Annotated in this window: 51 protein-coding genes and 1 riboswitch (1 of these 52 running past the window's edge); of the genes, 37 read left to right on the top strand and 14 right to left on the bottom strand. The window is 47.1% G+C overall.

Annotated elements, in window-relative coordinates; all coding sequences use genetic code 11:
- The 3 genes from KNO98_RS05855 to KNO98_RS05845 form a co-directional block, all read left to right on the top strand.
- On the top strand, positions 1 to 277 hold the 3' portion of the coding sequence (locus KNO98_RS05855) for a NanQ anomerase/TabA/YiaL family protein (protein WP_214699741.1). It extends 173 nt beyond the left edge of the window; 277 of the gene's 450 nt are visible here — the last part of the coding sequence; its start codon lies off the left edge, out of view; its stop codon occupies positions 275 to 277.
- A gap of 77 nt (positions 278 to 354) precedes the next feature.
- On the top strand, positions 355 to 1,359 hold the full coding sequence (kdgT, locus tag KNO98_RS05850; protein WP_214699739.1) for a 2-keto-3-deoxygluconate transporter: 1,005 nt from the start codon (positions 355 to 357) through the stop codon (positions 1,357 to 1,359).
- Positions 1,360 to 1,417: 58 nt separating this feature from the next.
- The gene (locus KNO98_RS05845) at positions 1,418 to 2,374 is read left to right on the top strand and encodes a sugar kinase (RefSeq protein ID WP_214699737.1); all 957 of its coding nucleotides are present in this window, start codon (positions 1,418 to 1,420) and stop codon (positions 2,372 to 2,374) included.
- A 75-nt stretch (positions 2,375 to 2,449) separates the two neighbouring features.
- On the opposite strand, the gene KNO98_RS05840 is transcribed toward KNO98_RS05845, so the two are convergent.
- Positions 2,450 to 3,214 carry an IclR family transcriptional regulator gene (locus KNO98_RS05840; RefSeq protein WP_214699735.1) on the bottom strand — a complete coding sequence of 255 codons (765 nt, stop codon included), beginning with the start codon at positions 3,212 to 3,214 and terminating at the stop codon, positions 2,450 to 2,452.
- Positions 3,215 to 3,326: 112 nt separating this feature from the next.
- Between KNO98_RS05840 and KNO98_RS05835 the strand changes: the two genes are divergently transcribed.
- Positions 3,327 to 3,983: a bifunctional 4-hydroxy-2-oxoglutarate aldolase/2-dehydro-3-deoxy-phosphogluconate aldolase gene (locus tag KNO98_RS05835; protein ID WP_214699733.1), complete on the top strand. Its 657-nt coding sequence runs from the start codon at positions 3,327 to 3,329 to the stop codon at positions 3,981 to 3,983.
- 514 nt (positions 3,984 to 4,497) lie between these two features.
- Here KNO98_RS05835 and KNO98_RS05830 read toward each other — a convergent pair.
- From KNO98_RS05830 to KNO98_RS05800, 7 genes are all read right to left on the bottom strand, one after another.
- Positions 4,498 to 5,682, bottom strand: coding sequence for an iron-containing alcohol dehydrogenase (locus tag KNO98_RS05830; protein WP_214699731.1), 1,185 nt, complete (start codon positions 5,680 to 5,682; stop codon positions 4,498 to 4,500).
- Positions 5,683 to 6,433: 751 nt separating this feature from the next.
- Positions 6,434 to 8,191 (bottom strand): C39 family peptidase, encoded by a 1,758-nt coding sequence (locus KNO98_RS05825; RefSeq protein ID WP_214699729.1) that lies wholly within the window; start codon positions 8,189 to 8,191, stop codon positions 6,434 to 6,436.
- Positions 8,192 to 8,294: 103 nt separating this feature from the next.
- The gene (locus KNO98_RS05820) at positions 8,295 to 9,053 is read right to left on the bottom strand and encodes an ABC transporter permease (protein ID WP_214699727.1); all 759 of its coding nucleotides are present in this window, start codon (positions 9,051 to 9,053) and stop codon (positions 8,295 to 8,297) included.
- On the bottom strand, positions 9,053 to 9,901 hold the full coding sequence (locus tag KNO98_RS05815) for an ABC transporter ATP-binding protein (RefSeq protein WP_214699725.1): 849 nt from the start codon (positions 9,899 to 9,901) through the stop codon (positions 9,053 to 9,055). The genes KNO98_RS05820 and KNO98_RS05815 overlap by 1 nt, the downstream gene beginning before the upstream one ends.
- On the bottom strand, positions 9,898 to 10,104 hold the full coding sequence (locus tag KNO98_RS05810; protein WP_026825310.1) for a PLD nuclease N-terminal domain-containing protein: 207 nt from the start codon (positions 10,102 to 10,104) through the stop codon (positions 9,898 to 9,900). The genes KNO98_RS05815 and KNO98_RS05810 overlap by 4 nt, the downstream gene beginning before the upstream one ends.
- Positions 10,105 to 10,216: 112 nt before the next feature.
- Complete coding sequence (locus KNO98_RS05805) at positions 10,217 to 10,630, bottom strand: universal stress protein (RefSeq protein ID WP_214699723.1); 414 nt, start codon at positions 10,628 to 10,630, stop codon at positions 10,217 to 10,219.
- A 69-nt stretch (positions 10,631 to 10,699) separates the two neighbouring features.
- Positions 10,700 to 12,181: a SulP family inorganic anion transporter gene (locus KNO98_RS05800; RefSeq protein WP_214699721.1), complete on the bottom strand. Its 1,482-nt coding sequence runs from the start codon at positions 12,179 to 12,181 to the stop codon at positions 10,700 to 10,702.
- 203 nt (positions 12,182 to 12,384) lie between these two features.
- On the opposite strand from KNO98_RS05800, the gene KNO98_RS05795 reads away from it, so the two are divergent.
- From KNO98_RS05795 to KNO98_RS05745, 11 genes are all read left to right on the top strand, one after another.
- Positions 12,385 to 12,702: an ArsR/SmtB family transcription factor gene (locus KNO98_RS05795; protein WP_214699719.1), complete on the top strand. Its 318-nt coding sequence runs from the start codon at positions 12,385 to 12,387 to the stop codon at positions 12,700 to 12,702.
- Positions 12,703 to 12,715: 13 nt separating this feature from the next.
- A complete protein-coding gene (gene arsD / locus KNO98_RS05790) occupies positions 12,716 to 13,075 on the top strand; it encodes an arsenite efflux transporter metallochaperone ArsD (RefSeq protein ID WP_214699717.1) in 360 nt (119 codons plus the stop codon).
- Between the two features lie 12 nt (positions 13,076 to 13,087).
- Complete coding sequence (gene arsA / locus KNO98_RS05785) at positions 13,088 to 14,845, top strand: arsenical pump-driving ATPase (protein WP_214699716.1); 1,758 nt, start codon at positions 13,088 to 13,090, stop codon at positions 14,843 to 14,845.
- Positions 14,842 to 15,120, top strand: coding sequence for a Fe-S cluster assembly protein HesB (locus tag KNO98_RS05780; protein WP_214699714.1), 279 nt, complete (start codon positions 14,842 to 14,844; stop codon positions 15,118 to 15,120). Before arsA ends, KNO98_RS05780 begins: the two co-directional genes overlap by 4 nt.
- 29 nt (positions 15,121 to 15,149) lie before the next feature.
- Entirely contained in the window at positions 15,150 to 16,436 is a 1,287-nt protein-coding gene (locus KNO98_RS05775) for an arsenic transporter (RefSeq protein WP_214699712.1), read from the top strand.
- A 12-nt stretch (positions 16,437 to 16,448) separates the two neighbouring features.
- Positions 16,449 to 18,107 carry an FAD-dependent oxidoreductase gene (locus KNO98_RS05770; protein ID WP_214699710.1) on the top strand — a complete coding sequence of 553 codons (1,659 nt, stop codon included), beginning with the start codon at positions 16,449 to 16,451 and terminating at the stop codon, positions 18,105 to 18,107.
- 195 nt (positions 18,108 to 18,302) lie between these two features.
- The gene (gene pulA / locus KNO98_RS05765) at positions 18,303 to 21,224 is read left to right on the top strand and encodes a type I pullulanase (RefSeq protein WP_214699708.1); all 2,922 of its coding nucleotides are present in this window, start codon (positions 18,303 to 18,305) and stop codon (positions 21,222 to 21,224) included.
- Positions 21,225 to 21,430: 206 nt separating this feature from the next.
- The gene (locus tag KNO98_RS05760) at positions 21,431 to 22,507 is read left to right on the top strand and encodes a nitric oxide synthase oxygenase (RefSeq protein WP_214699965.1); all 1,077 of its coding nucleotides are present in this window, start codon (positions 21,431 to 21,433) and stop codon (positions 22,505 to 22,507) included.
- A 14-nt stretch (positions 22,508 to 22,521) separates the two neighbouring features.
- Positions 22,522 to 22,941 carry an RDD family protein gene (locus tag KNO98_RS05755; RefSeq protein WP_026825317.1) on the top strand — a complete coding sequence of 140 codons (420 nt, stop codon included), beginning with the start codon at positions 22,522 to 22,524 and terminating at the stop codon, positions 22,939 to 22,941.
- 136 nt (positions 22,942 to 23,077) lie between these two features.
- Entirely contained in the window at positions 23,078 to 23,929 is an 852-nt protein-coding gene (locus KNO98_RS05750; protein WP_214699706.1) for a DegV family protein, read from the top strand.
- A 19-nt stretch (positions 23,930 to 23,948) separates the two neighbouring features.
- Complete coding sequence (locus tag KNO98_RS05745) at positions 23,949 to 24,275, top strand: thioredoxin family protein (RefSeq protein WP_026825319.1); 327 nt, start codon at positions 23,949 to 23,951, stop codon at positions 24,273 to 24,275.
- A 96-nt stretch (positions 24,276 to 24,371) separates the two neighbouring features.
- Here KNO98_RS05745 and KNO98_RS05740 read toward each other — a convergent pair whose 3' ends face one another.
- From KNO98_RS05740 to KNO98_RS05730, 3 genes are all read right to left on the bottom strand, one after another.
- Positions 24,372 to 25,097, bottom strand: coding sequence for a hypothetical protein (locus tag KNO98_RS05740; RefSeq protein ID WP_026825320.1), 726 nt, complete (start codon positions 25,095 to 25,097; stop codon positions 24,372 to 24,374).
- A gap of 85 nt (positions 25,098 to 25,182) precedes the next feature.
- Entirely contained in the window at positions 25,183 to 27,504 is a 2,322-nt protein-coding gene (locus KNO98_RS05735; RefSeq protein WP_214699704.1) for an ABC transporter permease, read from the bottom strand.
- A gap of 12 nt (positions 27,505 to 27,516) precedes the next feature.
- A complete protein-coding gene (locus KNO98_RS05730; RefSeq protein WP_214699702.1) occupies positions 27,517 to 28,215 on the bottom strand; it encodes an ABC transporter ATP-binding protein in 699 nt (232 codons plus the stop codon).
- 161 nt (positions 28,216 to 28,376) lie between these two features.
- Between KNO98_RS05730 and KNO98_RS05725 the strand changes: the two genes are divergently transcribed.
- Together KNO98_RS05725 and KNO98_RS05720 are read left to right on the top strand one after the other, a co-directional pair.
- Positions 28,377 to 29,207: a DegV family protein gene (locus tag KNO98_RS05725; protein WP_026825323.1), complete on the top strand. Its 831-nt coding sequence runs from the start codon at positions 28,377 to 28,379 to the stop codon at positions 29,205 to 29,207.
- A 290-nt stretch (positions 29,208 to 29,497) separates the two neighbouring features.
- On the top strand, positions 29,498 to 31,177 hold the full coding sequence (locus KNO98_RS05720) for a sensor domain-containing diguanylate cyclase (protein WP_214699700.1): 1,680 nt from the start codon (positions 29,498 to 29,500) through the stop codon (positions 31,175 to 31,177).
- A 43-nt stretch (positions 31,178 to 31,220) separates the two neighbouring features.
- Here KNO98_RS05720 and KNO98_RS05715 read toward each other — a convergent pair whose 3' ends face one another.
- Complete coding sequence (locus tag KNO98_RS05715; protein ID WP_026825325.1) at positions 31,221 to 31,862, bottom strand: homing endonuclease associated repeat-containing protein; 642 nt, start codon at positions 31,860 to 31,862, stop codon at positions 31,221 to 31,223.
- Between the two features lie 452 nt (positions 31,863 to 32,314).
- On the opposite strand from KNO98_RS05715, the gene KNO98_RS05710 reads away from it, so the two are divergent.
- The 6 genes from KNO98_RS05710 to KNO98_RS05685 all read left to right on the top strand — a co-directional run bounded on the left by KNO98_RS05710 (position 32,315) and on the right by KNO98_RS05685 (position 38,215).
- On the top strand, positions 32,315 to 33,127 hold the full coding sequence (locus KNO98_RS05710) for an undecaprenyl-diphosphate phosphatase (RefSeq protein ID WP_214699698.1): 813 nt from the start codon (positions 32,315 to 32,317) through the stop codon (positions 33,125 to 33,127).
- An 80-nt stretch (positions 33,128 to 33,207) separates the two neighbouring features.
- A riboswitch (FMN riboswitch) is annotated at positions 33,208 to 33,350 on the top strand.
- Positions 33,351 to 33,502: 152 nt separating this feature from the next.
- A complete protein-coding gene (ribD, locus tag KNO98_RS05705) occupies positions 33,503 to 34,567 on the top strand; it encodes a bifunctional diaminohydroxyphosphoribosylaminopyrimidine deaminase/5-amino-6-(5-phosphoribosylamino)uracil reductase RibD (RefSeq protein WP_214699696.1) in 1,065 nt (354 codons plus the stop codon).
- The gene (gene ribE / locus KNO98_RS05700; protein WP_214699694.1) at positions 34,567 to 35,208 is read left to right on the top strand and encodes a riboflavin synthase; all 642 of its coding nucleotides are present in this window, start codon (positions 34,567 to 34,569) and stop codon (positions 35,206 to 35,208) included. Before ribD ends, ribE begins: the two co-directional genes overlap by 1 nt.
- On the top strand, positions 35,208 to 36,383 hold the full coding sequence (gene ribB, locus KNO98_RS05695) for a 3,4-dihydroxy-2-butanone-4-phosphate synthase (protein ID WP_214699692.1): 1,176 nt from the start codon (positions 35,208 to 35,210) through the stop codon (positions 36,381 to 36,383). The genes ribE and ribB overlap by 1 nt, the downstream gene beginning before the upstream one ends.
- A 5-nt stretch (positions 36,384 to 36,388) precedes the next feature.
- Positions 36,389 to 36,853 (top strand): 6,7-dimethyl-8-ribityllumazine synthase, encoded by a 465-nt coding sequence (gene ribH / locus KNO98_RS05690; RefSeq protein WP_026825330.1) that lies wholly within the window; start codon positions 36,389 to 36,391, stop codon positions 36,851 to 36,853.
- 126 nt (positions 36,854 to 36,979) lie between these two features.
- Entirely contained in the window at positions 36,980 to 38,215 is a 1,236-nt protein-coding gene (locus KNO98_RS05685) for a GAF and HD-GYP domain-containing protein (protein WP_214699690.1), read from the top strand.
- A 39-nt stretch (positions 38,216 to 38,254) separates the two neighbouring features.
- On the opposite strand, the gene pruA is transcribed toward KNO98_RS05685, so the two are convergent.
- A complete protein-coding gene (gene pruA, locus KNO98_RS05680; protein ID WP_026825331.1) occupies positions 38,255 to 39,799 on the bottom strand; it encodes an L-glutamate gamma-semialdehyde dehydrogenase in 1,545 nt (514 codons plus the stop codon).
- A gap of 171 nt (positions 39,800 to 39,970) precedes the next feature.
- Here pruA and KNO98_RS05675 point away from each other — a divergent pair, with 171 nt between their 5' ends.
- From KNO98_RS05675 to KNO98_RS05665, 3 genes are all read left to right on the top strand, one after another.
- The gene (locus tag KNO98_RS05675) at positions 39,971 to 40,774 is read left to right on the top strand and encodes a hypothetical protein (protein WP_214699688.1); all 804 of its coding nucleotides are present in this window, start codon (positions 39,971 to 39,973) and stop codon (positions 40,772 to 40,774) included.
- A 12-nt stretch (positions 40,775 to 40,786) separates the two neighbouring features.
- Positions 40,787 to 41,224 (top strand): thioredoxin-dependent thiol peroxidase, encoded by a 438-nt coding sequence (bcp, locus tag KNO98_RS05670; protein ID WP_214699687.1) that lies wholly within the window; start codon positions 40,787 to 40,789, stop codon positions 41,222 to 41,224.
- 505 nt (positions 41,225 to 41,729) lie between these two features.
- Positions 41,730 to 43,091, top strand: coding sequence for an alanine/glycine:cation symporter family protein (locus KNO98_RS05665; protein ID WP_214699685.1), 1,362 nt, complete (start codon positions 41,730 to 41,732; stop codon positions 43,089 to 43,091).
- 37 nt (positions 43,092 to 43,128) lie between these two features.
- On the opposite strand, the gene KNO98_RS05660 is transcribed toward KNO98_RS05665, so the two are convergent.
- The gene (locus KNO98_RS05660) at positions 43,129 to 44,832 is read right to left on the bottom strand and encodes a methyl-accepting chemotaxis protein (protein ID WP_214699683.1); all 1,704 of its coding nucleotides are present in this window, start codon (positions 44,830 to 44,832) and stop codon (positions 43,129 to 43,131) included.
- 214 nt (positions 44,833 to 45,046) lie between these two features.
- Between KNO98_RS05660 and gatC the strand changes: the two genes are divergently transcribed.
- From gatC to KNO98_RS05605, 11 genes are all read left to right on the top strand, one after another.
- Positions 45,047 to 45,337, top strand: a complete 291-nt coding sequence (gatC, locus tag KNO98_RS05655; protein ID WP_012727041.1) for an Asp-tRNA(Asn)/Glu-tRNA(Gln) amidotransferase subunit GatC — start codon at positions 45,047 to 45,049, stop codon at positions 45,335 to 45,337.
- Positions 45,338 to 45,348: 11 nt separating this feature from the next.
- Positions 45,349 to 46,791: an Asp-tRNA(Asn)/Glu-tRNA(Gln) amidotransferase subunit GatA gene (gene gatA / locus KNO98_RS05650; protein WP_214699681.1), complete on the top strand. Its 1,443-nt coding sequence runs from the start codon at positions 45,349 to 45,351 to the stop codon at positions 46,789 to 46,791.
- A 12-nt stretch (positions 46,792 to 46,803) separates the two neighbouring features.
- Complete coding sequence (gene gatB / locus KNO98_RS05645) at positions 46,804 to 48,234, top strand: Asp-tRNA(Asn)/Glu-tRNA(Gln) amidotransferase subunit GatB (RefSeq protein WP_214699678.1); 1,431 nt, start codon at positions 46,804 to 46,806, stop codon at positions 48,232 to 48,234.
- A gap of 63 nt (positions 48,235 to 48,297) precedes the next feature.
- The gene (locus KNO98_RS05640) at positions 48,298 to 49,296 is read left to right on the top strand and encodes a diacylglycerol kinase (protein WP_026825339.1); all 999 of its coding nucleotides are present in this window, start codon (positions 48,298 to 48,300) and stop codon (positions 49,294 to 49,296) included.
- Between the two features lie 55 nt (positions 49,297 to 49,351).
- Positions 49,352 to 50,713: a 23S rRNA (uracil(1939)-C(5))-methyltransferase RlmD gene (rlmD, locus tag KNO98_RS05635; protein ID WP_214699676.1), complete on the top strand. Its 1,362-nt coding sequence runs from the start codon at positions 49,352 to 49,354 to the stop codon at positions 50,711 to 50,713.
- 380 nt (positions 50,714 to 51,093) lie between these two features.
- The gene (locus KNO98_RS05630; protein ID WP_214699674.1) at positions 51,094 to 52,794 is read left to right on the top strand and encodes a hypothetical protein; all 1,701 of its coding nucleotides are present in this window, start codon (positions 51,094 to 51,096) and stop codon (positions 52,792 to 52,794) included.
- Between the two features lie 14 nt (positions 52,795 to 52,808).
- Positions 52,809 to 53,204, top strand: a complete 396-nt coding sequence (locus KNO98_RS05625; protein WP_214699672.1) for a hypothetical protein — start codon at positions 52,809 to 52,811, stop codon at positions 53,202 to 53,204.
- A gap of 12 nt (positions 53,205 to 53,216) precedes the next feature.
- A complete protein-coding gene (locus KNO98_RS05620) occupies positions 53,217 to 54,740 on the top strand; it encodes a coiled-coil domain-containing protein (protein WP_214699671.1) in 1,524 nt (507 codons plus the stop codon).
- On the top strand, positions 54,740 to 55,858 hold the full coding sequence (locus tag KNO98_RS05615) for an AAA family ATPase (RefSeq protein ID WP_214699669.1): 1,119 nt from the start codon (positions 54,740 to 54,742) through the stop codon (positions 55,856 to 55,858). Before KNO98_RS05620 ends, KNO98_RS05615 begins: the two co-directional genes overlap by 1 nt.
- A 309-nt stretch (positions 55,859 to 56,167) precedes the next feature.
- Positions 56,168 to 56,587 carry a MarR family winged helix-turn-helix transcriptional regulator gene (locus KNO98_RS05610; protein WP_214699667.1) on the top strand — a complete coding sequence of 140 codons (420 nt, stop codon included), beginning with the start codon at positions 56,168 to 56,170 and terminating at the stop codon, positions 56,585 to 56,587.
- Between the two features lie 190 nt (positions 56,588 to 56,777).
- On the top strand, positions 56,778 to 57,644 hold the full coding sequence (locus tag KNO98_RS05605; RefSeq protein WP_251129499.1) for an SDR family oxidoreductase: 867 nt from the start codon (positions 56,778 to 56,780) through the stop codon (positions 57,642 to 57,644).
- The last annotated feature ends 27 nt before the right edge of the window (positions 57,645 to 57,671 follow it).

Below are 57,671 nucleotides of genomic sequence, written 5' to 3'. Positions count from 1 at the left end.
AGAATGCTTTTGGGAGGCTCACAAGAAATATTGTGATATCCATTTCATTTTAGAGGGTGAAGAGAAGGTAGGATATGATCATATTGAATCTCAAAAAGTGACAAAAGCATATGATTCTGAAAAAGATGCTACATTTTTTGAAGGTGATCTTAATTCCGTGATTATTTTGAAGCCAGGTGATGTAATGATTTGTTTCCCTGAAGATTCACATATGACAGGTGTAGTCTCTCAGCATCCACAAAAGGTTCGGAAGGTTGTATTAAAAGTTCGTAATTGATTTTTTGAAAGCGTTAACATTAACAATTTCTATCAATGATACCTCCAGTTTTCACTCAAAAAGAAAGGTGTGTAGAAATGAAAATCATGAAAACAATCCAAAAAATCCCGGGAGGATTAATGTTAGTCCCACTGTTTCTGGGAGCGATTATCCATACGTTTGCACCAACTTCAGGCGAGTATTTTGGATCATTCACGAATGGACTAATGACGGGAACTGTGCCGATTTTAGCAGTATGGTTTTTCTGTATGGGTACGGGCATTAATATCAAGGCCACAGGAACGGTATTAAGAAAATCAGGGACACTTGTTTTAACAAAAATTGCGGTTGCGTGGATAGTTGCGATTATTGCTTCAGCATATATTCCTGTAGATGGAATTCAAACAGGTATTTTTGCAGGATTCTCTGTACTGGCTTTGATTGCAGCGATGGACATGACAAATGGTGGTTTGTATGCTTCAATTATGCAACAATACGGTACTAAAGAAGAAGCTGGCGCGTTCGTATTGATGTCGATTGAATCAGGCCCTTTGGTTACTATGCTTATACTTGGATCAACTGGTTTGGCAGCTTTTGAACCACATGTTTTTGTGGGTGCAGTGTTACCATTCCTGTTAGGATTTTTACTTGGGAATTTAGATAGTGATTTGCGAGATTTCTTTAGTAGAGCTTCACATGTGATGATTCCTTTCTTTGGATTCGCACTAGGTAATGCAATTGATTTGAAAGTAATTCTTGAAACTGGCCTCGGAGGAGTTATTTTGGGAGTGTTGGTAATCATCGTGACCGGTATTCCATTGATCCTAGCCGATAAATTTATTGGTGGAGGAAATGGGACAGCAGGCCTTGCTGCTTCAAGTACAGCAGGAGCAGCTGTTGCAAACCCTATGATTATTGCAACAATGAAGCCGGAATTTCTACCTGTTGCCCAATCAGCCACTGCTTTAGTAGCTGCATCAGTTATTGTGACTTCGATTTTAGTACCTATTCTGACAGCCTATTGGGCAAAATACATGAAAAATAAAGATAGAAATAATGATAAAAATAATAATATTGAGAAAGACCTTCAAGAAGTTTTATAATTGAGGCATTTAGCTAAATTCAAATCAAAACATGTCTTTTTGTAAAGGAGAAACATATATGAGTAAAATAATCACCGTAGGCGAACCGATGGCTCTATTTATTGCTCAAGAAGAAGGCCCTCTAGAAAACGTGACTCAATTTGAACGTTCTGTAGCTGGAGCCGAAATTAATTTTTCGATTGGTATGTCTCGTTTAGGACACCAAACGACCTATATCACAAAATTAGGGAAAGATCCATTCGGGAAGACCATTGAGAATTTTTTAGTGGAAAACTCTATTGATATTAGTTATGTCACTTATGAAGAAAATCATTTAACTGGCATGCAATGGAAACAGAAAGTTGAAAAACTTGATCCTGAAGTGTTTTCTGCACGGAAAAACTCTGCTGCATCAACAATGGACGTAGATACAATTGAGAAAATTGATTGGGAGGGTGTTGAACACGTTCACGTTACGGGCATCCCACCAGCGTTGTCTAGAGGATGTAGAAATATGGTTTTCAAATTAATGAATGAGGCAAGAAAAAGAAAAGTTCGAATTTCATTTGATCCAAACTTACGCCCCGGACTATGGAATGACGAAAGTGAAATGGTTCAAGTGATTAATGAACTTGCTTCGTTAGCAGATATCGTTTTTCCCGGTGTGGCAGAAGGAGAGATTCTAACAGGAAGTGAAGATCTTCAAGAAATCGTGATATTTTATCATAATCTAGGTGTGGAAACAGTAGTCGTTAAATTGGGCGAAAAGGGTGCATTCACTAGTACTGAAGGAGCTCAATTTTTCACAAGTGGTTTTGCTGTCGAGCAAGTAGTTGATACTGTTGGTGCAGGTGACGGATTTGCCGTTGGTGTAGTGAGTGGTATTTTAGAGAATTTACCACTAGAAGATGCGGTACTCCGCGGGACCGCGATTGGAGCATTGGTAGTCACGTCTTCTGGAGATAATGAAGGGTTGCCTGACCGTCATGAATTACAAAAGTTTATGAGCTCACAAATGATTAACCCATCTGTTTAATAATCTTCATTATTGATTAATAAAGGGGGACTTTTTAGACGGCCCCCTTTATTTTCTCTTAATGAGAAGTATCTATCAAGACTCTGTATAGCCTAAATTTCTTGAAATTTCGAGGCTTGTTTTTTTCATTTCGGTAATCAATGTAGAATTTATGACTTCCATCGTGATGCGATTACTCGGTCCTGATACACTAAAGCTAGCAACTATTTCTCCTTTGAAATTATAGATAGGGGCAGCAATACATCGAATTCCTTCCTCATTCTCAATATTGTCGAGTGCATATTTTTGATTTTTGACTTTCGTGATTTCATCACGCAAAGCTTGTGCTGTTGTGATTGTATTGGGTGTCCGAGGAATAAAATTTATTTTTTCAATGTTTTCCTCGAAAAGATCAGTTTCCATTCCAGAAAGAAGAACTTTTCCGACTGCGGTACAATACATCGGACCACGGCTTCCAATTCGAGAAAACATACGAATGATTTGATTACTTTCGATTTTATCAATGTAAATGACTTCTCCCCGATCTTCGATACACAAATGGACGGTTTCATTTATGCTTTTAGACAATTTCTCTATGAAAGGTTTTGCGGCGTTAATGATTTCATTATTATTCAAAAGGTTCCTTGATAAGAAAAGAATTTGCATCCCGAGTTTATATTGGCTTGTCTCAGGGTTTTTTGTAATGTAGTTCATACTAGATAACGTTGTTAATAATCTGTGAATCGTACTTTTTGATAGGTCTAGATGTTCAGTTAATTGAGAAATTTTGAGACCCTCAGGGTACTCTGATAGTTTGTTTAAGATAGTAAGAGCTCGTTCTAATGATTGAACGTTCGACATAGTTTTTAACCTCTTTAAATTTTATATTTTATTAAATGATACGATGAGAACTTCGTTTTGTAAAACTTAATATATAAATATTGTAATCACATTAAAAAGTGAGGGAAAAGTAATGAAAAAATTAAAAGTTTTGAATAATATTATTGATTGTGGCGTCGTGGCAGTCGTAAGAGCAGACTCTAGAGAAAAAGCCATTAAAATTTCAGATGCCTGTATAGCAGGTGGAATCAAGAGTATCGAGATCACTTTTACTATTGAAAATGCAGAAACTGTCATAACAAAATTACATAACAAGTATAAAGGTGATGACAGTGTAGTTATTGGGGCAGGAAGTGTTCTCGATGCAACGACAGCTAGAATTGCTATTCTCGCAGGTGCGAAATTTATAGTAGGTCCATGTTTTGATAAAGATACTGCAAAACTGTGCAATATGTACCAAATTCCGTATATGCCAGGGTGTATGACGGTGACGGAGATGAAATGTGCTCTTGAAGAAGGTGTAGATATTGTTAAATTGTTCCCGGGAAACAATTTCGGTCCTAACTTTATCAAATCTGTGAAAGCACCGCTTCCGCAAGTGAATATAATGCCTACGGGAGGAGTAAATTTAGAGAATGTAAAAGAATGGATTAAAAGTGGATCGATAGCTGTTGGAGTAGGGGGAAATTTAGTTACACCGGCGGATACTGAAAACTATGATTTGATTATTGAATACGCTGAACAATATGTCGAAAAAGTACGTGAAGCAAGAAACGAACTGGATAAATGAATTGAATTTACGACTATCAGTTCCAAAATATATTAAAAAAATAAATTAAACAGCTTGTGTCCTATTTACTCAAATAGGACACAAGCTGTTTAATTGTAGATTTCAAATTGAGAAAATTAGTTTGTAGTCTTTGTTTTTCGGGCTATCATGAACGTAAACTATTCCCCAATTCGATGCTCTTCGCTGACTTGAACTAGAGTATCGAACTCGAGTTAGTCGAACACTCAGTGCCTAGATACTCCATATGTATATGTACTTGTCTCAATGATTTGTGATGGTGAGTTAGATATTTGGTATTTTACCGTAATTTTGCGTCTATGTTTAAGTGTTAAATCATATTCTATAATTCAAAAGTGCAATCGTTCCAACATTGATTGGAACGATTGCACTTTATCTTCTTGTATCTTAGGTAAAGAGTTTTTTTAAAGTACATCCTGATGAATATAGGAAACTTTAGAGAACTGTTAAAGCTAAAAGTTTCATCTACTACTTTTAAGTAGATAGTTTACAGTAATTAGCTCATTTCATAAATTTTAATGATTTCTTGCTTAGTGATAGGTCTTGGACCTGTTGTAGTATTTGGTTCACTTCCTGGGAACATTCTTACTACATCATCAGCCATTTTTTCAAATTGATCGGTAGGAATGTTAACATCAGCAAGTGTTAAATACGAATCAGTAGATTTTAGCCATTCCACTACTTTTACAGATAGCATCTTGGCTGCTTTCATATCATCTTCTTCGATGACACCGAAACATCTTCTAGCAAGTTTGGCCCATCTTGAGGGCATAGTTTCAGCCATTAATTCAAGATATGGTGGAATAACGATAGTCATACCTCTTGCATGGGGTAAATCATAAATAGCACTCAATGGCATTTCAATTGAATGCATCGGGATAGATCCTAAGCGACCGAGTGCTTGAAAACCAGACCAACCAAAGATAGAACACAAAGCAATTTGCCCTCGTACTTCCATATCGTCAGGATTCTCAATTATTTTGTCAAAATTTTCTTTCAACGTTAAAATCATACCTTCGGTTACTCTATCTGCAAACTCCGATTCTGCTTGACTCGATAGATAATGTTCAATTAAGTGAGAAAAAATATCTACGCAACTATCTTTTGTAATCGATAGTGGAACAGAAGTTAATAATGATGGATCAACTATAGCGACTTTCGGATATCTGTAAGGGGATCTAGAAAAACTTTTTTCATTTGTTTCAGCGTTAGTTAGAACACCGCCCGCGTTGCACTCAGACCCGGAAGCTGAAATTGTCGGAATTGAAATTATTGGGTATGCGCCCGTGTATTCTCTAGGGACTCGATTACCTAACACCACGTAATCCCATGATTTCCCCCCTGAATAGCTAGTAGCTGCAATATATTTAGAACCATCAATTACGCTTCCTCCACCTAATGCAATAACTAAGTCACAATTCTCGGCTTTAAAAGTTTCAATTGCCTTATCAATTGTTTGAGCTCGTGGATTAGGTTCGATTCCAGTAAACGTTATAAATTCAACCCCCGCTTCTGTTAAGGAGGACTCAACTTTTTCAATAATCGGATCTAAAAAGCCTCCCTTTTCATATGTAGCAATCATAGCTTTTCTGCCATGTGTTTTAGCTATTTTGCCTATTTCAGTAATTCTTCCTTCTCCATATACTAATTCTGTAGGGAAATTCCAATTGAAGTTATCCATTCTAAATCTCCTTTTCGTTTTTTTTTACTTATATATTAAAAAGTTAACATTATCTTAGTTTAGAGTGACCGCTAATTGATGCTTTTACACTTAAACGTCAGATCAAGATATAAAATAGATTCACAATCGTTTATGAAAGGAAGTCTTTTTTAATCTATAGGTTAACTTGTTTAATCAAAACAGAAAAAATTTTAATATTGGAAATGATCAAGAGAAAAGTAAAATGTTTTTTATTACTAACGGGCATTGGTCTATCACCAAATAAAATTTATATGTGAAGCACTAGGAAGAGTTCACGTGTGTATGCATCTACCAAAAAATAAGTGAGTATGACTTTTCAATCATCTTCTGGCAGAATTTCTAACTTTGAGGTGAGTAAACGGTCAATTATATTTTATAGTGCTGCAACTCGATAATATAAAAAAACATTTTTAAAGTACCACTATACGGAACATTGTTCCGTAATATGATTATAACTCTTTTGTATATTAAAATCTATACTGAATTTATTGATGATGAATTATAAAACTAAGTTACTATCCCAAAGTGAATGTTAAAAATCCGATAACGCTTTCTATTTGTACAAGGAAGCCGCCGATACACATTTTTAGATGGGGGAAACGCGGTGGATTAGACGCTCAGGTTTGGAAAATTGGACACGAAGGTTTTCATCGAGAAAATGTTGAGCTTAATTTAATAAACTGTCATTACACAAAAAAGATGGACTCATAATGAGCCCATCTTTTCGTGATTACCTGACCGCTAGCGCTTTCCAGCCCGTCGCGCCCATGATGGCGCTCACTTTTGATTTCGGGATGACCAAGCGACCGCGATACGGGTCGTTAATGTATAAGTTTGACTTGTCATAGCCGGTCGCCAACATGACGTGATAGTTGACGTAGCCGGTGAACTTCTTGTTCGAGGCGGTGTACCAGTTGAAGTAGCCATACGGCTTGTTGAAGTCAACGCTCGCCCAGACGATGACCGGGTTGCCCATCGACAATTCCCGTTCAATCGAACCGAGTCCTTGGTTGGACAAGTCTTTCACAGGACGATATTTGCTGGCAAATCCGATCATACCTTTTGGATAAATCCCATAGTTTTTATATTTGCCGAGCGTCCGTTTCGGGTCACCGGTGAACATGACGTTCGGGTCGACCCAACGGTATAGTCGGTTTTCGTAGCGAGCGTTCCACATACTCTTTGGCATCTCGTTGTATAAGGTGGATGCGCCGACGGCACGTCCTTTCTCTTCAAGTGCCATCTTGAGGGAGAAGAACTCACAGCCAGACGGGTACCCCATCGGGAACTGACGATAGAGTGGGACGCTCATTTTATAGATGGACAGCGCTTGAGAATAGACGCCCCGCGCATCGAACGAGGCGTTCCCGACGCGGCGGTTTTGATACATTTTTCCGAACTTGTCGAAGTAATGCCATTTCCCGTTAATGGCTTGCCAGTCCGTCTTCTTCGTTAAGGCAGGTGCGAAATATTCGTACTGGGTCGTGTATTTCCAGCCTTTTTCGGGGACGCCGGTCGAGTGGAAATGATACGTTTTTCCATCCAATCGGAATTTCCCTTGCAGCCGATAACCGTATGTCGGATGGAACCCGATCTTCTTCCCATCAACCGTTTGGAATCCATATTCGCGTCGACCATAGTAGTCGAACGAATAATAACGTGAGTTTAATTTATGGATTCCTTCAAGACGATAGCCGTAGGTCGGGTGAAAACCGTACATGACACCGTCAATGCGTTGGAGACCGTACTTACGGTCACCGTATTTTCCGAACAGATAGTGTCGGTTGTTAATACGATGAAGTCCCTCGAGACGATATCCATAATACGGATGGAAGCCATACATTTTCTCGCCGATGCGGGCGAGTCCTTGACGACGTTTGCCGTCATCCCCGAAGTAGTAGCGACGCGTGCCGATCGTTTTCCAACCAGTCGCCATTTCGCCATGTTCCATCAAATAGTACTTTTTTCCGTCTATTGTGTACATGCCCGTATGGATTGTGCCGTCCGGGAAGAAGTAATATTTGGCGTCACCAAGCTGTTGCCATCCCGAGAGACGGACCCCTTCCTCGGTGAAGTAGTACCGCTTGCCTGAGATTGTCTGGAAACCGGTAACCGGTTGACCGGTTTTATCGTAATAATAGACGAGACCATCCCGTTCCTGCCATCCGATGAGCAGCTTCCCGTTCTCGTCAAAAGTGTACGTCGTGCCGTCGACAGTGTAAGGACCAGTGATGAGTCGGCCGTCTGCCTCAAAATAATATGTAGTGTTTTCGATTTCTTGCCAACCTGTAAGGAGCGTTCCGTCATCGTTCAGATAGTACGTATGGCCCTCAATTTCTTGCCAACCCGTCAACACCGTCCCGTCACTCGAGGTGTAGACGATGCCGTCGTCCGTCTGTTGGAATGACCCTTCAGCATGAGTCGATAGAGGAGAGGTGAAGAGGGTTCCAGCAATTAAACTAAACATTGTAGTCGTCTTCCAGTTCATATTGTTAAGCCTCCCGATTTTCAAAAAATCCTATATAAAATAATATAACCATTTTTATCCAAAGGAAGATAGTGGCAAATGAATCATTTACAAGGTCAGACGTTTACGCCGAATGACTCATGAAGCGAAGGCGTTTCGACGCCACATAAAGCGAGAGGACGACAACGAGGATTCCGGTCAGGAGCGGCCAAACGAGATTCACCTCTGTCAGTAACACCTCGCTCGATAGCGGTCCGAGCATCCATGGCATCCAATCAAGGTCGACCCAACCAATCAAGAGGGACATGACGAAGTGGAGTCCGAGCGTCAAGACGACCGCAACCACGCCGCTCTCTAGAAGTGCCGCGATGAAAAAGAAGACAGATAGTTGCACGATGAAATGACAGACGAGAAGTGCCGTCGACACGAGAAGATCGACCGAGTCAAATGCATCAAATAGAATCACTGTATAGTATGCTGCTGCCGTTTGTGCGAGCAAAATACTGCCGACCGTCAATAAGGCATAATGGGCCCATTTGCTGATGACAATACGTGATGTCGGGATTTGTAATGACTTGAGCCATACGAGTGTCCCATTCGTCCGTTCATGGCTGAACGTATGCATCGCCGACAATAAGACGATGAGGAGTCCGATTTGACGAAGCTGTTCACTCACTGAGATTAAGACTTCCTCCGGAGTTGGGGTCGGGATCTCGATGATGGTTCCGTCAGGGAAATTTCCACCGGAAGCGAGGATGTCCGGTAAGAAGTAGAGTGTGATCGGCTGCATCGAGGCGAGGAGCATAAGGGCGACGGGAATCCAAATGAGTCGTTTGTTCGACCATGCTTCGCGCCATTCTTGTTTGAAGATTGCTGTACGCATCAGGCGTTCACCTCCAAAAATAAGGACTCAAGAGACGGATGCCCGACGTGCAACGATTGGATGACGACGTTCAGTTCCAAGACGCGCCGCAAAATCGCCCGCTCGGCGAGCTTTCGGTCCGATGATTCGAATACCCACGTTGAACCGTGTTTGATTGTCTGAGTCACACCTTCTAGTTGGTTCCAGTCCGCTCCACTCGTTTCGTCGTCGAAGAGTCGTAACTCGATGGTCGACTTCGAACCGAGCAGGTCGGTCACGGTGCCTTCCATGAGCAATTTGCCTTGTCGAAGCAGCAGCACCCAGTCGCTCGCTTCTTCGGCATCCGGGAGAACGTGCGTAGAGTAGAGAATCATTCGCTCCCGTTTCAAATCGCTCAATAAATCGAGCACTTCCCGACGACCGCGAGGGTCGAGTGCGGAGACGGGTTCATCGAGCAGCAATAGTTCCGGATCATGCACGAGCGCCTGTGCGATGCCGAGTCGTTGGCGCATCCCTCCGGATAGATTTGCAGCCGGTCGGTCGACCGGTTCGAGACCGACACGCTTTAACAGTTTGACGGGGTCGACGTGCTTTGTACCTGTCAACTCGGCGGCATATCGAATCGTCTCGACGGGAGTCAAAGACGGGTAGAGGGCCGGACGTTGCGGCAAATAACCGATGCGTGTTTGTACGTGACCGCTCACGTCACCACTTGTAGGGTTCGTGACACGGGCGAGCAGGTTTAAAAGCGTCGTCTTACCCGCTCCGTTCTCACCGAGTAAGGACGTGCATCCAGGGCGCAACTCAAAACTGACATCATCGAGTGCTTTGAACGATCCGAAGTGTTTCGAAATGTGTGTGACCTTCATCGTTTTGCCCGTCCCCATAAGAAGTAAACAATCGGTCCAAGAATGTTAATGAAGACGATGACGAGAAGCCATACCCATTTCGGGCCGTTCGTCACGTCGCGTTTGAATAGGTCGATCAAAGCGACAACGAGCAGGATGAGTTGCAAAATCAAGACAGGGAGTAGGATGAGTAAAAGTGTATTCGGGTCGTTTGTGATATCCATAGCGAGAACCTCCTTTTGAAGTAAACGATCTTTAACTCATTCTACACGAACGAAAGGTCCCCTGTATGTGACACAAAAAATCCCCATCTCACATGGAGATGGGGAAAACGGATCATTTGACGATGATGACAGGAGCGAGCGCGCGTTTGGCGAGTTTATGACTCACGCTACCGAGCACGAACTCTTGGAACGTATTTAAGCCGCGCGAGCCGACAACGACATATTCATAAGGCTCGTGATTCGCATATTTGACGAGTTCAACGTCCGGTTCGCCTCGGAGCTCAATATATTCGTAATGGATTCCTTCCGCTTCCGCCAAGTCAAACAATGGCTTGAGCATCTGTTTACGCTTCGTCTCCAAATCGATTTTACCTGTCGAATTGAGAGCCGCTTCCTTCGATTCTTTCGCACTGATGACGTGAACGATATCGATTGACGCATTCGACGCCTTTGCAAGTTGAATCGCTTTTTCAAGCGCACGTTTCGAGTGGGCAGAACCATCTGCCGCTAAAAATAACTTTCCCATGAAAACTCCTCCTCTTTCGCACGTTCTACTTTTAGTATAGGTGATTTGCCGAACAGGGGAAATGACGAATCAGTGACCAGCGTTCGTATCTTGTTGCTTCAAGTGAAGCGCGAGAGTGTTGAGCAGTTTTTCCGAGTCTTTGTTCAAGTTAAGAAGTTCCGGTTCGATTCCGACTTCTCGGTATTTAAAGACGACCTTATCGATGGCACCGATGGCCGAATCATCCCAAAGATGCGTGTTCGCAAAGTCGATTGTGACTGTGTTGATTCCTGCGTCGATATCTTCTGTAATATCGAACTGGTTGACAAATTCAGACGTCGAAGCGAAGAATAGCTGTCCGTTGACTGTATAATCTACGCGGTTTGAAGTAACTTGGCGACCGAGATCGATCTTTGAAATTTTGGCGGCGAATAAAATCGCAGCCGTCAAGATTCCACCGAGTACCCCGAGGGACAGGTCATGTGTGAAGACAGTGACGAGGACCGTGACGAGCATGACGACCGTATCCGACTTTTGAGCGGTGCGCATCGCTTTGAGCGAGCCCCAGTCAAATGTTGCATACGATACGAAGAACATGACTCCGACGAGCGCACCGACCGGGATGAGCATGAGTACATCACTCATCGTCATGATCATGATGAAGAGTGCAAGTCCGGCTGTGAACGTCGACAGACGACCACGCGCACCTGACGAAACGTTGATGACAGATTGACCGATCATCGCACATCCTGGCATCCCACCGAAGAATCCGGCGATGATGTTCGAAATTCCTTGTCCGCGTGATTCGCGGTTTTTGTTGGAATCTGTACCCGTCATGTCATCGACGATTTGCGCCGTCAAGAGCGATTCAATCAATCCAACAAAGGCGAGCGAAATCGAGTACGGCAAGATAATCATAAGTGTCTCGAGCGTGAACGGCACATCCGGGAACAAGAAGTCTGGAAGCGTAGCTGAAATCGTCCCCATATCTCCAATATTTTTCGTATCAAGCCCGAATGTAATCGCGAGAATGGTCATGACGACAATCGCGACGAGCGGAGCCGGGATCGTTTTCGTTACACGTGGGAACAAGAAGATGATGGCGAGTGATGCGGCGACAATCGCCCAGATGATCCAGCTTTCGCCTTCAAAGTTTGACAATTGTGCCTGGAAAATCAAAATGGCGAGCGCATTGACGAAACCGACCATGACGGCGCGCGGAATGAATTTCATCAACCGGGCGATGCCGAAGTAGCCGAGAACGATTTGAATGATCCCGGTCAAAATACCAGCGGCGAGCAAGTACTGGAGACCATGGTCGGCGACGAGTGAAACGATGACGAGCGCCATCGCACCAGTTGCAGCCGAGATCATCGCAGGACGGCCTCCGGCGATTGAGATCACCATAGCGATAATGAATGAGGCATACAGCCCGACCATCGGGTTGACTCCCGCGATGAGGGAGAAGGCGATGGCTTCCGGGATGAGCGCTAGGGCGACGACAATCCCGGCTAAAATGTCGGCTCGGACATTTCCGAGCCATTCGTGTTTCAACGTATTCAATCTTTCCAAAAGAACACACCTTTCTCTTTATAATATGATGATTTGATTTTCGAGTCTCACGAAAATCAAAATAATGGATTCTGACATTTTCAACGTGTTTCATCATACCGAATTCAACCCGAAATGACAATTGCTTCGTGTTAAAAACTATGTTATTTTCATAACGTAAAGGTTATATAACAAAAAAGTTATATGAGAGGTGGGGAAGAAATATGTACGCTGTAGATGAACTGAGTAAAGTACTCAAGGTGCTCGGTGACCCGATCCGGTTGACAATGTTGAAACAGATGGAAGCAGGCGAACAGTGTGCCTGTAGCTTCGTCGATTGTTTCGACATCTCGCAACCGGCGATCAGCCGTCATTTGAAAATGTTGCGTCAGGCGGGACTTTTATTGGAGCGCCGGGACAAACAGTGGATTCACTATCGATTGAACGAGACGAGCCCGTTTTATGGGATCGTCGTCGATTTACTCGACAAGATTGAAACGGTCGATATGAGTTGCGACTGTGATACCGATTGTGCGATTTGAGGAGGAGTCAACGATGAAACTTGAAGTGTTCGAACCAGCCATGTGCTGCCCGACAGGATTATGTGGTCCGTCAATCGACCCGGAACTGACGCGAATCGCGACAGTCCACTATGTGTTAAAACAGCGAGGATTTGATGTTGTTCGATATAACCTGGCATCTGAACCGAATCGATTCGTTGAGAATGACACCGTCCAAGCTGAAATCGTGAACGGTCTCGAATCGCTTCCGCTGACCCTCGTGAACGGCGAGATCATGAAGCGTGGCGCTTATTTGACGAATGAAGAGATAGCAGAATTGACGGGGTTACCGATTGATGCATTTGCCAAGAAAGATGGAGAAAAACCAAAAGTTCGAATCTCACTCAAAAAATAAGGAGATACTCACATGAAGCCATTTGACTTTCAAACAATCGAACCGACCCGTTATGTGTTTCTAACCGGAAAGGGTGGCGTAGGAAAGACATCGACGGCCTCGAGCCTCGCATTGACGCTCGCTGATCGTGGGAAGCGTGTCTTGCTCGTTTCGACTGACCCGGCAAGTAATTTACAAGATGTGTTCGAGATGGAGCTTGATGAGACACCGCGTCATGTCCCAGAAACAAAACTCGCTATCGCCAATTTTGATCCCGAAGAAGCGGCAAGACAATACATGGAGCGGATGGTCGGACCTTATCGTGGCGTGCTGCCTGATGTGGCCATCCAGTCGATGGAAGAGCAACTATCCGGCGCATGTACGGTCGAGATTGCGGCATTCGACCAGTTTACGGACTTGTTGACGTCCCCGTCGGCTCGTGAGACATACGAACATGTCATCTTTGATACGGCACCGACAGGTCATACGTTGCGCTTATTAACATTGCCAAGTGCGTGGGATGAATTTTTAGAGACGAACACGACTGGTGCATCTTGCCTCGGTCCTCTTGCAGGTCTAGCTGACAAGCAATTGCAATACAAAAAGGCCGTCGAGACGCTCACCGATGACAAAGAGACGACTTTGCTTCTCGTTGCCCGTCCCGAGACATCAACGCTCGTTGAAGCAACACGTGCCGCGACTGAGCTTCGTGCAATCGGCATCGAGCGAATGCAACTCGTCATTAATGGTCTCGTCCTCAACGGTGAAGGGACAGACCGATACACGAAACAGTTCATCGAGCGTCAGCAACAAGCACTCCGTGAACTCCCTGAAGATATCACCGACCTCGATGTATTCATGCTCCCATATGCTTACGAGAACCTCATCGGTGTCTCTGCACTTCGACGCTTTGTGCACGGGGGGACGGTCGCTATCGCAGATGCACGCTATGACTCGAGTCGTTACGGATCAATCGATCGACTCGTCGATGAGGTCGAGGCGGACGGTCCGAGCGTCATCATGACGATGGGGAAAGGTGGGGTCGGGAAGACGACACTCGCTTCGCTGATCGCGGTGGCACTTCATGAAAGAGGGCATGCCGTCCATTTGACGACGACAGATCCGGCCGCTCATGTCGCTTTTACGGTCGGGGCAAACATTTCAGATACGTTTACAGTCGATGCCATTGATCCGAAAGTTGAGATTGAGAGGTATCGAAAGGATGTGCTCCGGGAAGCGGGAGACATGAATGAAGAGCAGCGCATGATGCTCGAAGAGGATTTACGTTCGCCATGTACTGAAGAAATCGCCGTTTTTCGCGCCTTCGCGAATCAGGTGGCAAAAACGAAAGACCGCTTTGTCGTCATCGATACGGCACCGACAGGTCATACGCTTCTTCTATTAGATGCGACGGAGAGTTATCATCGTGAACTCGAACGATCGACTGGAGTCGTTCCGGAAGCGGTCCGAGACTTGTTGCCGAAACTACGTGACCCGAAACAAACGCACGTCATCATCACGACACTGCCTGAAGCGACGCCAGTGTATGAAGCTGAACGGCTCGTAGCAGACTTGAATCGGGCAAAAATTTACCCGTTCGCTTGGGTCGTCAATCAATCGTTCACGCCACTCGATGTGACGAGCAACCTGCTGAAAGCGAAAGTTGCGAGCGAGGCGACTTGGCTCGAACGCGTGAACAACTATCCGCGTCCGACAATGCTCGCATGGCAAGAACGTCTGCCAGTCGGATATTCGGCATTATCTCAATTGTTAAAGGAGGAAGTGAAATGAACATTACGAATGAAGCCATTGATTTTTTGAAAGCGGCTTTGACGGAAGAAGAAACAAAAGCGGTACGCATCTGTACAGAGGCAGGATGTTGTGGACCGACACTAGGGCTCGTTGTAGCGTCACCAGAAACGACGGATGACGTGAAAGACTTCGACGGCCTGACGTTCTCGGTGGCGAATGATGCTGAAGCGCTAGCGGAAAACGTCACGCTTGATGTTGAGTCGACGGAAGAAGGCACCGGTCTTGTTCTCCGTGGATTACAAGAAACTTGCTAAATAAATAGAAATTATTGGAGGAACTCATTGTGCAGTGGATTGCTAGTTTAATTTTTCTCGTGACGCTTTTCCTCATCATTAAGCAACCGAAAGGCCTCGGCATCGGTTACTCGGCGATGGGGATGGCCGTCATTGCCCTCATTTCGGGCGTCGTTAATTTTGATGATGTCGGAACAGTATGGGGTATCATTTGGAACGCGACGTTCACATTCATCGCGATTATCATCATTTCGCTCATTTTAGACGAGATTGGATTTTTCGAATGGGCCGCATTACATATGGCCCGAATCGCAAAAGGTGGTGGAGTGAAGTTATTCGTCTACATCACGCTACTCGGTGCGCTCGTTGCGGCACTATTTGCAAACGACGGGGCGGCGCTCATCTTGACGCCAATCGTCTTAGCGATGGTCCGGGCTCTCAAACTGCCGGATGCGGTCGTCTTGGCGTACGTCATGGCCTCTGGATTTATCGCCGATACAGCGAGTTTGCCGTTCATCGTGTCGAACCTGGTCAATATCGTCTCGGCCGACTTCTTCGGAATCGGGTTCGCCGAGTATGCGGCACGGATGGTGTTCGTCAACGTCTTTGCGGTTGCGGGCAGTCTACTCGTATTGTATTTGTACTTTAGAAAAGACATCCCGAAACAGTATGATGCATCTCAATTGGCTAAACCTGCGTCAGTCATCAAAGACCATACGATGTTCCGCTTATCGTGGGTCGTGCTCGCGTTACTCGTCATCGGTTACTTTACGAGTGACTTGATTGGCATCCCGGTCTCACTCGTCGCCGCTGTCATCGCCCTATTTTTCTTGGTGATGGCGAACCGTTCAGCTGCGGTAGAGACGACACAAGTCGTCAAAGGAGCACCGTGGGCAATCGTCTTCTTCTCGCTCGGCATGTACGTCGTTGTTTATGGATTACAGAACGCCGGACTCACACAAGTGCTTGCGAACTTTATCGATTGGTTTGCGGTGAATGCCTTCAGTGCGACGTTCGGAATGGGATTTTTGGCTGCCGTCTTGTCCTCGGTCATGAATAACATGCCGACCGTCATGATTGATGCGCTCGCCATCGACTTGACGAATACGACCGGCCAGATTCGGGAAGCGCTCATTTATGCGAATGTCATCGGCTCAGACTTAGGTCCAAAGATTACGCCGATCGGGTCGCTCGCGACATTATTATGGCTCCACGTACTTCGGACAAAAGGGTTGAGAATTGGATGGGGTGAATATTTTAAAGTCGGGATCATCCTGACGATTCCAACACTCGCCATCACACTATTTGGTTTGTATATCAGCTTATTACTTTATTAAGGAGTTGTTTTTATGAAATTAGTGATTATCGGTTCGGTCGCAGCGGGGACATCCGTTGCAGCAAAGGCACGACGTAACAACGAAGATGCGCAGATTACGATTTACGACCGGGATTACGATATCTCGTATTCGGGATGTGGGATTCCTTACTATGTCGGTGGAGAAGTCGAATCACGTGATGACTTGACGCCGCGTGACGCCGCCTTCTTTAAGAAGCGCTATAACATCGATGTCATGACACGACATAACGTGACAGCGGTCGACAAGGATGCGAAAACGGTGACGGTTGAAAACTTAGATAACGGTGAGACGTTCACGGACTCGTATGATGTCCTCGTCCTCGCGACAGGGGCGACAAGCATCGTCCCACCGATTCCTGGAGTGAAATCGGACAACGTCTTCCCGATTCGAAACATCCAACACGCGGAAGCTACACGTTCGTTCGTGGATTCGACAGACCCAAAACATGCGACGATTATCGGGGCCGGCTTCATCGGTCTTGAGATGGCCGAACAGTTGAAACTTCGCGGTGTGGATGTCACTATCATCGAGCGCGTGTCGCAAGTCATGCCGCCACTCGACAAGGACATGGCATGCCGCGTCGAGGAGCATCTCGAAAAGAACGGGATTGAGCTCATGCTCGGTGAGACGGTGACGGAACTCATTGGTGACGGTCATGTGGAGCGTGTCGTCACCGAGAGTGGGAAGACGATTGAGACAGATTTCGTCATCCTATCGGTCGGGGTCCGTCCGAACGTCGAACTCGCTATGCAAATGGGTGTCAAATTGGGTGAGACGGGTGCGATTGCCGTCAATGAGCGGATGGAGACGAACGTCTCAGACGTGTATGCCGCCGGTGACGTCGCGGAGAGCTTCTCCATCGTGACAGGTAAACCAATCTGGCGCCCGCTCGGTTCGACAGCGAATAAGATGGGGCGGACCGCAGGAGACGTCATCACGGGAGGACATCTCGAACATCGCGGCATTCTCGGTACGGGCATCTTCAAAGTGTTCGGACTTGCCGTGGCGCAGACGGGTCTCGCCGAAAAAGAAGCGCGTGAACTCGGGTACGATATTGAGGTGCTTCATAACACGAAACCGGATAAACCAGCCTATATGGGTGGAAAAGATATGACGATTAAAGCAGTCGCGGACCGTGCGACACGTCAACTGCTCGGCGTCCAAATCGTCGGATTCGAAGGGGTCGACAAGCGAATCGACGTCTTCGTCACGGCAATCACGCTCAAGGCAAAAGTAGATGATTTGTTCCACCTCGACCTTGCCTACGCACCACCGTTCTCGACGACGAAAGATCCAGTCATGTATACGGGGATGGTCCTTTCGAACAGCATCGACAAGGCGGCACGACTCATCACACCGGCCGAACTTCAGACACGGATCGACGCAGATGAAGACATGCAAATCATCGATACGCGTAAAGCATCACAGTTCGAGAAGGCATGTGTCGATTGTGCGGTCAACGTCCCGCTCGGTCATCTCCGGGAAGCGGCGAATGACATGGACAAAAACAAACCGACCGTCGTCTACTGTAACGGCGGAGTGACGGGGAACGCGGCACAGAACGTGCTCCGTAACCTCGGATTCACCGACGTGTACAACTTGTCGGGCGGTAACAAAAACTATCAGTTATTCAAAAAGTACGGGAACTAAACAAGACGACGTCCGAGTCATACGGACGTCGTTTTTTGTGAACAAAACTCTCTTTAGTCCATATTCCTTAGGTGACCTTCCCGTCAACTGATGCCAATTGACCCTTTTCTAAAATAACATTGCTTCGTTAAAGGAAACCGTTTACAATTTTTGTGTAAGCGTTTTCTTAAAATAGTGCTACAAGGAGGGACCCTCATGGTCAAAAAACAATGGAAACCCGTATGGGCAGTTGTGCTAACGTTTGCACTAATTCTGTCAATGTTTCCGATGCCGACGTCCGCTTTAGATAAAGGGGAGTCGACTTTAGTCGTCGTCCATTATCAAGAGGCGCCGGATAATGAAAAGGATTGGAACTTATGGCTTTGGGCAAATGGCCCAGATTACTTCCCGAATAAAGGCTTCACGTTTAATTGGGAAGATTCATTTGGAAAGGTGGCGGCCTATGAATTCCCGGTCGACTCACCTGAAAAGATCGGTCTCATCGTCCGAACGGACAATTGGGACAAAGATAAAGGGTCGGAGAATGACCGCTTCATCACGAACGATATGATCCAAGACGGTGTCGCGGAAGTTTGGATCAAGTCAGGCGACCCGACGATTTATACGTCAAACCCGGACGGGGAGACGGCCTCAACGGAAATCGACATGAAAGTTCACTATTTCCGTTACGACAATACATACACGGACTGGGGGCTGTGGGCTTGGCCGGACGGCGGGGACGGACAGAACATCACGTTCGATGAGACCGATGCATTCGGCGCCATCGCGAACGTGAAACTCGCCAACCCGGAATCGAAAAAATTGATGGGTTTAATCACGAAAAAAGGAGAATGGACGGAAAAGGACGGCGAAGACCGTTTTGTTCTCGGTACAGCGAAAGAGATTTGGCTCGTTGAAGGAGATTCGACCATCTATTATTCAGAGCCACAAATCGACCGTTCCCCTAAACTCGTCGCGTTCTCGGCGGATACGTTCCGACAAGCGACACTCACGACGAACCGTGCCATTACGGACGCGTTCATCGATGAATTGAGCGTAGACGGTGCAACGGTTGAGTCGATTGAAAAGACCGGAGACAAGTCGGTCACGATTCAATTTACAGAAGACATCGATTTAGCGAAGATTATTCAAGCGTCGCATCCGGAATACGGCGAACAGACACTTCAAGCCGGCAAGGTGCTTCGCTCGAAAGAATTCGACGCGAAATATGCGTACGATGGTAAACTCGGCATCACGTACCAAAAATCAAAAACGAAGTTTGTTCTTTGGGCACCGACGGCTCAACAAGTCGAGCTCGAGCTTTGGAATATGCCGACAGACCGACCAACGAACGATAAAGATATGAAAAAAGCCATCAAGATGAAACGCGGTGAGCGTGGCACGTGGGTGACGGAAGTACGCGGTGACCTTGACGGCATCGGCTATACGTACCAAGTGACACATGCGACAGGTAAGGTTCGTGCGGTCGATCCGTATGCGACGGCTGTCGGTGTGAATGGTGATCAGGGCGTCGTCGTCGATCTGAAAGAAACGGACCCGAAACGATGGAACTCGATGAAGCCGAAGTTGAAGCAGTCAACGGATGCGATTATCTATGAGACACACGTCCGTGACCTTTCAATCTTTGATGTGAAGACGGATAAGTATGACTCAGGCATCAAAAACAAAGGGAAATATCTCGGTGTCATCGAACCAGGAACACGTCTCCTCATCGACGGTAAAAAGACGGCAACGAAAACAGGACTCGACCACGTCAAAGACCTTGGCGTAACACATGTCCAGTTCATTCCTGTCTATGACTTCAATACGGCTTCGGTCGATGAGACGAGCCCGATGGCGACATATAACTGGGGATACGACCCGAAAAACTATAATGCGCCAGAAGGGTCGTATTCAACAAATCCTTACGATGCAAAAGTACGCATCATGGAAATGAAGCAGATGATTCAAGGTTTACATGACAACAACCTACGTGGTGTCATGGACGTGGTATATAACCATATGTTTGATGCTCAGGCGTCAAATTTGCATAAAATCGTACCAGGTTACTACTACCGTTATACAGAAGGTGGTGACTTCGCCAACGGGACGGGTGTCGGGAACGATACCGCGTCCGAACGAGCGATGATGCAAAAACTCATCGTCGACTCGGTCGTCTATTGGGCGAAAGAGTATCACTGGGACGGATTCCGTTTCGACTTGATGGGCATCCATGACGTCGAGACAATGAACAAAGTTCGTTCGGAGTTGAATCGAGTCGACAAGTCAATCCTCGTCTTCGGAGAAGGGTGGGACCTCGGCACACCACTCGATGCTGAATTGAAAGCAAATCAAAAGAACGCCTACGACATGCCGGGAGTCGCACACTTCAACGACAATATCCGTGACGGCTTAAAGGGGAGCGTCTTCTACGATGAGGACAAAGGTTTCGTCAACGGAAAAGAAGGCATGGAAAATCGCGTGAAGACGGGAATCGTCGGAGAAATCGCTTATAGCGACACGATTACAGGATTCACGAAAGAGCCGACGCAAGCCATCACATACGTCGAAGCCCACGATAATCACACACTTTGGGATAAGTTGGAGTTGACGAACCCGATCGCATCTGAATTCAATAAAACGAAGATGCATCGGCTCGCATCAAGTATCCTACTAACGAGTCAAGGGACGACATTCCTTCACGCTGGGCAAGAATTCATGCGCACGAAGGAAGGGGATCACAACTCTTACAAATCACCGGACTCGATCAACCAACTCGATTGGAAACGGGCAGCAGACCGCAAGGCGGACGTCCAGTACATGAAAGGGTTGATTGAGATGCGTAAGGCAAACCCTGGTCTCCGGATGACGAAAGCGAGCGACGTGAAACAATTTTTGACGTTCCATAAAGCGGAAGCGAACGTCATCACGTACACGATTGATGAAGATGCACCTGGTCAAAAGAATGACTTGTTCATCACGCATAACGCCAACCCGACAAATGTCCGAATCACTCTTCCGAAAGGGAAGTGGAACGTGATTGTCGATGGTAACCGTGCCGGAACGAAAACAATCAAGCACGTATCAGGTAAGATTCGTGTTCCAGCCTACAAGACGTTCGTCCTCGAGCGCGACTAAGCTTTGACCCCACTTTTAAGGAGTGGGGTTTTTTGGATATGCAAGTTCACTAGGGGACCGACACAAGATGAAGGATGTTTTACATTGCGCTCAAAAAAAGACGGTCATACAGATCGAGACTGTCACGCGAAAGAATAGATAGTTGAAACAAGGGTCTTCTTTTCTCTAAGATGGAGAAAGAGAGAATGAGTGAGGAGACTTATGAGATGAACCTATACGACCAAGCGAGCGACTGGATGCGACAATGGCATGACGACCCTTCTGAACGCCTAAGACAAATAAAAGATGAAATCGAGCGAACAGGTACTTACACGTTGACGACAGAAGAGTTGTCTGAAGGGGCCAAGATGGCGTGGCGAAACTCGAATCGTTGCATCGGACGTTTGTTTTGGCAGACGCTTCATGTGATTGACGCCCGGGATGCCGATACGTTTGACGATGTCTACGCTCGACTGGTCGATCACCTTCATTTCGCCACGAACGAGGGGAAAATCCGTTCGACGATGACGGTCCTTCCGAACGAGTTCCAATTGTTAAATGCACAACTGATTCGGTACGCAGGATATGAGACGCCAGACGGGATTATCGGAGACCCGATGTCTGTCACGATGACGAAACGGGCCGAACAACTTGGATGGATCGGTTCCGGGACTCCGTTTGATGTTCTTCCGCTCATGATCACAGATGGTCAGGATGTTCGTCTCTACGAATTGCCAAGTGAGGCAGTGCTCGAAGTGGACATCGAACATGAAGACGTTGACTTGTTTGACGGGCGAGCGATCAAATGGCATGCTCTTCCGGCGATCACCGATATGGAGCTTGAGATCGGTGGGCTTCGGTTTACGTCGATCCCATTCAACGGTTGGTATATGGAGACGGAAATCGGGGCGCGCAATTTAGCAGACACGGACCGCTATGACTTGTTGCCACTTGTCGGACGGTCGCTCGGGCTTGAGACGACAAAAGAACGCTCACTTTGGCGTGACCGCGCTCTCGTTGAATTGAATATCGCTGTCCTGCAATCGTTTGAACGAGTGGGTGTTACGATTGTCGATCATCATACCGCCGCTAAACAGTTCAAACGGTTCGAAAAAAATGAGCGGGAAGCGGGACGTGACGTCACCGGGCAATGGAGTTGGCTCATCCCGCCTTTATCCCCAGCGACGACGCACGTCTTCCACGAGCATTATGATGACGTTATCAAAACACCGAACTTGTTTGCGAGAAGCGGATGTCCCTTCTCAGGGTTTCGTCAGCCGGTAAAAGAGGAATTGAAAGGCTAGAACCGAGAGAAAGGATGATTACTGTGGCAGTCCCGCTTTGGAAACGAGCCGTTGCCGGTCAAATCGACCAAGTCGTCTTTCAGACACCGGCCAAGCTGATTGAAAAGGCCATCCGTAAAAAAGTATGGCCGGACAAAGAAGTGAAACGGTACTACTTCCCGACCGTTGTGACGATGGCCGGAGAAGTCTACTGTATGCTGTATCGAAATGGTCAGACACTAGGTGACCGTATCGTTGGAATCAAGGTCGTGAGTGCAGATGGACGTCCGCTTTCCTTTGAGCAAGTCATCAAACGGACGCTGTATAAAGATGTCGTCTATCCGGCGACGCTCGGGATTCCCTTAATTCGGGCACTCCAACAGATGAAGTCAAACAAGGACCTCGAGTTGCCGCATGACGAATTCGCCCATACGAAATTGATTTCGACGAAGTGAAGAGAGGCAGGGCGACCGCGTGTCGCTCTGTTTTTTCGTCTCATTCAGACGGCTAGCAGTCGGCTAGGAATAGGGGCAAAAAATAAGGTATAATGAGATTGGACAAAAATGAACGACCATTGGAGGATCTTTAGTTATGACAAAAATCGCATGGATTACCGACAGCATGGCCAACTTCTCCCAAGAAGAAGCAGCACGACTCGGTGTAGATATCGTTCCGATTCAGTTGATTGTGGACGGTAACGGCTATAGTGAAACAAATCTCTCGCTTGAGGACTTACATCGGTATATGATTGACCAAAAGAAAGAAGCGAAGACGTCACAACCGATTTTCGGAGATTTCATCGGGCGCTATGAGCGCTTAAAAGAGGAAGGGTACGATTGTGCCATCGCCGTCCATTGCTCGAACGGATTGAGCAGCACAGCGAAAAACTCAAAAGCAGCGGCAGAAGCGGCTGACTTTAAAGTATATACGATCGACTCGCATGCTGCGCTCGAAGCGCAACAAGAACTTGTCCGAATCGGTAAGACCGCCGAACAAGAAGGCAAGTCGGTCGAAGAGATTGTCGCACTGCTCGAGGCATGGCGCGACAAGAAGAACTTCTTCATGATTATCGGCAACATGGAAACGATGCGCCGGGGCGGTCGAGTTTCTTCCGGAGAGATGTTCCTTGCGAACATCTTGAACATCAAACCGATTATCACGCTCGATGAGACAGGAAAAGTCATTCCGTTTAAAAAGGCACGTTCGTTGAAGAAGGCGTATGCGGAGATGGTCGGCGAACTCGAACGTCGTCATGCGGAGAACGGTGTGAAGGATAACCGGGTATTCGTCCAGACGGCACTCTCACCAAAGATGCAAGACGACTTTGTCGCGCTCATCGAGTCGAAATTACCGGGTCTCGAAGTGGTGCGGACACGATTCTGTCCATCCATCGCGGTACATGCCGGCTTTGAAACTGTCGGTGTCTTGTGGCTCGACGCTTAACAAATAGGAGGAATGCAAGATGGAAGCAATGACAACCTTGACTGGATTGAATGAACGGATTGCGGGCGTGGAACAACTGCTCGTCTATGTCTCTCATCCAGGGTGCAGTGTCTGTCATGCGCTGAAACCTCAAATCGAAGAGATGCTCCAACAGTTCCCTGAAATCGAATCAGTCGCGGTGGATTCGGACGAAGTCCCTGAAATAGCAGGAACTTTCTCCATTTTCACCGTACCGGTCGTCCTCTTTTTCATCAATGGGAAAGAGATGCTGCGCCGGGCACGATTCGTCCCAATCGGTGAACTGACGCATCAACTCGAACGTATGCAAGAAATGAGACAAGCATGAACATGAACCTTCATCCATTCATCGGATGAAGGTTTTTTAGTGAGGTGAAAATATTGAAAATAAAAAACGGAGCACCGTTAACGGCACTCCGACAGGTTATTCTGCTGCTTGCGGCACGAGGTAAATCAAGCCGAACGGGTTATGCAACAAGTTGTCAATCGTCGTCCGCTCGTCTTCGCCCATTTCGACCGTGAAGGCACGACCGTCTTCGAAAGCGAATCGGTCACCATCACCGAACATCGTTCCTCCTGAGATGAGATGGAAGTTGAACGAGTGAATCACGTGGATGGCATCTTCAATATCGAGTGTCATCGGCACGGCCACATCTGCATGACCGAACGCTTTCATTCCCCATGACATATAGGCGTTCTCTTCTTCCGTGATTGCGGTGAGGAGTGAATAGTCGAGCGCGAGATCTTCTTCTTTTGACTCCTGCCATTCTTCTTTTGAGTAGGCGACGCCGGCCGATTCGACCATGACACCGAGCCCGCCTGCGTTTAACACGGCGTTCGCGGCTCGACGTGCCGCAGCGACGTCTGTCAAATCGTTGACGTCGACAATCAAGTAGACGACGTGCGTGTGACGTGCGAGTCCTTTCGCGATTTTCGGTGTGAACCCGCCGGAGCTGGCGTGAATCATTGCCTCGGCTAGAGCAGGGTCACGTTCTACAGCTTCTACGGTGAACGCTTTTCCTGTTTCGTCTTCAAGCAACAGCAGACCGGCCATTGTGTAGCCTTCACTATGTAAACTGATTTGTTCGCTTACGCCTTCTACGGAAGACCAGTTTCCGGGAATGGCGAGCATAACTTGTGTACGATTCATGTCAATCATCCTTTTCTGCAAAAAGTCAGACCCCTCCTCAAGAGAGGTCTGGTCTATCCTCTATTATGCCCTATTTTGGCATAAATTATTCTTGATATGACTTTAATACTTCCTGAAGTGGGATTTGATCGATCTTTCGACGACTGACGAACGTGCTCATGAAGAAGAGGAGAGCGACCGCGCCAAGCGTGTAGACGATATAAATCCATTCGAATTCAAGCGGAAGAACGAGCCCGTAATCTTCTGCGAAAACGACGATGATGACTCGGAGTGTCAACAGGGCAATCGGAATACTCAAGAGAGCAGAGACGAGTGCGTAGATGAAGTAGCTGTTCAAAATCATCGAGCGGACTTCTCGTTTCTGATACCCCATCACTTTTAAAAGCGAGATCACGTAGTAGTTCTTCTCGACCGTGAGCGCCGTCAGAACGAACAGGATACTGAAGGCGATGAGGGATGCTCCGCCGATTAAGACGTTCATCATGAAGTTCATATATTGATTGATCGACTCGGACTGCTCAATCAATCCTTGGCGGGACAAAATGGTCGGATAATCCGACTCATTCGGACGCTCCGTCGCATAAATCCCGTTGAACAGGCTATCTGTTACTCCGTCACTTAACAGTTCACTCAATTCTGTTCGAGGCAGGTAGGCGAAGTCTCCGGAAAATTCATCGGCGATGCCGATGATCGGGTACGTCAGCGTGTCTCCGTCGAGGTCAACGTCAATTTCTTGTCCGGTCTCAAGACCAAGTTTCAGGGCAAGCGAGGAAGAGACGATCAACCCACCGGATTCCGGTACCAACTTGTCCCCGTCCTCATTCTGAAGCGGAAACAATGTGTTGTCGTCACTCAACCCTTTCAAAGTGATGAGTTTGTCTTCGACAAAGGCGAACGGGTAGGTGAGGAACGGCTCTTGCCCCTCTTCTACAGTCGGTGTCGAATCCGTATAGGCTTCATATTCATAGACGGCATCGTTCAATCCTCCCACGGTCATTCGGTCGACGGCACCGTTCATCATGAGGGCGAAGATGATGAGGATTGTTGAGAACAAGATGCCGAGGAAGAAAATCAAGAAGCTCCCCGTGCTCTTAACCGCATACAAATATTTAAATTTCGTCTTGCCGCTCGCCTGTTTCAACAGTCGACTGACGAGACGGCTGAGTCGATTGAGCGAGACATTGTCTCGCGGTGACAGGAGGGCGAGGGCGCTCTCTCCCATGATTTTATAGATGACCCCGCCCGCGACAAGCGCGAAGAAGAACAGTGGGGCAAATACAGCCGTCAAAAAGACAAGCGGACTTTGGGCAATCGTGATGGACGGCAAGAGATAAAAGTCGAGATACAGTTCTTTTAATGGATCTGCGAAATAGAGTCCGAGGAAATAACCGATGATGAGCATGAAGAAAGCGAAAATTAAGATAAGCACTAGATAAGGCGCGGCGATTTGACGGCGACTATATCCGATTGCTTTTAACAGTCCAATTTGACCACGTTCGGCCTCGAGCATATTCGAGATTAGAATGGCGACGATGATGACGGCGATTGAAACGATAAACAAACTGAGTCCGAGGGCCATCGCCTTCCCGGATGAAATTTCACTATAGATGGCGCCGCTTCGGATGATGTTCTCGGTTTCCATGACCGAGACGACAAAAGGTAGTTCGAGGTCGGTCTCAACCGTTTGGTCGGTCACACCTGATAATCGGAATGACTCTTGTCCGACAATTGACTCGAACGATTCATCCGTCATGAGAAGAAGCGTTTGCGAACCCGGGTCAAGATTGAATAAATTATCATCGAAGAGTGGAAGTGTGTAGTCGGGGAAGAGGACAAATCCGCTCACTGTGAACGGTCGACCGAGATCGATCATGTCTCCGACTTCAATCCCATTCTCTTCTGCGTATTTTTTATTGAGGGCGACCTCGTCGTTCGTGTTCGGTCTGTCACCTGCTTCAAGGTAGGAGCGATTGATCGTGTCCGATTCTTTAATTAACAGTCCGCGATGTTCGGCACCATCGAGTGTGTACGTGATGGCTTTCAAATCGCGCAGTTCAATCGTCGCATCCGGCATTTCTTTTTCGACCGCATCAATTCGTGAGGTGATGAGACGGTTGAAGACGCCCTCATCGGCTCGTTTGATGTCGGATAAGGTGAAAGTACCTGTACTTGCTAGGGCGGCGACATCGGGGTCACGCAGCTCTTCTTCCGTTACCCGGTTGAGCATTTCAATGGCGAAATCTTCTTGGTTCGATTGCTCTAGATATTCTTCGGTCGGGACCTCGATTCCGCTGATGCCGTAAAACATCATCGTGTATGTGAGCGAACTCATGACGATGATGATAGCAATGGCAAGGAGTTGCATCCATTTTTTACTTAATGTCTTCCACACATTTTTATAAAGCATATCACCACCTCCTTATCCCCAATGGATGTCCCGTGCCGCGACCCGGATGTCATGGTGGGTCACTTCAGTGATTCGACCGGAGTTCATCTTGATGACATCGTCTGCCATCTCACTGATGCCATTATTGTGCGTGATGACGACAATTGTTTTTTTGTATGTCTCGTTCAAACGCTCTAACAGCTCAAGCACCTTTTTCGAATTTTCTTCGTCGAGCGACCCCGTCGGTTCGTCACAAAAGACGAGGGCCGGATTTTTAGCAAGGCTACGGGCGACCGAGACGCGTTGCTGTTCGCCACCGGACAATTGATACGGGTATTTATCACGTGCTGCCGCGAGTCCGACCTGTTCGAGCAGGTCATCGATCGAGAGTGGGTCTTTCGATAGATCGGATCCGAGTTGCACGTTCTCATAGACGGTCAAGTTTTGAAGGAGGTTGTATTGTTGAAAGATAAAGCCGAGGTGATCGCGTCGAAATGACGTCATCTGTTCAGTAGACAAATCAGTCAGGGTGGTGTCCCCGAACGTGATTTTGCCGGATGTGACGGTGTCGAGCCCACTGATGACATTGAGTAGTGTACTTTTCCCACTTCCGCTCGGACCAAGAATCACGACGAATGCGCCATCACGGATGGTGAGGTCGATGTCTTTCAAGGCGGCTGTTTCCACATCGCCTGTCTTATAGATTTTATTGACGTTCTGTAGTTGAATCATATTAAACACACCTCCTTCATTCGTTATACATACTGTACCCTTTTCGAGAAAAGATTGGTCATCAAGCACATAGGATGTTTTGAAAAAATAGTGAAACCGCTTCACCTGTGATAAAATAATATAACCAGGTACTAATAAACTTTTTAAAGGGAGAACTTTTCATGAAGATTGCCTATATTACAGACAGCACAATTGTCCTTCCGGATGCTTTAACGAAACATCCTGACATCCATATCGTTCCACTTTACGTCGTCAAAGGGGACCAACCGTATAAAGACGGAATCGAAGTCGATGCGACAACCGTATACGAGTGGATCGATGCGGGGGAGCGCGTGTCGACGAGTCAGCCTGCAATCGGAGACTTTGTCACGCTCTATGAAAAATTGAAAGAAGAGTATGACATGGGAATCGCGATTCACTTGTCATCGGACTTGAGCGGGACGTATTCGGCATCTGTACAAGGGGCCGAGATTGCGAACTTTAAATTACTCGCCATCGATTCACGGGCAGGCATCTACACGATGGGACTCATGCTTGAGGAGTTGATTGAACGGGTCGAACGAGGCGATGCGCTCGAAGACGTAGAAGCCTACATGAAGGTGCGCGTCGAGGACGTCCGCATCGAATTGACGATTCAAAATTTGACGCAAATGCAAAAAGGCGGACGAATCTCCAAATCGAAGGCGCTCATCGGGAACATGCTTCAATTGAAACCGGTACTTCGATTTGAGGATGGGTTGATCGTCCCGTATCAAACGGTCCGCACATACAAGAAAGCACAGGCTCACTTGTTCGAAGTGTTGCGTGCGGCAATCGAGTCCGGCGAGTGTCAAGACGTTTCGATTTTCCACGGGAACGTCCCTGAACTTGCTGAGGAGTGGAAACAACGACTCGGTGACACGATTCCGATCCGAGTCGATACGCTCGCACCACTTCTCGGGGCGCATACGGGCTCCGGGTCAATCGGAATTTCTTATGTTAAAGCGAAGTAATGGTTAAGGGCGGTCCTTCTGTGAGGGGTCGCCCTTTCTATGTATTCTTCTGTTTCCGTAAATAGAGAAATGTGATGGTAAGCGAATAGATGAACAAAAACGTAATCAGGAATAGAGAAAAGTCCATGGTTAGCCCCCTTTTATAAAGGCTGTTGCCGACATCAATATTAGCGAAACATTGAATTGGGAATCTTTTCAATATTTCATTGTCTCAACTTTCAAACAATTGCTGGAATGTTTTTGCATTACGGGTCATACTAGAAAAAATGAACGAGGAGAGGGGGGAGACGATGCAATTTCGGAAGTATCTGGTTCGGAGCTGGCTCGCGTGGATGCTCGTCTTCACGGGTGTGACTTATTTGACCATCCAACACCTTGATTCGTTCGATTGGCCGTTGTTTTGGTTTATTTATACGCTTGGTGCGTTGTTTGTCATGAACCCGCTCAAACGTAGACATTTGCATTTCACGTTTCATGAGATGTTCGTCTTCATCACTTTTTTCCTGTATGGACTTGCTCCAGCTCTCCTGATGGGGCAGTTACTCCTCCTTACATTTCAGGCACGGGCCTTCAATCACAAGGTCGGACGCAGACGATTCTTGCATTTTTATCCGCTCAACACGGTGATTGAAAGTCTCCTCGTCTTGTTACCGGGACTCACCTATATTGGACTTGGAGGACGAATCGGAGAATCTGTTCACTTGATTCAACAAGGCGTAGCGATGCTCGCATTTTTAGGAATGCTCTTTTTCATGCTCACGATGAGTTTTGCCCTGTCTTACTTTATGGTCGGGGAACGAATCCCGCTACCGATCATGTTCCGTCTGATTCGTTTTGACTGGCTTGTCGTATCGCTCGAATTGTTATTTACGATGATTGCGATTGAGGCATATTTATTGTTCGATTATGTCGGCTTTATCGTCACGTTCTTCGTCTTGTCCATTTTAAAAATGACAATGTCAAAAGCGACGGAGACGGAAGAGACGAAATCAAAAGTCGACCAGGTCGAACGCTTGAAGGAACAATTGTACCGAGTAAATAGCGAGCAGCTGTTGATTGAGAAGTTTTGGAACGGACTACGTGACGTTGTTGAAGTAGAGCGTGGTTGGCTTCAAGTCAACAGGAAAGGGGAGCGAACGTTTTATGACATGACGGGTCGCATCATCCCAAGTGTGCCGGACGCATTTATAATCGAGCGCTATCAAGATGTAGACGAGTCGTGTTTCGTCTACGACTCGTTACATGAATGGCATCCTGAGCTGCAACGACAACAACAGGAATTGCATCACTCGGCGCTTGTCATTCCACCGGTTTGGGGAGCAGAAACGGCTGTCAACTGCATGGTATCGACGACAGCCAACGGGGCATACGAGACACCGATTGCCGTCGAAGTGAACAGGCTCCTTAAAACGTTATCGTGGTCAATCGAGCGAATCGACGAACGCAATCGTTTGCAACAGGAGAGTTTGACGGACCCACTGACTGGATTACATAATCAGCGGGCATTACGGAGTTGGACAAAAGAACGATTAAACGATGTCGCCTCTTATCCACTCTCGCTCTTCCTCATCGATTTAGATCACTTCAAGTCAATCAACGATACGTATGGACATGCGTTCGGAGATGAGGTGTTGATTGAAGCAAGTCAACTCTTCACACGAAATGTCCGGGCGACGGATTTGGTGACACGATACGGAGGAGAAGAATTCGTGTTCGTCTTCCCGAGAATGGATGAGGCGGCAGCCCATCTAGTCGGTGAGAAGATACGGGAAACCTTGAAACAGCATGATTTTGGGACAGAAGGAATGCGAATCACCGTGACGGCGAGTATTGGGATCGAAACGATTCATGAGTATGAAGACCTCGATACGGTATTGCGGCATGCGGACAGGGCTATGTATGTCGGGGCAAAATTCAATGGACGTGACCGGGTCGCCCACTATCACGACCTATCGACAGAAGTCAGATAAAAGGAGGACCACCGCACGGGGATCCTCCTTTTGTATGAAATAATTATGAGTTCGTATTATAAAGTTCAGATTCAACTGCATGAACAGCGGCTGACCAGGAGCCGTAGCGATGTAAAATGGCTTTTGTTGAAGGTTTGTTATTCCGCTTCGCCCATTCACGATACGCTTCGAATGAAAGCGAAAAACCCATTTCTTGAATGGCTTCACGAAGAGCATCGGATAGTTCTGTTTTCGAATAGGTCACACTCGCCTCAAGGCCCGCTTCGGCACAGGCATCATGCCACGAACCGAACGTTTTGACGATATGATAATGGCTCGGTGCCTTCGGATGGAGCTTTCGCCATTGCTGATACTTCTTCAAGGTGATAATCGAGCCCATGTCTCGCGAATAAAGTGCGAGCGTCTCGACGATGTCCTCACGTGTATACTTCGGCATTTTGTCTGGCAATTCGACAGTAGATTCTCCGTGCCATTCATAGCCTGCGATGGCAAGTGCCTCAGCCCATGACCCGAACTGACGAATGATGGATTCAGGGGATGGCCATTTCTGTTCCATCGCGAAGCGACGGTAGACAGACCGGCGTGGACGTTCCTTCAGCAAGTCCCCGAGAAGGCGGATGCAATGGATCATCCTTTGCTGTTCGGTGGACAAGTGATGGGATTTAGTGGATAGCGTTTGACTCAATGATGGTTCCTCCTTCCGTGGACTCAAATCTGAACCGACAAAGATGAAAAAAATGCTTCTACAATCATACTATCGGATTGTTTTTCGGATTTATTAACGTGAATTTGAAATTTTTTAAACAATTCCTAAGAATTAGGTAGGACTAAAGACTCAGTTGATAATTTCAAAAAATGGTAACAGCTCTATTACAAATTAAATCGAATATCGTGAGAAATGTAAACATAAAGTTTTAATCATCCAAAATTGTCATATTTTATAAAAAAGTACCCATCTGGAGAAATGGGGTCATCGCCTTCACTCCAGATGAGTACCCTTCTATAATAAATTTAATTTTCAGACTAATCAATCGAATAATGAAATTAGTTCAAAAAAAATTAAACGACTGGTCAATGAAAGTCCGATTCTGCTAAAATAGCCGCATTGAGTGAAAAACAGAAAAGAGGATCATCACTATGACAGTTTGGTTATTTTATACGTTGCTTGGATTGATTCAAGGTTTCACTGAGCCGATTCCGATTTCATCGAGTGGACATCTCGTTATCTTTCAAGAACTATTTAACATCGACTTGCCGGGATTGTCATTTGAAGTTTTCGTAAACTTCGCTTCGCTTCTCGCTGTCTTAACGATTTATCGAAAGGATGTTGTTCGCCTCATCGTGAGTTTGTGGACCTTCTTATTCAAAAAAGATCGAACGGACGAGACGATGGTCGATGTGAAGTTCATCGGATTACTACTCGTTGCAACGGTGCCAGCCGGTGTCCTTGGTGTCCTTTTCGGGGACTGGATCGGAGAAGTGCTCGGTGGTGTGGCGACAGTCGGGTATACGCTCATCATCACGGGACTCGCCCTTTGGTTCATCCGAAACATGCGAGGGAACAAAGGAGACGGTGGCATCACGCTTCGTGACGCCGTATTGATCGGGCTCGCGCAAGCCGTGGCACTCATTCCGGGAATCAGTCGGTCCGGGGCGACGATTGTCATGGCTATGTTACTCGGCATCAAGCAAGAATCGGCACTTCGTTTCTCGTTCTTCCTGTTCATCCCAATCAGTCTTGGGACGATGATTTTGGATGGTCCGACGCTCTTTACGAATCCGGAGACGCGTGACTTGTTCGGTCCGCTCATCCTCGCATTCATCGCATCTTACGTGTTGACGGCCATTTCGTTGAAGTGGTTCCAACACATCATGGCGAAAGGCGAATTGAAATATTTCTCATATTATTGCTGGATTGTTGGACTTCTCGTCGTCCTCTTTCTCGCATAATCGGGACGCTACTCTCACGAGTGGCGTTTTTTGTTTTGCGTAATAAAAATAATTGCGATACAGTAAATCTGTACAAACAAATATTCCTTCGGGGTCGGGTGAAATTCCCAACCGGCGGTGATGGGCCCATGCCCTAAGTCCGTGACCCGGGCGCACGTGTGCGAACGGTGGATCTAGTGAGACTCTAGAGCCGACAGTATAGTCTGGATGGGAGAAGGAACAAAAAACAGGTCCGCGTGACCTGTGCTTCGTCGTACGCTTTTCTGTATAGAAAACGTTTATTTGGCTTTCCCAAAAGCGACGGAACCCTCCCACCAAGACCCTAAGGACCTTTCCTTAGGGTCTTTTGTTTGTACGGAAAAAGGAGGGAGAAAGATGAAACAGTACATGGAACAGGCCATTCAATTGGCCAAATCAGCCGATGGTCAAACCGGTGTCAATCCGCTCGTCGGCGCCGTGCTCGTCAAAGACGGACGCATCGTCGGAATGGGTGCCCATCTCAAGGCGGGCGAACCACATGCAGAGGTCCATGCCATCCGAATGGCTGGTCCCGCTGCATACGGGGCGACATTATATGTCACGCTCGAACCGTGCTCGCATCAAGGCAAGACGCCACCGTGCGCAGATCTGATCGTGGAATCGGGCATCAAACGTGTCATCGTCGCCATGAAGGATCCGAACCCGCTCGTTGCGGGCAATGGGATTATTCGTCTTCAAACGGCCGGTATCGAGATCGAAGTCGGTCTGCTTGAGGAGGAGGCGCGGGCATTGAATCCCGCGTTCTTGCGGTCGCTTGAGACGAAACGACCGTATGTCATCTTGAAGACGGCGACGAGCTTCGATGGGAAAGTCGCCTTGGAGACTGGAGAGAGTCAATGGGTGACAAGCCCGGAAGCCCGTCGTGATGTGCATGAACTACGTGCCACGGTCGATGCGATTTTGACTGGGATTGGCACGGTGCTTGCGGATGATCCGTCGCTCACGGTTCGATTGAATCATGAGACGCGTCAACCGAAACGGGTCGTGCTCGACCGAGACCTACGATTACCGTTCGCCAGTACGCTGGCCCGGACCGCAGAAGACGTCCCGGTGCTCCTCTTCACTTCGTCAGATGAAGCAGAGCGACGTGAACGCGCTCAAGCTGTCGGCGTCGAATTATTCGATTATACGTCGCTCGGTATGGTCCTCGAGACACTATACGCGAATGGAATCGGGCGTGTATTGATCGAGGCCGGTCCGACGCTCGTCACATCACTTCTTGACGGAGGCTACGTGGATGAATGGGTCGCCTATCAATCACCACGGGTGTTTGGCGGGAAACATGGCGTCTATCGCTCACAACAGGTTGGTTCGATTGAGGACATCTCCCGTTTTATGATTCATCAGGTCGAAACGGTCGGACCCGACTTGAAAGTCGTCCTTCGAAAGGGGGCGTTCTGATGTTCACGGGAATCGTCGAAGAAATCGGGTCGATCAAAGCGGTCAAGCGCAACGGGCCATCTTTACGACTCGTCTTGTCAGCTGAGAAGGTGCTCGATGATGTGAAGCTCGGGGACAGTATTGCCGTGAATGGGATCTGTCTCACGGTGACGACGTTCGATGACGCGACGTTCTCTGTCGATGTCATGCCGGAAACGTTGAAGGCGTCGAGTTTAGAAGGGGTCAAACCGGGAACACGTGTCAATCTCGAGCGGGCAATGCCGGCGAACGGACGATTCGGCGGACATTTCGTATCCGGCCATGTCGACGGGGTCGGACGAATCACGAAGAAACGACAGCTCGCGAATGCGGTGTATGTCGATATCCGATGTGAACGTGCGCTTCTCTCCTACATCGTACCGAAAGGATCGATTTCCGTAGACGGAACGAGCTTGACCGTGTTTGACGTGTCGGAGCGAGGATTCACACTATCGTTAATCCCACATACGTATAGCGAGACCGTCCTAGGAACGAAACAGACGGGTGATTTGGTCAATTTAGAATGTGATCTGTTAGCAAAATATATGGAAAAAGTAATCGGGCAGTCGAAGATGACACTCGAGTCGTTGGCGGAACAAGGATATGGAAAGGCGGGATGGTAATGTTTGATTCGATTGAACGGGCGCTGGAGGAATTGAGACGAGGACGTCCCATCATCGTCGTAGATGACGAGGACCGCGAGAATGAAGGAGATTTTGTCGTACTAGGAGACAAGATGACACCTGAGACGATGAACTTTTTGATTACGGAAGGGAAAGGGCTCGTTTGTAGCGCTGTCGCGGAAGAAGTGGCGGCACGTCTTGACCTTTCGCCGATGGTGACGAACAGTACGGACCCGCATGGTACAGCGTTTACGGTCAGTGTCGACCATATCGATTCGACGACCGGGATCTCGGCGAGGGAACGGGCTCACACTGTTCGTGAACTGGCGAACCCGTCTTCCCGTCCTTCCGACTTCCAGCGACCGGGGCATCTATTCCCGCTAATTGCGAAAAAAGGCGGCGTCTCGGTTCGCCGAGGTCATACCGAAGCTTCAGTTGATTTGGCGCGTCTCGCGGGAAGTGAGCCGGTAGCAGTCATTTGTGAAATCATTCGAGAGGACGGGGAGATGGCGCGCGTACCCGATTTGGTCCAAGTCGCTGAACGTCATGGGTTGGCGTTCATCACAATCGAAGCGCTAGTCCGGTATATGGAGACAAACCTCGTCACGCGCGAAGCAGACGTAGCGCTACCCTCATCGAAAGGGACGTTTCGAGTGATTGGCTACGAGAATCGGTTTGACGGGCAGGAGCACGTAGCCCTCGTCACCGAGACGCTCACGGACATCCCGCTCGTACGCATTCATTCGGAATGTTTGACGGGTGACGTATTCGGGTCGTTCCGGTGTGATTGTGGTCCGCAACTCGATGCCGCGATGGCACGAATCGAGCAGGAGTCAGGCATCGTGCTTTATATGCGTCAGGAAGGGCGGGGCATCGGGCTGTTGAACAAACTGAAGGCGTATGCACTTCAAGAGAAAGGATTGGATACGGTCGAGGCGAACGTGGTACTCGGGTTTCATCCGGACATTCGGGACTACCGGGTGAGCGCGGCGATGCTCCGTGACCTCGGAGTGAAGCGTGTCCGGCTCATGACAAACAACCCTGAGAAAGTCGATGCCTTGGAATCGTGTGGCATCATGGTCGTCGAACGCGTTCCGATTCATGTCGGAGCGCACGAGGCGAACGAATCGTATCGAATGACGAAACAACTCAAAATGAATCATATTGGAGGATGAAGGACATGACCTATACATTTGAAGGAAACTTAGTTGGAGAAGGGTTAAAGATTGGAATCGTCGTCGGCCGGTTCAACGACTTGATTACGATGCGTCTGCTTGACGGGGCGAAGGATGCTTTGAAGCGTCATGGGGTGAAAGAAGAGGATGTATCGCTCGCGTTCGTCCCGGGTGCGTTCGAACTTCCCCTCGTCGCGAAAAAGATGGCGATGAGTCAAAACTATGATGCGGTCATCACGCTCGGTGCCGTCATCCGTGGTGCGACCCCACACTTTGATTACGTCTGTAACGAAGCGGCAAAAGGGATCGCACAGGCGAGCTATCAATCCGAAGTCCCGGTCATCTTCGGCGTGTTGACGACGGAGACGATTGAACAGGCGATTGAGCGTGCGGGAACAAAAGCAGGCAATAAAGGATGGGAAGCGGCGACTTCCGCCATCGAGATGGCCAATTTATTGAAACAAGTATAATCAAAAGCCGGGTGGTCACCACCTGGCTTTTCAAATGGATAAACTAGGATAAAAAGACTGAAAATTGGGTAAAAGAAGTGCATGGAACGATTGATTTCATTTCGGTTGATAAGGGAGGTTTGGCACGTGGCAACTTCGCATGAATCATTGACGTTACAGTTACAACAACAAGAGCGACTTCATCACCTGCTTTCGTCACTCCTCAATCGCTTTTTGACGACAGAGATTGCGGATTTTAAAAAGCGGGTTGACCAGTCGCTAGCCGAACTCGGACATTACTTTGCGGTCGACCGCGTCTATGTGTTTGATTACGATTTCACAAATCAAGTCTGTCATAACACGTTCGAATGGTGCGCCGAAGGGATCACAGCCGAGATCGCCAATCTTCAAGACGTGTCAATCGACGTATTGCCGGAGTGGGTCAACACGCATGTGGCGGGCGGGACAATGTATATTCCTCGTGTAGTTGACTTGCCAGAAGACAATGCAGTCCGCGCAATCCTCGAACCACAGTCGATTCAAAGTCTGCTCGCGGTCCCGATGATGCAAGGGGAGATGTGTCAGGGATTTGTCGGATTCGATTCCGTTGTAACAGAGCGAACGTACACGGAATATGAACAACAAGCGTTACAAGACTTTAGTAACGCCCTTCTTGGGGCGGTCGAACGCCATCGGATCGAGGCGAGCCGGGAAGAAGCGCAGCGCGTTCTCGCGGAGCGCGAGAAAGAGTTGATCGATTATCAAGAAGGACTCGTTCGGACGCTTTTACGCCTATCGGCTCTCCGTAACAATGAGACGGGGAACCATATCGAACGGGTGCAGGATTTATCGACGTTATTTGCGTCGATTTTATATGAACACCATCATCCAGATGTCTCGCTGCTATTCATCGAAGGGATTCGACTAGCGGCACCGCTCCATGACATCGGCAAAATTTCGGTCCCGGACTCAATCCTACTGAAGGCGAATACATTATCCGATGAGGAATGGGTCCTTATGCGTGACCACGTGTATGTCGGAGGCGAAGTATTAAAAGATTTGCAGGCTCAGTTCCCTCAAAATTACTTCATCCAAATGGCCTATCATATCGCGCTCTATCATCATGAACGCTGGGATGGGACCGGGTATATTAAAGGGTTGAAAGGTGAAGAGATTCCACTTGAAGCGCGGATTGTCACGATTATCGACGTGTATGATGCACTTAGGACCGTCCGGCCTTATAAATCTGCCTTTTCACACGAAGACGCGATTGCGACAATGCGAGACATGCACGGGACGTTCGATCCGAACTTGTTCGAACTGTTCCTCCTTCATCAAGAAGAGATTGCGATTATGTTTGATCAGACATTTAAAGCACATTGAATCAAAAGAGACGACCCTAAGGGACCGTCTCTTTATCAATTAGAACGTTTCAGATGTTGTCTTCGCTTGCATGTGGAGATGGATATAATCCGGGCCACCTGCTTTTGAATCCGTTCCGGACATGTTGAATCCACCGAACGGCTGATAGCCGACGATTGCGCCTGTACAACCACGGTTGAAGTACAAGTTACCGACATGGAAGTTTTGGCGAGCAAACTCTTGATTTACACGGTCGCGCGTGAGCACCGCACCCGTCAAACCGTACTCGGTGTTGTTCGCAATCTCGATTGCTTCTTTGAAGTCTGTTGCTTTTGTGAACGCAACGACTGGTCCGAAGATTTCTTCTTGCATGAGGCGCGCTTTCGGGTCAACGTCTGCGACAACAGTCGGCTCGACAAAGTATCCTGTCGAGTCATCAGCGTTTCCACCTGCGACGATGCGTCCTTCTTCTTTTGCGACATCGAAGTACGATGTGATTTTCTTGAAGGCTGCTGCGTCGATGACTGGTCCCATAAAGTGTTCGTTCTTCTCTGTGTTCCCGACAGAGAGTTCGTTCGTAAGTTCGACGACACGATCGAGCACTGTGTCATATACACTGTCGACGATGACGGCACGTGAGCAAGCAGAGCATTTCTGACCTGAGAAACCGAAGGCCGACTTGACGATTGATTGTGCAGCGAGTTCGAGGTCGGCTGATTCGTCGACGACGATCGTGTCTTTTCCGCCCATCTCTGCGATGACGCGTTTGAGCCAGATTTGCCCTTCGCTCAATTTAGAAGCACGTTCGTTGATGCGAAGGCCCACATCACGTGATCCTGTGAAACTGATGAAGCGCGTCTTCGGATGGTCGACGAGGTAGTCACCGACTTCTGCGCCCGGTCCAGGGATGAAGTTGAGCACGCCTTTTGGAAGACCTGCCTCTTCCATCACTTCGACGAATTTCGCAGCGATGATCGGTGTCGTTGAAGCTGGCTTCAAGAGAATCGTGTTACCGGCCACGATCGCCGCGACTGCTGTACCGGCCATAATCGCGAACGGGAAGTTCCATGGGCTGATGACGATCCCGACCCCGAGTGGGATGTAGTCATAACGGTTGTATTCGCCTGGACGACTCTCGACTTTCTTACCTGGTTTGAGTTCGAGCATTTGACGTGCATAGTATTCCATAAAGTCAATCGCTTCTGCCGTATCCGCATCTGCTTCGTTCCATGGCTTACCTGCTTCTTTGACGAGGTACGCCGAGAACTCATGTTTACGTTTGCGGACGATGTTCGCTGCTTTGAACAAGACGTCTGCACGGACGGACGGGTCGACATGGCGCCATGAGTCAAACGCTGTGAGTGCTTCTTGCATCGCGCGTTCTGCGAGCTCTTGGTTCGCCTTTGAGACGCGACCGATCACTTCTTCTTTGTTAGCCGGGTTGTAAGACGTGATTTTACCTTCCGTCGTAACCTTTTCCCCACCGATTACGAGCGGATAGTCTTTCCCGAGCTCACCGTTCACTTTCTCGATTGCCGCTTGGATAGCATCGGCATTCTCTTTTTGTGTAAAGTCTGTGAATGGTTCATGTTTGTATGGAATCATTCTCGTTCCCCCTTAAAGTGATGTTGAGCGATAAAGCGCTTACGTCTGTATTGTATCGAAATTATGACCGAAATCCTAGTGAAACAATTTTCCAGAAACACATGACATTGGAGCGTTAAATCGAGACATGATAGGATGGGGGAGAAGGCAGCTTTAGAAAGGACGAACAACATGAAAAAATGGTTCATTCCGCTACTCCTTGTCTTTGCACTCGGGGCATGTGGCAACGATGAAGAATCGACGGTAGAAGAAACGGAACGGCCATTGCCGGATGCCGTGACGGAAGTGTATACGAACTATCAAGCGGCGCTCGAGTCGGGCGATGCTGAAACGCTCGCGAGCATCGATTATGCCGGACGGTTAACCGATCTTCCGGCAACCGGTGCCGTCACCCGCCAAATTGCCCCAGGTGACATCTATGAGAGTTGGGTCAACGAGGACGAAGATGTGGCATTTCTTGTCCACGAAATGGTCGACCAAGACGGAAATCCGCTTCCGAACCGACTCAGCAAGGTCGCTGTGAAGAAAGGGGAGGACTGGTCACTCGTCATCACACCGGCTGCATTGCCAAAGGATGTGATCGCCGATGTCAGCGAGCTCCTCATCGGGGTGGAGGCGAATGAATACGGGGTCAATGCCGAGGCGAACGCCCGTCTTGCTGAGATTCCGGAGGATGAGGCTGGTCCCATTTATGATCAAGTCAATGCCCAGACCGACTATATGGCGCTCGAGGCAGACAATAACGTCTTCCTGCTCATGGCAGAGACGTTGACAGTCGAGGAGAACCAAACGATCATGACCGATTATTTTAAAGCGTATGAGAAATGGTATACGGACAACGAGGAGACACTTCGAGAAGCGGCTGCGACGGAAAATCCGATTCAGTATATCGAAGTGCTGGATCCGCTAAAAACTAAACTAGAAGAAGCAGTCGATGGTTACGACGAACAACTCGTCGACCCGTCGTTTGGCTAAGGAGGAAAACAGATGCTCGCACCAACATTTTCATTACCGAACCAAAACGGAGAGATGGTTTCATTGAAGGACTATCTAGGCAAGAAAGTCGTCTTGTACTTTTATCCCCGCGACTCGACGCCGGGTTGCACGACAGAGGCGTGCGACTTCCGTGATGCGATGCCGAAAATGAAAGGGGCGGTCGTCCTCGGGATTTCGGCGGACAGTCAAAAGAAACATCAGAACTTCATTACGAAGAATGACCTGCCGTTTGATTTGCTCGTTGACGCGGACCATGAGGTGTCGGAACTTTATGGCGCGTGGCAGCTGAAGAAAAATTACGGCAAAGAGTACTACGGCATCGTCCGTTCGACCTTTCTCATCAATGAGGACGGCTATATTGAAGAAGAGTGGCGCAACGTTAAAGTGAAAGGGCACGTCGAGGAAGTTGTGGCAGCCATTCGTTCGTGAAACGAGAAACTGGTGGAATCGTCTCGAGCGGTTTCAGGCTGTAGACAAACGAAGAGTCTACAGTCTTTTTTGTGCCCAAGCTAGGCATGGCTCGCTTTCCTAGGGGCAAGCAGGGAGCCGCATCGCGACTCGGTCGCTGCTGGGTCTCCCTTCGCTTGCTGTTCCCTTAGGAGTCTCGCCTGCCCGTACTTGGTCGTCGCTCTCAAGTCGCTTCGAGCGCGCTTTATACGGTTACAACCAATCCGTTTTTTATCGAGATGCCGTCCATCGATTAACGATTCGTATTGATCTTGTAATCAATGCTTATACATTTGAATATATATTACAATCATATTTCGAAATAAATATTAAGAACTAAGTGAATATAGGATTTAAGGTAAAATATTACAAATATATAACGTGTTGAAACCGCTTACTTAGACTACCCTGCCTTGACTCGATTGCGAATGTTCTGAAAAATATAGGGAGAGCGCTCAAATCAAGAACGTAGGAGGAGAGCAACACGGTGAATCAAATTGAAAGTTGGCTGGCGAGTTTGTCAAATCTCGTATGGGGGCCACATTTATTAATCTTACTCGTCGGGACGGGAGTCTTCCTGACGATTCGTCTTGGCTTTATTCAGGTGACGAGGCTAGGTGTCGGCTTGAAAGAGGCATTTATTCCGAAGAATGATAAACCGAAGAAGAAGCAACGAGGGGATATCTCGCATTTCCAGGCACTCATGACAGCATTGGCGGCAACGGTCGGTACCGGAAACATGGTCGGTGTCGCGACGGCGATCGTCCTCGGGGGACCGGGTGCCGTCGTGTGGATGTGGTTATCTGGTTTCGTCGGAATGGCGACGAAATATGCGGAGGCGATCCTTGCTGTCAAATATCGAGTCGTCGATGAACGAGGCGAAATTGCCGGTGGACCGATGTATTACTTAGAACACGGGCTAAAGAAAAAATGGCTAGGTATGTTATTTGCCTTATTCGCATCGGTCGCAGCCTTTGGAATTGGAAATGGCGTCCAGACGAACTCGATCAGTCTCGCCTTGAACAACTCATTTGACGTCCCGATGATTGTGACGGGAATCGTCATGATGGCCGTCACAGCGTTCGTCATCTTAGGTGGCGTCAAATCAATTGGGAAAGTTGTCGGCATATTCGTACCGTTCATGATCTTAGCGTATGTCGGAAGTGGGCTCGTGATTCTCATCATGAACCTTGAATTGGTACCAGATGCCTTATCGACGATGTTCTCGAGCACATTCAGTGCCGAAGCCATCGGCGGTGGTGCATTAGGTGCAGCGATTCGCTACGGGGTCGCGCGCGGTGTATTCTCTAACGAGGCAGGACTTGGATCTGCACCGATCGCGGCCGCGGCAGCGAAGACCGACTTCCCGGGACGACAAGCACTCGTTTCGATGACACAAGTGTTGATCGACACCCTCATCGTCTGTTCAATCACGGGGCTCACGATTGTCATGGGTGGTCAATATACGGAAGGGCTTGAAGGGATTGCTCTGACACAAGCGTCATTCGCGTATTTCTTAGGACCGATTGGTGAAATCATCGTGACGGTCTCACTCGTCTTCTTCGCCTATTCGACCGTCCTTGGCTGGTGTTATTACGGGGAACGTTCTGCATACTATTTACTCGGGGAAAAAGTGATCGTCCCGTATCGTGTCCTCTATATTTTAGTCGCAGGACTCGGTGCGATGACGACGAACTTGAATTTGATTTGGTCCATCTCGGATGTGTTCAACGGTCTCATGGCGATTCCGAACTTGATTGGACTACTGTTCCTCTCAGGCGTGGTTGTCGCCGAGACAAAACGATTCGAACTCGAACGTAAAAATGAAACGGCGCAATCTGTCGCCTGATAAGAAAACCCGCCTGACATATGTCGGCGGGTTCTTTTCATACCTTGAATTGGCGAATCAGTGAGTCGAGTTCTTCCATCTTTTGTTGCGATTGTTCAGTCGCGTGGTTCAGTTCGGTGAAACGTTCGACGGACATCGTCACTTTTTCAGCAATCTCCTGCGTGCCGAGTGCCCCGTTGTTGACGGTCGTCGCTACATCTTGAATGACGCCGATCATGTTCGAAGTCAACTGCTCGAGTTCTCCAGCAGCGGAAGCGAACTCGGTCGCGGTCGTCTCAAAACGTCCCGCGTCCGAGCTATATTGTCCGGCCGCCACTTCCAGTTGATCATAGTCTTTCAAGACGTTCGTGTCGAGGAAGTTGAGCATCTGTCCGGAGCTCTCGTTCAAATGATCGACCGAATGAAGGACGGTTGTTGAGATGGCTTGAATGCGTTCGACGGTCGCCCGGCTCGTCTCGGCGAGTTTTCGGATCTCGTCGGCGACGACAGCGAATCCGCGTCCGGCTTCTCCGGCTCGTGCCGCTTCAATCGATGCATTGAGCGACAATAGGTTCGTCTGAGCGGCGATGTCGAGGATGTCATTTGTGAGCGTCGCAATTTCACGGACGGCTTTCGCATCTTGCATCGCTTTCTCCAAGTTTGCACGTGTCGACTGAAGGACGCTGATCGCGTTCTCTTTCGCCTCCACTGCGTGCGACTTGAGGGAGAGGGCGCGTTCATCGATTTGTCTCGCTTCGGTTTTTCGTTCATCGGCCATCGTCACGATGTGGTGAATCGTCCGCTCCATATCTGAGGCGGAAGCGTTCATCTCTTGTGCGCTCGCCGCCGTTTGTTGCATACCGGCGGTCAAGTCTTCTGTCGTCGCTGCGGTCGTCGTCATATACGTGTCGAGTTCTTTCAACTCTTCGTACATATATGTCGATTGTTTCGTCACCCCTGTCGTCACGTCGTTCACTTGAAGAATCAACTGACGCAGGTTGGCGATGAACTGATTAAAGTCACGTGCGAGTCCGGCGAACTCGTCACGGCGCTTCACAGGAATCGACGTCGTCAAATCCCCATCACTCGTGGCAAGCTCATGCATCTTCGTTTTGAACTCTTTTAGTGGTTCAAAGATTGATCGGAAGATGAAGAGCATCATGAGGATGGTCATGACAGCGGCGATTCCAAGGACGATGAATAGTGTGAGTTGAACTTGGTCGAATAGCTCAGCGGCGGCGGCTGTGTCTGTCTGGATTTCCTCGCGATTCAAGTTGACGAGGAGGCCAAGGGAGTTCGAGAGTGTATCTGCGCTTGCATCGGCTGTATCACGGATATATGTTTCAGCGGCAGCTGTACCTTCTTCGTTTGAGATACGAAGAAGTTCACTCATCACGTTCTGATAGTCGGTCCAATTCGCACTTGTTTGATCGAAAAGTTGTTGATCCTCGTCCGCGATAATCGTATCGTCGTAGCTATCCATCCGCTGTTCCAAAATCGCGACGGACGCTTGAATGTCCCGCTCAATGTTTTGTTTCGTCACCGCGTCATCGACGAGGGCGTGACGAACCAAGTGACGACGTATTTCGAGCAGCTGTTTATCAACTTGATGAATTTGGTCCATCCCAGGTACCCAGGAGACGGTCATGTCTTCTTGTGCTGCTTTTGATACGTTCAGGGCATACCAAGAGTAACCGCTTACACCGATAAGCAACACAAACATGATGCTAAAAGCAGTGATCAGTTTATTCCGAATCGACATACGATTCCTCCTTACGAATCTGTTCTACCTTTAGCATAATCAGAATCTGTCATCGACCGTATAGCTAATTTCGAAAGCGGGTCAATATTCAGACGAGATTCCCCTACTTTATTAAAAATGACACAATTTGAAACGAGATAGATTTCCTTTTTTGTCTTATGAAAAAGTGGTATGATAATGAACGATGTATTGAAAACTGTTGGAGGTGGGAATTTTGGCTCGCATTACAGAAGCTGAAGTTCGGCACGTCGCCGGACTTGCCCGACTTGCGATCACGGATGAAGAAGTGACGCACTTCACGGAGCAATTGACAAAAATTCTCGAGTTCGCCGAGCAACTCGATGAGCTGGATACAACGGGCGTCGAACCGACGACCCATGCCCTAGATTTGAAAAACGTACTACGCAAAGACGAGGTTCGTCCATCGCTTCCACGTGAGGAAGTCGAACGGATGGCACCCGACTGGGAGAACGGTCAAGTCCGTGTCCCTGCGGTCTTTGAGTAAGGAGGCCTTTCATGAGTTTATTTGACCACGGTGTAGCGAAACTACACACGCTATTAAAAGAAGGCGAAGTCACGGTCACGGACCTCGTCAAAGAGTCGTTCGACCGAATCGAAGCGACAGATGATCAAATCGGTTCATTTTTGACACTGAACGAAGAGGCGTTCGAACAGGCGAAACGTATGGATGAGCTGGCGAAAACGTCAGACAATCCACTCTTCGGCATGCCGATCGGTGTGAAAGACAACATCGTCACAAAAGGGATGCGCACGACATGTGCCTCGACGTTCCTCGAGAACTTCGTCCCGGCACACGATGCGACGGTCGTCGAGCGTCTTCATGACGCCGGTGCCGTCACAATCGGGAAGTTGAACATGGACGAGTTCGCGATGGGTTCTTCAAACGAGAATTCCGCGTTCAAACCAGTAAAAAACCCTTGGGACCCGACACGTGTACCAGGAGGTTCTTCAGGCGGTTCAGCGGCATCGGTCGCAGCTGGGCAAGTCCTCTTTAGCCTCGGTTCGGATACGGGTGGTTCGATTCGTCAACCGGCCGCGTATTGTGGTGTCGTCGGGATGAAGCCGACATACGGCCTCGTCTCACGTTTCGGCCTCGTGGCCTTCGCGTCGTCACTCGACCAAATCGGTCCACTCACGCGTACCGTCGAAGACAATGCTTACTTATTGAATACGATCGCGGGACATTGCGATATGGACTCCACGTCAGCAGAGGTCGAGGTGCCGGACTATACGGCAGCGCTCAACCAAGATTTGACGGGGATGAAGTTCGCACTTCCGGAAGAATTCATGGCAGAAGGTGTCGCACCTGGCGTCCGTGAACAGATTGAAAAAGCGATCGAGACGCTCAAGTCTCTCGGTGCGACGATCGAGACGGTCTCGATTCCGTCTGTGAAGTATGCCCTCTCGGCGTACTACTTGCTCGCCTCGTCAGAAGCCTCTTCGAACTTGGCTCGTTTCGACGGCATCCGTTACGGACGCCGCGCTGAAGCAGACACGCTCGACGAAGTATTCACGTATTCGCGCGAACAAGGTTTCGGTGACGAGGTGAAGCGCCGGATCATGCTCGGGACATATGCGCTCAGCTCTGGTTACTACGATGCGTTCTACAAGAAGGCCCAACAAGTCCGTACTCTCATGAAGCAGGACTTCGCGAAAGTGTTCGAAGCGTATGATGCGATCGTTGGACCAACTGCTCCGACGACAGCGTTCAAACTCGGCGAACAGCTCGACGATCCGCTCACGATGTACGCGAACGATATTATGACGATTCCGGTCAACTTGGTCGGTATCCCGGCCATCTCGGTCCCGGCAGGTCTTTCAGAAGGACTTCCGGTCGGTCTTCAAATTATCGGGAACTACTTTGATGAATCAACACTTTACCGCGTGGCCCATGCTTTTGAACAAGCAAACGGCGGTTTCAAGATGCCACAGCTCTAAGGAGGACTTACGATGAACTTTGAAACGATCATCGGGATCGAGGTGCACGCCGAGCTGAGCACGAAGTCGAAGATTTGGTGTGGCTGCTCACGCACTTACGGTGCCGAAACGAATACACAGACGTGTCCGATTTGTCTCGGACACCCGGGCGTCTTGCCTAAATTGAACGAAGAAGCGGTCAACCTCGCCATCAAGGCGGCAATGGCACTCAACTGTGAAATTGCGACAGATACGAAGTTCGACCGAAAGAACTACTTCTATCCGGACACGCCGAAAGCGTATCAAATCTCGCAGTTTGATAAGCCGATTGGTTCGAACGGTCACGTTGACGTCGAAGTCGACGGAGAGATGAAACGATTCCGCATCGAACGCGTGCACTTAGAAGAAGATGCCGGAAAGATGAATCACACGGGCGAGAAGCACTCGGTCGTCGACTTCAACCGGACCGGTTCACCACTCATCGAGATTGTCAGTGAGGCAGACATGCGCTCACCGAAAGATGCGGTCGCGTATCTCGAACGTTTGAAAGAAGTCCTCTCGTTCGCTGGCGTCTCGGACGTCAAGATGGAAGAGGGGTCGCTTCGCTGTGACTGTAACATCTCGGTCCGTCCATACGGGCAGGAGAAGTTCGGGACGAAGACGGAGCTCAAAAACTTGAACTCGTTCTCAAACGTCTTGAAGGCGCTCGACTATGAAGAGACGCGTCATCGCAAATTGCTTCTCTCAGGTGGCGTCATGCGTCAGGAGACGCTCCGTTACGACGAAGCTGCGAAAAAGACGATTCTCATGCGTGTCAAAGAAGGGGCAGCGGACTACCGCTACTTCCCGGAGCCGGACCTCGTCCGTCTTGAAATCGATGAGGCATGGAAAGAGCGCATCCGCGCGACGATTCCAGAGTTGCCGGCAGTACGTCGTGAACGCTACATGAGCCAATATGGTCTCTCGGCATACGACGCGAAAGCCCTCACGTCGACGCGTGAGTTCTCGGACTTCTTCGAAGCGACGACAGCAGCTGGAGCCGAGCCGAAAGCGGCAGCGAACTGGCTCATGGGTGAAGTGCTCGGTCACTTGAACAAGTCAAATGAAACGGTCGAGACGATGAAGTTGATGCCGGAATCACTCGCAGAGCTCATCCGCTTGATCGCGGAAGGGACGATTTCATCGAAAATCGCGAAGCGTGTCTTCACGGCGATGATGGAAGAGGCGGCTGAGCCGAAAGCGTATGTGGAAGCGAACGGACTCGCCCAAATCTCGGACGAGAACTTGCTCCGCGGTTACATCCTCGAATTGTTCGACGCGCATCCGCAAATGATCGAAGACTTCAAGAACGGGAAAGACCGTGCGAAAGGCTTCATCATCGGCCAAATCATGAAACAGACGAAAGGGATGGCGAACCCGGCACTCCTCGATGGCTTGTTCCACGAAGAGATCGCGAAACGCTAAGCAGGCGGCGAGACACTTGTGTCTCGCTTTTCGCTCGAGTTGAGCATAGGGGAGAGAATCAATATGCAACGGAAACGTGCGCGGGTCATTTATAACCCGACATCTGGTAAAGAAGTGATCAAACGGGAACTCCCGTACATTTTGAACCGCCTCGAGGATGCGGGTTATGAGACGTCGACGTATGCGACGAAAGCGATTGGTGATGCCACGCTCGAAGCAAAACGGGCCTCAGCGGCCGAGTTCGATCTCATCATCGCCGCAGGTGGAGACGGGACATTGAACGAAGTCATCTCAGGGCTCGCGCCGCTTGAGAATCGTCCGACAATCGGTCTCATTCCGGTCGGGACGACGAACGACTTCGCTCGGGCGATGCGGATTCCGCTCAGCGTCGTCGGCGCACTCGACGTCATCTGTGACGGCTTCGAGATGCCGGTCGACCTCGGGGAAATCGAAGGAGAGACAGGTGACATCCACTATTTCATCAATATCGCCGGCGGTGGGATCATGACCGAGCTCTCGTATGAGGTGCCATCGAAGTTGAAGACGGCGCTCGGTCAGCTCGCGTATTATGTGAAAGGGATGGAGAAGCTACCACTCATCAAACCGACGTACATCGAGCTCGAACACGACGAAGGAACGTTCCAAGGGGAAGTCATGATCTTTCTCACATCGAACTCGAACTCGGTCGGTGGATTTGAAAAAATCTCACCGCACGCATCGTTGAATGACGGGTTATTCGACTTGTTCATTTTGCGGAAATGTAACTTGTTCGAATTCATCCATGTCGTCCGCTTACTCCTCCGTGGAGAGCATTTATCGAGCTCACTCGTCGAACATGTGAAGACGAGTCGCGTCAAGATGAAGACGACAGAGCCGATGAGTTTGAACATCGACGGCGAGTACGGCGGGGAATGTACAGGGGAGATGCGGAACTTATTCCGTCATTTGACGGTGCTCGCGCCGAACGCCCGGATCCGCGAGATGGAAGAGTTGAATGCACAATATGAACGCGAACAGATGATCAAGCAATTGTTCAATGTTTCGCTTGATAAAGCAGAGTGAAAAGATAGGAATGACGACATCAGTCATTCCTATTTGCAATGGAAGGAGCATTCGTATGCTACCAGTGAAAAAGAATGACCGTCTCGATGTGCATGTCCACGACCTGACCCATGAAGGGGCGGGTGTGGCGCGTGTCGACGGCTATACGCTGTTCGTCCCGAACGCGTTGCCGGGAGAGACGGTCGAAATCGTCGTGACGAAGACGAACAAGCAGTACGGGTTCGCCCGATTGTTGAACGTGAAAGAAGCGAGTGCCGACCGGGTCGAGCCGCCGTGCCCGATCTTTTATCAGTGTGGCGGCTGCCAGCTGCAACACTTCAGTTATGAAGGACAACTTCGCCAAAAACGGGAACGCGTCGTCGACGCGCTCAAGCGTCTCGGTCAGTTCGATGTACCGGTCCATGACACGATTGGGATGCCAGAACCTTGGCGCTACCGCAACAAGGCACAAGTCCCGTTCAAACAAGAAGGGGACCGTCTCGTCTCAGGCTTTTATCGCCCTCGTTCGCATGACATCGTCGAGATGAGCGAATGTTTGATTCAAGATGAGCGCAATGATAAAGCGATCCAAGTCGTCCGTGACGTATTGGATGCTCGCGGTGTGCCAGCGTATGACGAGAAGACAGGACGTGGGGTCATCCGTCACGTCATGGCCCGTTACGGGTACCATTCGGGTGAACTCATGATCGTCCTCATCACGAAGACAACAAAGTTAAAAGGCGTGAATGAGATTGTCGCCGACATCGTCGAGCGTCTCCCGAACGTGACGTCGATCATGCAAAACGTCAACCCGGACAAGACGAACGTCATCCTCGGGCCGACGAACAAATTGCTTTACGGCCATGAGACGATTGAGGATAAAATCGCAGGACTCACGTTCACGATTTCTCCGCACTCGTTCTTTCAGGTCAATCCGGTCCAAACGGAGAAGTTATACGGGAAAGCACTCGAGTACGCACGACTGTCAGGTACGGAGCAAGTCGTCGACGCCTATTGCGGTATCGGGACGATCAGTCTCTTCCTCGCGCGTAAAGCGGCACACGTCTACGGCGTCGAAGTCGTCCCGGAAGCGATTGAGGACGCGAAACAAAATGCACTCGTCAATGAGATTGACAACGTGACGTACGCATGTGGTGCGGCGGAAGATGTGCTCCCACAGTGGAAGAAAGATGGCGTGAATCCGGACGTGATCGTCGTCGATCCACCACGAAAAGGATGTGCCGAGTCGTTCCTAGAGACGATGGTCGAGATGGCACCGAAACGGATCGTGTACGTCTCATGTAACGTCGCGACACAAGCGCGTGATATGCGTTACCTCGCCGACCGTGGCTATCGCTTGATGGAAGTGACACCGGTCGACATGTTCCCGCATACGGCGCATGTGGAGACGGTGGCGTGGTTGGAGAAAGAAGAGTAAGATGAATGTATCATGCCTTCGATTGAATCAATCGGGGGCTTTTTTTATGTTTGCTTTTAGATATGGTCATTAACTTATCGATTTAATATAGCGGTTCGGAATTCATATATAAATATTGTATTATCTTTTTGCAACTGTAATATTTTTTCTTTTTTCTGTTATAATTAACAATATTTATGGTTATAAATAGCAAAAAATGATTACAATAATGTAAGTAGCTATCCGAGTGAAACGTATGATTAAAAAGAAAGATTGAATTGTAAATCAAACTTTCGTTCAGGTCATGATAGCTTTATTGCGCGATTTTAAATTGAGCAATATTGATACTGAGAAAGAAGTTGAAATGTAGTTTTAGCCCATATTGAGAGGATGAATCTATGATGGCAAAGGAAAATGCTGTTCTCACCGAAGAGAATATCTTAAACGAAGAATTTACTGAATCATTTGATTTAGATGAGTTGGAAGAAAAACTTCAGAGTCAATTAGAAGAAGAGCTTTCAAATCTACAATTTCTTAAAGAGGAAAAAGAAAAAATAGGGAATCCAGATGCTCTTGGAAAAGTTGTTCTAGATGAGGTGTGGAAACAATTAGGTAATCAAATCGGTCTTGATATGACTAATGAAACTTTGATTCAAAAGTACGATAGAGAGCATCAAAATGAAACATATGACGAAGTTGGAAAAAAAGTCATGCAAGACCGCAAATATAAAGATGCTAATAATGCGATGAAGAATCAACAGCCTTCAGGAGATTTAAAAGATGAATACACAGGTAAAAACATTCATCGAAGCGATAAAGCAAATTTGGATCATGTGGTTTCTAGAAAAGAATTATACGGAAATAATCGTAGAAAACAGGCGGGAATACATACGAAAGACCTTGCTAATATGGATGAAAATTTAAAGGCTACAAATGAATCTTTGAATAAAAGCAAAGGTGCAAAGAACGTCAATGAATATACTCGTGATAGAGAGATAAGAGAACAAAACCTTAGAGAACAAAATGAGCGAGCTAATAAAAAGATTGATGAGTCTAATATGTCTGAAGTTGAAAAACAAAAGCAAAAAGAAAAAGCTGATAAACGTCTACAGGATAAGCTAGATGCTGATGATGAACTTATGAGAAAGGCAGATAAAGAAGCAAGAAAAGCTATTAACAAAGATATCGCAAAGGGTGTTACTAAAGAAACTGCAAAGAAAGCCGGGAAAGACGCGTTGAAGCAAATGGCGATATCGGCATTATTTTCACTACTCAAGGAAGTGATGAATGGATTTGTTAGATTCTTGAAAAGTAAGACTAAGTCATTTAATAACTTCTTAGATGAAATGAAAAAAGCAATAAAATCGTTTTTTAAGAAGATTACAGGTGTTTTGCAAACTGGGGCATCTAGCATGATTGGCACCATCGTTTCAGAAATTTTTGGTCCTATCGTGAGTACCTTTAAAAAAATGGCTAGTCTCATTAAACAGGGTGTTTCATCAGTGATGGAAGCTGTAAGATACCTTAATGATAAGGAAAATAAGAAAAAATCTTTCAGTATTAAGATTGCTCAAGTTGGCAAAATCATCACAGCAGGTATAGCTGCAGGCGGAGCACTTGCTCTTGGAGAAGGATTCGAGAAATTTCTGTTAACAGTGCCGGGAATGCAGATAGAATTGCCTTTGATAGGTTCTTTGGCAAATCTGATTGGCATGTTTTTAGCAAGTTTAGTGAGTGGGCTTGTTGGTGCTATTGTTATTAATCTCATTGATAAATTCATTGCGAAAAAACAAGATTCAGATGCACAAGCCGCTACATTAAATAAAGTAAATCAGGTTATTGCTACACAGCATCAAGTTCAAATTGTGAGTGAAGCATTGCTCGAGAGAGATAAAGAAAATAGGCATGATAATATTTCTGCAAGACATCAAGAGGCTGCATCTATCATGAAAGATGCGTATGAAAAAATCACGGAGAATTTTGTTGAAGATTTTTCTGGGGATGTAGATGTAATAGTAATAGATGAGGAAGATATCACAATCAACAAAGAAATCGACCGGACAAGCAATGATTTAGATGATTTACTTGAAAGCCTGAATTAAGGAGGAAAATGATAATGAAAAAAATGTTAATTGTTTCAGTGATTGGATTAGCATCAGGAGTTATTTATTGGCTACGTAAGAAAGAGCAATACGTTAACAATGCATCCAAAATAGTAGACGAAAGAGTTGACTTTGAATCTGAATTTCGACAAAAAAATCATCTTTATAACTTAAACACTGCGGCAGAATTATCTCAAGATAAAAACAAAATCGCACTGGACATTTATGAGAGACATTCGGAAGCTAGAGAAATAATGAGAGATGCGTACAGTGATATTATGGAAAATTTTGTTGATGATACTTCTGGTGAAAAAGATAAGAACAAAGAAAGTATGATTGATCATGAATCCGTTTTAGTTATGAAAGAAATCGATTTGATTTCAGATGAACTAGACGAATTATTGAAGTAGGGGGATAGGTTTATGAATGAGGGTATTACTTTGAATGAGGATATTACTTTGAATGAGATAGAAATAAAAAGGCGTGACTTTGAGCGGGCCAATAATCGACTAAAAGAGTTTTCAGAGAAAACTGAAGCTAAAATTAAAATAGACGATGTCCGCACAGATGGCAGATTTTTTGGACTAGGTGACTATAAAGTTACAGGATCTGAGTTGAATAAAAGACTAGAAGCCATCCAGGAAAATTTTAAAACTGTAAATAAAATTAATAGTAAAACAGTTCAAGAATTTCGAGAGGTTTACAATGTATTTGATAAGCTTGATAAAGGATACATAACAAGCATTGTTTCTAACGTTAAAGCGATCGAAAAAACTAGTAACGATGTTAGGGAGCAACAAGGAATACTAAAGCGACATAATGACAAACTTGCAAATCAGCAAAATAAACTGGATGCACACCAGTCTGAAATCGAAAAAAACGTAGCAAACATTTCAAAGATTGTTTCAGCATTAAAAGTGTTTAAGGAAAAACTTGAAGGTTATAAGCACTTAACCGATATTGATAAAATATGGAATGATTGTAGAACCATACAAAATGAAATACGGGTAGTTTCAGATAGCATTACGGAGTTTTCAAAGAAAACAACGGAAGATATCGCTTCTGCCAATCATCAAAATAAAGCTTTATCAGATCAGGTGAATCGAGATATTCTCACTCTTCGTAATGAAGCTAAATCGTTTAAAGAGTTCTTTTCTGATTTAACTAAAAAAATCGATCACACTGCAAATATACTCGATCATCAAATACCGGTCATTCAAGAAACAGCTACTTTTGCAGAACAGTTGAAAGATATGGCTCATCTTGATGATGTAGACTTTATGTGGAATGACTTGCATGATGCAAAAGAGAGTTTTAAAGACATTGAAGAAAGCTTACAAAAAATCAACGAAAAAATCCTGGTGATAGAAACGCGCACTAATGATCTTGATTCTTATATCACTGTTTTAAAGAGTTATACACACTTACATGATATTGATGAGATATGGACTGATTTGAGTGCTGCTAAGTCGGAGATTAAAAAAATAATTACGGAAATAAATGATGTTTCGATAAAGACAGAAGAACATACACTCCGTATAAATAAATTGGAGCAGACAGATAAAGTTCACGCAGGGACGTTGGAGAAACTAGCTCAAGTTGATGATCGGATTCTACAGCGTATTGATTCTTATGATGGAGAAATAGACGACCTTAATAAATTCAAAGAAGAATTGGAAGGTATATCTCACTTAAAAGATGTAGATCGATTATGGGAATTGGTTGAAGAACAGGCTTCACAGCTTATTGAGAGCAAGGAAGATTTGACAACTTCTATTCAGAAAAATAAGGACGAAGTGGATGAGAAGATTACAGACGTTGTAAAGTCATCTGATGCTGCTGTCGAGACTTTAGTGAAGAAAATTAAGTATGCTTATTGGATTGCGGGAGGTTCTGCAGGACTCGCCATTCTAGAGATGATTTTACTTCTTATGAAGGTGATATGATGCAAAAGTACAGTCAGGCGCTAACAAATAATGCATCTAAACTAGATATGCTTACGGACGGTGGTGGTGTAATAACCAAACTGGCTGTTGTGATTATAGAAGATAAAAGTAAATCTGCTACGATTGAACTTTTAAAAAAAATATCGGAGATTGTTGATCACCCTAAACACAAGATTGAGACTAAGAAGGCTGCACATGTTGTTCATTCCAATTTAATTGAATTCTTCGGTTATCTGACTATACAGAGGATCTGCAGACCAGCAGAAAAAGTAGAAGAGGATATACGAACACTTCAAGATTTACTAGATGAACTGAACGCGCTGGTTGGATTAGAGAAAGTAAAGAATAAAGTCCAAGACTTAATTGTTTATCAGAAGGTTCAAACTTTGCGACAGGAGAAAAAGCTTCATTCTTCAAAAAACACATTGCACCTTGCCTTTACTGGGAATCCTGGAACAGGAAAGACAACAGTGGCTCGAATTGTAGGGAGAATTTATAAGAAAATCGGGTTGCTTTCAAAGGGACATTTTGTTGAGGTTTCAAGAACGGATTTGATTGCCGGATATCAAGGACAAACAGCACTTAAAGTGAAAAAGGTGATCGAGCAAGCTATTGGTGGTGTCTTATTTATCGATGAGGCTTATAGCATCACAGAAAATGATCACTCTGATTCTTATGGCAGAGAATGTCTGACGGAACTGACTAAGGCTTTAGAAGACCACAGAGAAGATTTGGTCGTGATTGTCGCAGGGTATACAGAACCTATGAATAATTTTTTTGAATCTAACCCTGGTTTGAGGTCTCGATTCAACACATTTATAGAGTTCGATGATTATAATCCTGATGAACTGAACAAGATACTGATTTCTATATGTAATCATAATGATTATTTTTTGGATGAAGACGCGAAAGAGAAAATCTATTTGTATTTTGAGCAAGAGACATTGTCAAAAGGTGATAACTTCGCAAATGGTAGATTAGTAAGAAATCTTTATGATTGCTTGATCATGAATCATGCAAGAAGAATAATCAATCATCCTGATCCAAGTAGCGAAGAATTATCCATAATAAAAGTGGAGGATTTCACTTTCTTAGTCGATGGGAGTCAGATTAGTTGATATATAGACTTACTATTGTTCTTGAAAGAAATAAACGTATTTTGAGCTTGATATATTAGTTGTCTAATCAGCTAGGTCAGAACGGTGGCTTGGACGGAGAAAGAAGAATAAGAGATTCAAGAGGGTCTTTGTCCTATCGCTTATCGCGAAATGACAGGCCCTCTTTTTCTGAAGATAAATTTTGATTTGATATGTACCCATATAGTTAGTATACTTATAATAAGTAAACTAACTATATGATATGAGAAGTGTCGCTTTTTTGGGAACGGGTCCAAAGAATGTCGAGAACGAAATAAAGAAGGTGATTATTTGGAAAATTTGTCTTATTTGTTGATTAAGTCCTCACGATTTTTAAAAGGAGCGTTAGACAAACGATTGCAAGAGTATAATCTGACAGCTACGCAGTTCTCGGTACTGAATCAAATCACGGCTCACAATGGGAACATCACGTCAGCAGAAGTCGCGCAGCGATTAGAGTCCGACCGACCGACCATCTCTGCAATCATCAATAGGCTCGAAAGGGACGGCTTCGTTGAAAAAGTGCAGAATCCACATGACAAGCGATCTGCGTACCTCAAGCTGAACGAAGAGACCTTGAAACTTGTAGACGAGCTGAGACGTGTTTCAGACGAAGTGAATGAAACGATATTTGAAGCGTTCACTGAAGAGGAAGTGTCTAACATGAAAGCGTATTTAGTCAAACTGATGAAACACTTTGACGACATGTGATTCGATGCAAAGAGAAATACGTTCAGACATATCACAATGATGGCAAATATTTTGTGGTCGGCTCATCAGCGATGACAAAAACAATCGCAACACGTCTGAAAGATAAAGGCATACGAAAGAAAAATATCATCAAGGACACGTTCATCGGATACTAAGCCTAAAAATATGGATGACAAGGAGTGAAGGATTGATGGGTTCAATTCTCGTAACTGGAGCGACGGGTAATGTAGGGAAATATGTCGTCAACTATTTGAACGGTCGAGATTCGGACGTTGTGGTGGCAGGGCATCGCATACAAGAACTAGAAAAGAGCTATCCGGGGATGAAAGCGGTCAGACTGGATTTCGAGGATCCGAGCACGTTTGAAGAGGCATTACATGGCGTCGACCGCGTGTTTTTGATGCGACCGCCTCAGATTGGGGATGCCGAAGTGTTTCGACCGTTCGTTGAAGCGATGAAGGCACAATCCGTGCGTCTCGTCTCATTTTTATCGTTGATGGGGGTTGAACGAAATCCATTCCCGCCTCACCATAAAATCGAAAAAATGATTGAGGAGGCATCGATTCCTTACGCGCACATTCGCCCAGGTTTCTTTATGCAAAACTTAACCGGTGTCCATGCCGAAGAGATTAGGAAGGATCGTGAGATATTCATTCCTGCCGGTAACAGTAAGGTGAGTTTTATCGATGCTGAAGATATCGGTAAAGCGATCGCTCATGTTCTCCTAAATCCTGACGCTCATCAACATGTGGCTTATACGTTGACGGGTCCTGAAGCACTCGATTACGTGGACATCGCCAACCACCTGACCTTATTGACTGGGAAAAAAATCACCTATGCCAAGCCGAGTATGCTTCACTACCGCTCACGCTATATCAACGAACGGGGACTTAGCCCAGAGTACGTAAACGTAACGATGGCTCTTTATTTGATGACGCGCCTTGGCACGGCAAAGGCGATTACACATACGTTCAAAGAGTTGACAGGGGACGAACCACGGACGTTTTTTGAGTTCGCCAAAGCTCACCTTCAGGAGTTTGAGCGAAAAGCCGATTGAGATACAACGAATCATCCCATGCGCCTT

It is taken from the genome of Exiguobacterium sp. s57 (assembly GCF_018617685.1).
GTDB classification, from domain to species: Bacteria; Bacillota; Bacilli; order Exiguobacteriales; family Exiguobacteriaceae; genus Exiguobacterium; species Exiguobacterium marinum.
The sequence above is the reverse complement of the archived record's forward strand: the minus strand, read 5'-3'. Positions and strand labels throughout refer to the sequence as shown.

Bases quoted from the DNA above. Each gene is read 5' to 3' on its own strand.
- kdgT (WP_214699739.1), top strand. From the start codon at position 355: ATGAAAATCATGAAAACAATCCAAAAAATCCCGGGAGGATTAATGTTA.
- KNO98_RS05845 (WP_214699737.1), top strand. From the start codon at position 1,418: ATGAGTAAAATAATCACCGTAGGCGAACCGATGGCTCTATTTATTGCT.
- KNO98_RS05840 (WP_214699735.1), bottom strand. From the start codon at position 3,214: ATGTCGAACGTTCAATCATTAGAACGAGCTCTTACTATCTTAAACAAA.
- KNO98_RS05835 (WP_214699733.1), top strand. From the start codon at position 3,327: ATGAAAAAATTAAAAGTTTTGAATAATATTATTGATTGTGGCGTCGTG.
- KNO98_RS05830 (WP_214699731.1), bottom strand. From the start codon at position 5,682: ATGGATAACTTCAATTGGAATTTCCCTACAGAATTAGTATATGGAGAA.
- KNO98_RS05825 (WP_214699729.1), bottom strand. From the start codon at position 8,191: ATGAACTGGAAGACGACTACAATGTTTAGTTTAATTGCTGGAACCCTC.
- KNO98_RS05820 (WP_214699727.1), bottom strand. From the start codon at position 9,053: ATGCGTACAGCAATCTTCAAACAAGAATGGCGCGAAGCATGGTCGAAC.
- KNO98_RS05815 (WP_214699725.1), bottom strand. From the start codon at position 9,901: ATGAAGGTCACACACATTTCGAAACACTTCGGATCGTTCAAAGCACTC.
- KNO98_RS05810 (WP_026825310.1), bottom strand. From the start codon at position 10,104: ATGGATATCACAAACGACCCGAATACACTTTTACTCATCCTACTCCCT.
- KNO98_RS05805 (WP_214699723.1), bottom strand. From the start codon at position 10,630: ATGGGAAAGTTATTTTTAGCGGCAGATGGTTCTGCCCACTCGAAACGT.
- KNO98_RS05795 (WP_214699719.1), top strand. From the start codon at position 12,385: ATGTACGCTGTAGATGAACTGAGTAAAGTACTCAAGGTGCTCGGTGAC.
- arsD (WP_214699717.1), top strand. From the start codon at position 12,716: ATGAAACTTGAAGTGTTCGAACCAGCCATGTGCTGCCCGACAGGATTA.
- arsA (WP_214699716.1), top strand. From the start codon at position 13,088: ATGAAGCCATTTGACTTTCAAACAATCGAACCGACCCGTTATGTGTTT.
- KNO98_RS05780 (WP_214699714.1), top strand. From the start codon at position 14,842: ATGAACATTACGAATGAAGCCATTGATTTTTTGAAAGCGGCTTTGACG.
- KNO98_RS05770 (WP_214699710.1), top strand. From the start codon at position 16,449: ATGAAATTAGTGATTATCGGTTCGGTCGCAGCGGGGACATCCGTTGCA.
- pulA (WP_214699708.1), top strand. From the start codon at position 18,303: ATGGTCAAAAAACAATGGAAACCCGTATGGGCAGTTGTGCTAACGTTT.
- KNO98_RS05760 (WP_214699965.1), top strand. From the start codon at position 21,431: ATGAACCTATACGACCAAGCGAGCGACTGGATGCGACAATGGCATGAC.
- KNO98_RS05755 (WP_026825317.1), top strand. From the start codon at position 22,522: ATGATTACTGTGGCAGTCCCGCTTTGGAAACGAGCCGTTGCCGGTCAA.
- KNO98_RS05750 (WP_214699706.1), top strand. From the start codon at position 23,078: ATGACAAAAATCGCATGGATTACCGACAGCATGGCCAACTTCTCCCAA.
- KNO98_RS05745 (WP_026825319.1), top strand. From the start codon at position 23,949: ATGGAAGCAATGACAACCTTGACTGGATTGAATGAACGGATTGCGGGC.
- KNO98_RS05740 (WP_026825320.1), bottom strand. From the start codon at position 25,097: ATGAATCGTACACAAGTTATGCTCGCCATTCCCGGAAACTGGTCTTCC.
- KNO98_RS05735 (WP_214699704.1), bottom strand. From the start codon at position 27,504: ATGCTTTATAAAAATGTGTGGAAGACATTAAGTAAAAAATGGATGCAA.
- KNO98_RS05730 (WP_214699702.1), bottom strand. From the start codon at position 28,215: ATGATTCAACTACAGAACGTCAATAAAATCTATAAGACAGGCGATGTG.
- KNO98_RS05725 (WP_026825323.1), top strand. From the start codon at position 28,377: ATGAAGATTGCCTATATTACAGACAGCACAATTGTCCTTCCGGATGCT.
- KNO98_RS05720 (WP_214699700.1), top strand. From the start codon at position 29,498: ATGCAATTTCGGAAGTATCTGGTTCGGAGCTGGCTCGCGTGGATGCTC.
- KNO98_RS05710 (WP_214699698.1), top strand. From the start codon at position 32,315: ATGACAGTTTGGTTATTTTATACGTTGCTTGGATTGATTCAAGGTTTC.
- ribD (WP_214699696.1), top strand. From the start codon at position 33,503: ATGAAACAGTACATGGAACAGGCCATTCAATTGGCCAAATCAGCCGAT.
- ribE (WP_214699694.1), top strand. From the start codon at position 34,567: ATGTTCACGGGAATCGTCGAAGAAATCGGGTCGATCAAAGCGGTCAAG.
- ribB (WP_214699692.1), top strand. From the start codon at position 35,208: ATGTTTGATTCGATTGAACGGGCGCTGGAGGAATTGAGACGAGGACGT.
- ribH (WP_026825330.1), top strand. From the start codon at position 36,389: ATGACCTATACATTTGAAGGAAACTTAGTTGGAGAAGGGTTAAAGATT.
- pruA (WP_026825331.1), bottom strand. From the start codon at position 39,799: ATGATTCCATACAAACATGAACCATTCACAGACTTTACACAAAAAGAG.
- KNO98_RS05675 (WP_214699688.1), top strand. From the start codon at position 39,971: ATGAAAAAATGGTTCATTCCGCTACTCCTTGTCTTTGCACTCGGGGCA.
- bcp (WP_214699687.1), top strand. From the start codon at position 40,787: ATGCTCGCACCAACATTTTCATTACCGAACCAAAACGGAGAGATGGTT.
- KNO98_RS05660 (WP_214699683.1), bottom strand. From the start codon at position 44,832: ATGTCGATTCGGAATAAACTGATCACTGCTTTTAGCATCATGTTTGTG.
- gatA (WP_214699681.1), top strand. From the start codon at position 45,349: ATGAGTTTATTTGACCACGGTGTAGCGAAACTACACACGCTATTAAAA.
- gatB (WP_214699678.1), top strand. From the start codon at position 46,804: ATGAACTTTGAAACGATCATCGGGATCGAGGTGCACGCCGAGCTGAGC.
- KNO98_RS05640 (WP_026825339.1), top strand. From the start codon at position 48,298: ATGCAACGGAAACGTGCGCGGGTCATTTATAACCCGACATCTGGTAAA.
- rlmD (WP_214699676.1), top strand. From the start codon at position 49,352: ATGCTACCAGTGAAAAAGAATGACCGTCTCGATGTGCATGTCCACGAC.
- KNO98_RS05630 (WP_214699674.1), top strand. From the start codon at position 51,094: ATGGCAAAGGAAAATGCTGTTCTCACCGAAGAGAATATCTTAAACGAA.
- KNO98_RS05625 (WP_214699672.1), top strand. From the start codon at position 52,809: ATGAAAAAAATGTTAATTGTTTCAGTGATTGGATTAGCATCAGGAGTT.
- KNO98_RS05620 (WP_214699671.1), top strand. From the start codon at position 53,217: ATGAATGAGGGTATTACTTTGAATGAGGATATTACTTTGAATGAGATA.
- KNO98_RS05615 (WP_214699669.1), top strand. From the start codon at position 54,740: ATGCAAAAGTACAGTCAGGCGCTAACAAATAATGCATCTAAACTAGAT.
- KNO98_RS05605 (WP_251129499.1), top strand. From the start codon at position 56,778: ATGGGTTCAATTCTCGTAACTGGAGCGACGGGTAATGTAGGGAAATAT.